The 57176-nt window shown below is 35.2% G+C and carries 61 protein-coding genes and 3 pseudogenes (1 of these 64 running past the window's edge); 27 read left to right on the top strand and 37 right to left on the bottom strand.

The genetic code is table 11. The features are described 5' to 3' along the window. The 15 genes and pseudogenes from LS70_RS08265 to LS70_RS10330 form a co-directional block, all read right to left on the bottom strand. Positions 1–989: the 5' portion of a hypothetical protein gene (locus tag LS70_RS08265; protein WP_052083236.1), read on the bottom strand. Its footprint begins 667 nt before the window's first position; only the first 989 of its 1656 coding nucleotides appear in the window; it begins with the start codon at positions 987–989; its stop codon lies off the left edge, out of view. Then, positions 986–1525 carry a HyaD/HybD family hydrogenase maturation endopeptidase gene (locus LS70_RS08260; protein ID WP_034286818.1) on the bottom strand — a complete coding sequence of 180 codons (540 nt, stop codon included), beginning with the start codon at positions 1523–1525 and terminating at the stop codon, positions 986–988. The genes LS70_RS08265 and LS70_RS08260 overlap by 4 nt, the downstream gene beginning before the upstream one ends. A gap of 75 nt (positions 1526–1600) precedes the next feature. Then, positions 1601–2269, bottom strand: coding sequence for a Ni/Fe-hydrogenase, b-type cytochrome subunit (gene cybH, locus LS70_RS08255; RefSeq protein WP_034286821.1), 669 nt, complete (start codon positions 2267–2269; stop codon positions 1601–1603). 10 nt (positions 2270–2279) lie between these two features. Next, positions 2280–4013, bottom strand: coding sequence for a nickel-dependent hydrogenase large subunit (locus LS70_RS08250; RefSeq protein WP_034286823.1), 1734 nt, complete (start codon positions 4011–4013; stop codon positions 2280–2282). A gap of 14 nt (positions 4014–4027) precedes the next feature. Then, positions 4028–5179 carry a hydrogenase small subunit gene (locus LS70_RS08245; RefSeq protein WP_034286826.1) on the bottom strand — a complete coding sequence of 384 codons (1152 nt, stop codon included), beginning with the start codon at positions 5177–5179 and terminating at the stop codon, positions 4028–4030. A 128-nt stretch (positions 5180–5307) separates the two neighbouring features. Continuing rightward, on the bottom strand, positions 5308–5841 hold the full coding sequence (locus LS70_RS08240; RefSeq protein WP_034286828.1) for a methylated-DNA--[protein]-cysteine S-methyltransferase: 534 nt from the start codon (positions 5839–5841) through the stop codon (positions 5308–5310). Beyond that, a complete protein-coding gene (locus LS70_RS08235; RefSeq protein ID WP_052083237.1) occupies positions 5819–6196 on the bottom strand; it encodes an antibiotic biosynthesis monooxygenase family protein in 378 nt (125 codons plus the stop codon). Before LS70_RS08235 ends, LS70_RS08240 begins: the two co-directional genes overlap by 23 nt. Before the next feature lie 12 nt (positions 6197–6208). Beyond that, positions 6209–6411: pseudogene (locus LS70_RS10440) on the bottom strand (Ada metal-binding domain-containing protein). A 226-nt stretch (positions 6412–6637) separates the two neighbouring features. Continuing rightward, positions 6638–6901, bottom strand: coding sequence for a DUF3781 domain-containing protein (locus LS70_RS08220; RefSeq protein WP_034286830.1), 264 nt, complete (start codon positions 6899–6901; stop codon positions 6638–6640). Positions 6902–6944: 43 nt separating this feature from the next. Further along, entirely contained in the window at positions 6945–7730 is a 786-nt protein-coding gene (locus LS70_RS08215) for a DNA-methyltransferase (RefSeq protein ID WP_034286833.1), read from the bottom strand. Further along, positions 7727–8425, bottom strand: a complete 699-nt coding sequence (locus LS70_RS08210) for a BsaWI family type II restriction enzyme (protein WP_034286835.1) — start codon at positions 8423–8425, stop codon at positions 7727–7729. Before LS70_RS08210 ends, LS70_RS08215 begins: the two co-directional genes overlap by 4 nt. A 6-nt stretch (positions 8426–8431) precedes the next feature. Beyond that, positions 8432–9760, bottom strand: coding sequence for an adenylosuccinate lyase (gene purB, locus LS70_RS08205; RefSeq protein WP_034286837.1), 1329 nt, complete (start codon positions 9758–9760; stop codon positions 8432–8434). Between the two features lie 83 nt (positions 9761–9843). Next, a complete protein-coding gene (locus tag LS70_RS08200; RefSeq protein ID WP_034286840.1) occupies positions 9844–10737 on the bottom strand; it encodes a CfrBI family restriction endonuclease in 894 nt (297 codons plus the stop codon). Next, a complete protein-coding gene (locus LS70_RS08195) occupies positions 10727–11887 on the bottom strand; it encodes a DNA-methyltransferase (protein ID WP_034286842.1) in 1161 nt (386 codons plus the stop codon). The genes LS70_RS08200 and LS70_RS08195 overlap by 11 nt, the downstream gene beginning before the upstream one ends. Continuing rightward, positions 11884–12012, bottom strand: a complete 129-nt coding sequence (locus LS70_RS10330) for a hypothetical protein (RefSeq protein WP_268902948.1) — start codon at positions 12010–12012, stop codon at positions 11884–11886. Before LS70_RS10330 ends, LS70_RS08195 begins: the two co-directional genes overlap by 4 nt. A 61-nt stretch (positions 12013–12073) precedes the next feature. On the opposite strand from LS70_RS10330, the gene LS70_RS08190 reads away from it, so the two are divergent. From LS70_RS08190 to hemB, 12 genes are all read left to right on the top strand, one after another. After that, on the top strand, positions 12074–13096 hold the full coding sequence (locus LS70_RS08190; protein ID WP_052083240.1) for an RluA family pseudouridine synthase: 1023 nt from the start codon (positions 12074–12076) through the stop codon (positions 13094–13096). Positions 13097–13203: 107 nt separating this feature from the next. After that, positions 13204–13440 (top strand): twin-arginine translocase TatA/TatE family subunit, encoded by a 237-nt coding sequence (locus LS70_RS08185; RefSeq protein ID WP_034286845.1) that lies wholly within the window; start codon positions 13204–13206, stop codon positions 13438–13440. Positions 13441–13442: 2 nt separating this feature from the next. Next, on the top strand, positions 13443–15041 hold the full coding sequence (gene argS / locus LS70_RS08180; protein WP_034289981.1) for an arginine--tRNA ligase: 1599 nt from the start codon (positions 13443–13445) through the stop codon (positions 15039–15041). 11 nt (positions 15042–15052) lie between these two features. Continuing rightward, a complete protein-coding gene (gene fabD, locus LS70_RS08175; protein ID WP_034286847.1) occupies positions 15053–15973 on the top strand; it encodes an ACP S-malonyltransferase in 921 nt (306 codons plus the stop codon). Between the two features lies 1 nt (position 15974). Next, positions 15975–16661: a 5'-methylthioadenosine/adenosylhomocysteine nucleosidase gene (locus LS70_RS08170; protein ID WP_034286856.1), complete on the top strand. Its 687-nt coding sequence runs from the start codon at positions 15975–15977 to the stop codon at positions 16659–16661. 11 nt (positions 16662–16672) lie between these two features. Then, positions 16673–17140 carry a phosphohistidine phosphatase SixA gene (gene sixA / locus LS70_RS08165; protein ID WP_034286858.1) on the top strand — a complete coding sequence of 156 codons (468 nt, stop codon included), beginning with the start codon at positions 16673–16675 and terminating at the stop codon, positions 17138–17140. Between the two features lie 8 nt (positions 17141–17148). After that, on the top strand, positions 17149–17661 hold the full coding sequence (locus LS70_RS08160; RefSeq protein WP_034286861.1) for a YhcH/YjgK/YiaL family protein: 513 nt from the start codon (positions 17149–17151) through the stop codon (positions 17659–17661). A 116-nt stretch (positions 17662–17777) separates the two neighbouring features. Beyond that, on the top strand, positions 17778–18026 hold the full coding sequence (locus LS70_RS08155; protein WP_201273982.1) for a tetratricopeptide repeat protein: 249 nt from the start codon (positions 17778–17780) through the stop codon (positions 18024–18026). Further along, positions 18017–18421, top strand: a complete 405-nt coding sequence (locus LS70_RS08150; protein ID WP_034286866.1) for a CiaD-like domain-containing protein — start codon at positions 18017–18019, stop codon at positions 18419–18421. The genes LS70_RS08155 and LS70_RS08150 overlap by 10 nt, the downstream gene beginning before the upstream one ends. A gap of 259 nt (positions 18422–18680) precedes the next feature. Further along, complete coding sequence (locus tag LS70_RS08145) at positions 18681–19364, top strand: response regulator transcription factor (RefSeq protein ID WP_034286872.1); 684 nt, start codon at positions 18681–18683, stop codon at positions 19362–19364. Further along, positions 19357–20595, top strand: coding sequence for an ArsS family sensor histidine kinase (locus LS70_RS08140; RefSeq protein ID WP_034286874.1), 1239 nt, complete (start codon positions 19357–19359; stop codon positions 20593–20595). The genes LS70_RS08145 and LS70_RS08140 overlap by 8 nt, the downstream gene beginning before the upstream one ends. Before the next feature lie 10 nt (positions 20596–20605). Beyond that, positions 20606–21580, top strand: coding sequence for a porphobilinogen synthase (gene hemB, locus LS70_RS08135; RefSeq protein WP_034286877.1), 975 nt, complete (start codon positions 20606–20608; stop codon positions 21578–21580). Positions 21581–21633: 53 nt separating this feature from the next. On the opposite strand, the gene LS70_RS08130 is transcribed toward hemB, so the two are convergent. Then, positions 21634–23730 carry an RNA degradosome polyphosphate kinase gene (locus tag LS70_RS08130; protein WP_034288821.1) on the bottom strand — a complete coding sequence of 699 codons (2097 nt, stop codon included), beginning with the start codon at positions 23728–23730 and terminating at the stop codon, positions 21634–21636. 156 nt (positions 23731–23886) lie between these two features. On the opposite strand from LS70_RS08130, the gene purM reads away from it, so the two are divergent. From purM to LS70_RS08105, 5 genes are read left to right on the top strand one after another with little or no spacing between them, the layout of a single operon-like run. Next, on the top strand, positions 23887–24879 hold the full coding sequence (gene purM, locus LS70_RS08125) for a phosphoribosylformylglycinamidine cyclo-ligase (RefSeq protein ID WP_034286879.1): 993 nt from the start codon (positions 23887–23889) through the stop codon (positions 24877–24879). 56 nt (positions 24880–24935) lie between these two features. Beyond that, entirely contained in the window at positions 24936–25715 is a 780-nt protein-coding gene (locus LS70_RS08120; protein ID WP_034286881.1) for an SH3 domain-containing protein, read from the top strand. A 3-nt stretch (positions 25716–25718) separates the two neighbouring features. After that, positions 25719–26501, top strand: a complete 783-nt coding sequence (locus tag LS70_RS08115; RefSeq protein WP_034286883.1) for a shikimate dehydrogenase — start codon at positions 25719–25721, stop codon at positions 26499–26501. A 38-nt stretch (positions 26502–26539) separates the two neighbouring features. Beyond that, the gene (gene hpf, locus LS70_RS08110) at positions 26540–27100 is read left to right on the top strand and encodes a ribosome hibernation-promoting factor, HPF/YfiA family (protein ID WP_034286886.1); all 561 of its coding nucleotides are present in this window, start codon (positions 26540–26542) and stop codon (positions 27098–27100) included. Further along, on the top strand, positions 27078–28316 hold the full coding sequence (locus LS70_RS08105; protein WP_034286889.1) for an HD domain-containing protein: 1239 nt from the start codon (positions 27078–27080) through the stop codon (positions 28314–28316). The genes hpf and LS70_RS08105 overlap by 23 nt, the downstream gene beginning before the upstream one ends. On the opposite strand, the gene LS70_RS08100 is transcribed toward LS70_RS08105, so the two are convergent. Genes LS70_RS08100 through rfaD form a run of 4 tightly spaced genes read right to left on the bottom strand, consistent with a single transcriptional unit; the run spans position 28305 to position 31859 of the window. Next, on the bottom strand, positions 28305–28739 hold the full coding sequence (locus tag LS70_RS08100) for a hypothetical protein (RefSeq protein ID WP_034286895.1): 435 nt from the start codon (positions 28737–28739) through the stop codon (positions 28305–28307). The genes LS70_RS08105 and LS70_RS08100 overlap by 12 nt on opposite strands. Next, positions 28740–29300 carry a D-sedoheptulose 7-phosphate isomerase gene (gmhA, locus tag LS70_RS08095; protein WP_034286897.1) on the bottom strand — a complete coding sequence of 187 codons (561 nt, stop codon included), beginning with the start codon at positions 29298–29300 and terminating at the stop codon, positions 28740–28742. It lies immediately after the preceding gene. Then, entirely contained in the window at positions 29300–30832 is a 1533-nt protein-coding gene (gene rfaE1, locus LS70_RS08090; protein ID WP_081949648.1) for a D-glycero-beta-D-manno-heptose-7-phosphate kinase, read from the bottom strand. The genes gmhA and rfaE1 overlap by 1 nt, the downstream gene beginning before the upstream one ends. 10 nt (positions 30833–30842) lie before the next feature. Beyond that, positions 30843–31859, bottom strand: a complete 1017-nt coding sequence (gene rfaD, locus LS70_RS08085) for an ADP-glyceromanno-heptose 6-epimerase (RefSeq protein ID WP_034286901.1) — start codon at positions 31857–31859, stop codon at positions 30843–30845. A 141-nt stretch (positions 31860–32000) separates the two neighbouring features. On the opposite strand from rfaD, the gene LS70_RS08080 reads away from it, so the two are divergent. Continuing rightward, positions 32001–32810, top strand: a complete 810-nt coding sequence (locus LS70_RS08080) for an HDOD domain-containing protein (protein ID WP_034286903.1) — start codon at positions 32001–32003, stop codon at positions 32808–32810. Between the two features lie 11 nt (positions 32811–32821). Here LS70_RS08080 and ispG read toward each other — a convergent pair whose 3' ends face one another. The 3 genes from ispG to gltX all read right to left on the bottom strand — a co-directional run bounded on the left by ispG (position 32822) and on the right by gltX (position 37567). Continuing rightward, positions 32822–33904 (bottom strand): flavodoxin-dependent (E)-4-hydroxy-3-methylbut-2-enyl-diphosphate synthase, encoded by a 1083-nt coding sequence (gene ispG / locus LS70_RS08075; protein WP_034288825.1) that lies wholly within the window; start codon positions 33902–33904, stop codon positions 32822–32824. 11 nt (positions 33905–33915) lie between these two features. Then, the gene (locus tag LS70_RS08070; protein WP_034286906.1) at positions 33916–36090 is read right to left on the bottom strand and encodes a WD40 repeat domain-containing protein; all 2175 of its coding nucleotides are present in this window, start codon (positions 36088–36090) and stop codon (positions 33916–33918) included. 82 nt (positions 36091–36172) lie between these two features. Continuing rightward, positions 36173–37567, bottom strand: coding sequence for a glutamate--tRNA ligase (gene gltX, locus LS70_RS08065; RefSeq protein ID WP_034286909.1), 1395 nt, complete (start codon positions 37565–37567; stop codon positions 36173–36175). A 190-nt stretch (positions 37568–37757) separates the two neighbouring features. Between gltX and LS70_RS08060 the strand changes: the two genes are divergently transcribed. From LS70_RS08060 to LS70_RS08040, 6 genes are all read left to right on the top strand, one after another. After that, entirely contained in the window at positions 37758–39449 is a 1692-nt protein-coding gene (locus LS70_RS08060; protein ID WP_034286911.1) for an acetolactate synthase large subunit, read from the top strand. A gap of 3 nt (positions 39450–39452) precedes the next feature. Next, entirely contained in the window at positions 39453–39926 is a 474-nt protein-coding gene (ilvN, locus tag LS70_RS08055) for an acetolactate synthase small subunit (protein WP_034286914.1), read from the top strand. A gap of 8 nt (positions 39927–39934) precedes the next feature. After that, on the top strand, positions 39935–40939 hold the full coding sequence (gene lpxD, locus LS70_RS08050; RefSeq protein WP_034286916.1) for a UDP-3-O-(3-hydroxymyristoyl)glucosamine N-acyltransferase: 1005 nt from the start codon (positions 39935–39937) through the stop codon (positions 40937–40939). 95 nt (positions 40940–41034) lie between these two features. Further along, a complete protein-coding gene (locus LS70_RS09960) occupies positions 41035–41175 on the top strand; it encodes a hypothetical protein (protein WP_161594711.1) in 141 nt (46 codons plus the stop codon). Between the two features lie 17 nt (positions 41176–41192). Beyond that, the gene (locus tag LS70_RS08045) at positions 41193–41444 is read left to right on the top strand and encodes a hypothetical protein (RefSeq protein ID WP_034286918.1); all 252 of its coding nucleotides are present in this window, start codon (positions 41193–41195) and stop codon (positions 41442–41444) included. Between the two features lie 96 nt (positions 41445–41540). Then, entirely contained in the window at positions 41541–41669 is a 129-nt protein-coding gene (locus LS70_RS08040; protein ID WP_081949650.1) for a FeoB-associated Cys-rich membrane protein, read from the top strand. On the opposite strand, the gene LS70_RS08035 is transcribed toward LS70_RS08040, so the two are convergent. From LS70_RS08035 to LS70_RS08015, 5 genes are read right to left on the bottom strand one after another with little or no spacing between them, the layout of a single operon-like run. Then, positions 41662–43104: a replicative DNA helicase gene (locus LS70_RS08035; protein WP_034288827.1), complete on the bottom strand. Its 1443-nt coding sequence runs from the start codon at positions 43102–43104 to the stop codon at positions 41662–41664. The genes LS70_RS08040 and LS70_RS08035 overlap by 8 nt on opposite strands. After that, positions 43088–43858: an EI24 domain-containing protein gene (locus LS70_RS08030; RefSeq protein ID WP_052083242.1), complete on the bottom strand. Its 771-nt coding sequence runs from the start codon at positions 43856–43858 to the stop codon at positions 43088–43090. The genes LS70_RS08035 and LS70_RS08030 overlap by 17 nt, the downstream gene beginning before the upstream one ends. 8 nt (positions 43859–43866) lie before the next feature. Continuing rightward, positions 43867–45294 (bottom strand): Asp-tRNA(Asn)/Glu-tRNA(Gln) amidotransferase subunit GatB, encoded by a 1428-nt coding sequence (gene gatB / locus LS70_RS08025; RefSeq protein WP_034286920.1) that lies wholly within the window; start codon positions 45292–45294, stop codon positions 43867–43869. Positions 45295–45350: 56 nt separating this feature from the next. After that, positions 45351–46427, bottom strand: a complete 1077-nt coding sequence (flhB, locus tag LS70_RS08020; RefSeq protein WP_034286922.1) for a flagellar biosynthesis protein FlhB — start codon at positions 46425–46427, stop codon at positions 45351–45353. Positions 46428–46429: 2 nt separating this feature from the next. Beyond that, positions 46430–47011, bottom strand: a complete 582-nt coding sequence (locus LS70_RS08015; RefSeq protein WP_236096463.1) for an NTP transferase domain-containing protein — start codon at positions 47009–47011, stop codon at positions 46430–46432. 91 nt (positions 47012–47102) lie between these two features. Here LS70_RS08015 and moaA point away from each other — a divergent pair, with 91 nt between their 5' ends. The 3 genes from moaA to gltS all read left to right on the top strand — a co-directional run bounded on the left by moaA (position 47103) and on the right by gltS (position 50000). Further along, positions 47103–48101: a GTP 3',8-cyclase MoaA gene (gene moaA, locus LS70_RS08010; RefSeq protein WP_034286925.1), complete on the top strand. Its 999-nt coding sequence runs from the start codon at positions 47103–47105 to the stop codon at positions 48099–48101. Positions 48102–48212: 111 nt separating this feature from the next. Continuing rightward, positions 48213–48650 carry a Dps family protein gene (locus LS70_RS08005; protein WP_034286927.1) on the top strand — a complete coding sequence of 146 codons (438 nt, stop codon included), beginning with the start codon at positions 48213–48215 and terminating at the stop codon, positions 48648–48650. Between the two features lie 138 nt (positions 48651–48788). Continuing rightward, positions 48789–50000 carry a sodium/glutamate symporter gene (gltS, locus tag LS70_RS08000; RefSeq protein ID WP_034286930.1) on the top strand — a complete coding sequence of 404 codons (1212 nt, stop codon included), beginning with the start codon at positions 48789–48791 and terminating at the stop codon, positions 49998–50000. A gap of 31 nt (positions 50001–50031) precedes the next feature. On the opposite strand, the gene LS70_RS07995 is transcribed toward gltS, so the two are convergent. From LS70_RS07995 to LS70_RS10100, 9 genes and pseudogenes are all read right to left on the bottom strand, one after another. Then, complete coding sequence (locus LS70_RS07995; RefSeq protein WP_052083357.1) at positions 50032–50634, bottom strand: C39 family peptidase; 603 nt, start codon at positions 50632–50634, stop codon at positions 50032–50034. Between the two features lie 6 nt (positions 50635–50640). Next, on the bottom strand, positions 50641–52059 hold the full coding sequence (locus LS70_RS07990) for a Cj0814 family flagellar-dependent secreted protein (RefSeq protein ID WP_034286931.1): 1419 nt from the start codon (positions 52057–52059) through the stop codon (positions 50641–50643). 9 nt (positions 52060–52068) lie between these two features. Beyond that, positions 52069–52644 (bottom strand): hypothetical protein, encoded by a 576-nt coding sequence (locus LS70_RS07985; protein ID WP_034286933.1) that lies wholly within the window; start codon positions 52642–52644, stop codon positions 52069–52071. Between the two features lie 133 nt (positions 52645–52777). Beyond that, a pseudogene (locus LS70_RS10110) lies at positions 52778–52858 on the bottom strand (nucleoid-structuring protein H-NS); the annotation flags it as partial. Positions 52859–52940: 82 nt separating this feature from the next. Next, positions 52941–53984, bottom strand: a complete 1044-nt coding sequence (locus LS70_RS10105) for a Cj0814 family flagellar-dependent secreted protein (protein ID WP_201273981.1) — start codon at positions 53982–53984, stop codon at positions 52941–52943. Positions 53985–54081: 97 nt separating this feature from the next. Then, positions 54082–55011, bottom strand: a complete 930-nt coding sequence (locus tag LS70_RS07975) for a hypothetical protein (RefSeq protein ID WP_034291323.1) — start codon at positions 55009–55011, stop codon at positions 54082–54084. A gap of 115 nt (positions 55012–55126) precedes the next feature. Next, positions 55127–56491 carry a Cj0814 family flagellar-dependent secreted protein gene (locus LS70_RS07970; RefSeq protein WP_034291320.1) on the bottom strand — a complete coding sequence of 455 codons (1365 nt, stop codon included), beginning with the start codon at positions 56489–56491 and terminating at the stop codon, positions 55127–55129. Positions 56492–56532: 41 nt separating this feature from the next. Next, positions 56533–56961 (bottom strand): hypothetical protein, encoded by a 429-nt coding sequence (locus tag LS70_RS07965; RefSeq protein ID WP_138109416.1) that lies wholly within the window; start codon positions 56959–56961, stop codon positions 56533–56535. 133 nt (positions 56962–57094) lie between these two features. Then, positions 57095–57176: pseudogene (locus LS70_RS10100) on the bottom strand (nucleoid-structuring protein H-NS); the annotation flags it as partial.

Genomic DNA, 57176 nt, shown 5'->3' with positions numbered 1-57176 from the left:
GAATTGTTTGTGATTGTCTTTTTAAGGGTATGCAAATTTGCATTAGGAGCAAAGGGGATAAAATTATGTGCTAAAATTAACCCATTTTTAGCTACGCTAATATGCAAAGGTTGCGCACTAGATTCCACAAACTCACAGATTCCATTTTCTAGCTTTTCTTTTAGTGGCAAGAGATAAATACCTTGATAGTCTTCTAAAAACTTACTCAAAAGCACCAAATAAGGCTCAAAAGGCAGAATCACATTCACAAAAATACTAGAAAAAAATTCTGCAAAAATACTTTTGGAGCTTAGGGTGAGCATTGGTTTTTCTAATGTCGCTAAAGCTTGCAAATCCTGCTCTTCAGCCTTGAAAATCAATTTTGTATTTTCCAAAGAAAAAGGCATAAAAATAAAAGTGCTTGGAAGTGTAATTTTACGCTTTTCATCAAGCAAAGCAACTTCATATTTTCCAAAAATTGTTTTTAAAAAAATGCGCTCTCCATTTTTCAAGGCTTGTGCATTTTGTTGTAAGGTTTGCTGCAGTATTGTAGAATCCGTGATTTTTAGCTTTTCACCTTTTTGCAAAGCAGTAATTTTTTCTTGAGAATAAGCAATAAACTCCGCCCATAGATTGCAAAAATCTTTAGAATCTTTATTTGTGAGATTATGCAATTCTAAAGGAGTCAAAAAATTTCCTTTAGAAAAATCGCAAGCAGAATCGCATTTTAAAATCCCTTCTGTGCTAAAAGATTCTATTAATACAAACTCCTTGAATGCCCACTGCAAAGATAATGGAATATAGTGTGCTAAGGAATCGCTAAAGGCTAAAATCTCTTCTTGTGTGCCTTGTATTTCAATGCTAAAAGAATGGCTAGAATCTTGCACACACTGCCCTTTAAGCTGCTTACTTTTAAGGGCTGCATAAAGGGCTTTTATACAAAAGTCTTTGACCGAATCTGTATGATAGAAGTTTGCTATATTTTCAAAAACAAAACTTGCAAGTATCATTCATAACCCCTATAAGAGAAATATGCAATTTCTTGCAAGTTTTGATTGTCTATTTTTTCTACACAAACACCTAGAGATTCTAAATATTGTATTGCTTGAGATTCCATAAGCTTAGCTCCTTGCAAAACCTCTTGCGTTAATGTAAAAGTCGGGTCTTCACCAATAATAAAAGGTTTAATTCCTAAAATCTTAGTTGGGGGTAAATCACCCAACATTGCAATCATTTGCAAAGTTTGCAGCATTTCCACTTCATGCGCACTTCCAGCCCAAGTAATAGAATTTGGAATCGCGTTAAAATCAAAGAAATACACATCACCGATTTTTGCGTCATTTGCATCAATAGAATCCAAAATCAGCACAGAATCGTATTGCGAGATGATAGGAATAAGATGTTGCGCCATTGTCCCACCATCTACAATATCTACGGAATGTTCCCCGCTAAACTTATAATTTAGCTTCAAAAGATTCGACAAATGCACGCCAATGCCTTCATCTCCAAAAAGAATATTGCCGATACCTAAAACAAGTATTTTCAAAAAAAGCCTTAAAAGATTAATAAAATTGCAGAAGATTAGTTACCATTTGAAGTGGCAAAAGAATAGGAGAGATTCCTATTCTTTTTCAAATTTCACTCCGCTTAGGATTGTATCAACACCACTTCCGGGATAACGTGTAGCATTCCAAACTGCCATATAAATATGAATCGGGATAAAAATCACAAATGCCCAAGTTAAAATATGATGGATTAAACGCACATTTGCAAGCCCTCCACAAAGCACTTCAATAGGCTTCATCAAAGGCGCAATAAACCCTCCAAATCCCTCGTGATAAACATGTGCATATAAAACTAATCCTGTTAGAGAAATCGCAAGAATTAGTAATAAAACAACAATATAAGTAACAAATTGTAAAGGATTATAAGCACCTTTTAAACGTGGATGCCCACCAAAAAGCAAATATGTTTTAATCACGCCAAACCAAGTGATAGGATTAATAAAATCCAAAAAAGAGCGGCGCTCTACTGCGCACTCTTTTGTAAAAAGCAAATAAATACGAAAAATCGTAACAGCAATTAACACAAATCCAAAAATCAAGTGCCAGCTACGCATTAGCGCATATAAGAATCCTGTCGGCTCTCCACTAAAGTTATTTGGAGCTAAAAAAGGATAGCCTAGATAAAAACCTGTGGCAATAAGTGCAAAAATTGCAATTGCTCTCACCCAATGAAAAATCCTCGTAAGTTTTGAAAACTCCATTATGGGCTTATATTTTGTTTCCATTATTGCCCCCTTAGATATTACAATTCATCGCAATAGGATTAATTTTATATTGACTAATTTCATTGCCTTTTGTATCAATTAAATGCACAGCGCATGCGATACAAGGGTCAAAAGAATGGATTGTTCGGATAATTTCAAGTGGTTGAGTTATGTCTTGAATTTTAATACCAACAAGCGATGCTTCATAAGGACCCATTTGATTTTTGGAATCTTTTGGTCCTGCATTCCAAGTGCTTGGCACAACGCATTGATAATTTGATACAACACCATCTTTGATTCTCACCCAGTGGCTCAATGTCCCGCGTGGCACATTACCAATATAGCGTCCTTTGTATTCTTTCTTGTTATCAATGTTATAAGGTGCGCAAGTTGTTTGGTCGCTTTTTAGGTTCTCTACTAAAGAATTAAAAGCTTCGATTCCATAATCTGCTGAAAGTTTGCACTCAAGAACTCTTGCAGCCGTTCTTCCAAGTGTGCTAAAGAGTGCTTCAAGCGGTAATCCTGTATCTTCTAAAAATTGTGTCGCAACTTTTGTAATACGTGGATTTTTTGCAGCTAACCCCACAACGATTGCTGCAAGAGGTCCCACTTCCATTGCTTCACCATTATAGCGCGGAGATTTAATCCAGCTATATTTGCCCTCTATATCTAGTGCTTTTGTTTTGATTAGATTTCCATCTGGTCCAACTGTATCTTTATCGACAAAACCTGTATAATTTGGCTCTGTTTCACCATCATAAGGGTGAAGCGGCTTATTATTTGCATACCAAGAGTGTGTTGCTTCTTCTGTAATTAACTCTTCATCTAAATCAAGCAGTTTTGAAATATCTCCACCGCGCACGATTCCTGTGCTATAAAGTGTTTCATTGCGATTGACTGGAATCTCTGCATGACATAAGAAATTGCGCACACCGCAGCCCTTTAACACACTTGGTTCATTTTTATACATTTCAGCCGCCATTACAACATCAGCATAATACGCACGATTAATAAAATCAGCAACTTCTTTGTATTTAGTTAGCCAATCTCCAAGTCTTGTTGGGTCTAATACATCTGCCACACAAGTTACCCCGCCAACAGTCAAACTTTGAGGATGGGGCTGTTTTGCACCAAAGATTGCCATCATTTGTGCTGCTACTCTTTGCACTTCAAGTGCTTTTAAATAGTGAGAGAGCACAATTAGATTCTGTTCGGGCGAGAATTTGTAGGTTTTGTGCCCCCAATATGCGTTTGCAAATGGTCCTAAGCCTTGTTTTGCACTAGCAAATTTTTTTACTCTTTCTTGCACATTTGCTAACTCATCTGCACCTGTTGCAATCGGATTCTTAGAATATTTAAATGCTAGCTCGGAAGCTTTTTTAGGGTCTGCTTTTAATGCTTCTGTAATATCACACCAATCTAATCCATGCAAGTGATAAAAATGCACCAAATGGTCATGCAAAACAAGAGAAATATTCATCAAAGAGCGCACCATTTCTGCATTAAATGGAATCTTGATTCCAAGAGCATTTTCAACAGCTGTAATTCCAGCTTTATAGTGCGAATAAGTGCAAACTCCACAAATTCTTTGCACCATAAAACCCACGTCTCTAGGGTCGCGATTTTTTACAATCACTTCTAATCCGCGCCACAATGTAGAGCTAGAATATGCATCAGTAATCACATTGTTTTCATCTACGATAACTTCAATCCTTAAATGTCCTTCAATTCTTGTAATTGGATCTACAATGATTCTTTTTGTCATAGATTCTCCTTTGCCTATTCTTTATCTTTTTTAACGTTGCTTAATACAGCATGTGCTGCCATACCAACCGCAGCAGCTCCTAAAAGTGTGATTCCAATAGTATCTGCAGTTCTATCAGCTCCATTTAACATTGGTGTATCATAAAGCTTACTTGCAAGCGGTTCTTCAAAAGGTCCCATTGTATCCCAGAAATTTGGCTCACTACAACCAATACAACCATGCCCTGCTTGGATAGGCCAACTTGTATGGGAGTTAAAGCGAAGTTTAGAGCAATTATTGAAAGTATAAGGTCCTTTACAGCCCATTTTATACAAGCAATAGCCATTTTTTGCGCCATCATCACCAAAAGTTTGCACAAATTCACCCGCATCAAAATGCCCACGTCTTTCACACAAATCGTGGATTCTTAAGCCATAAGCCCATTTTGGACGATTATACGCATCAAGGCTTGGCAATGTGCCAAAAAGAATAAAATGCAGAACATTACCTACAATATTTTTTTCACTTGGCGGACAACCCGGAACATTAATCACAGGTTTATTAGTAACAGCACTTAAAGGTTTTGCTGCAGTTGGATTTGGATTTGCGGCTTGGATTCCACCAAAGCTAGAACAAGTCCCAATCGCAAAAATTGCAGCTGCATTTTCACTTGCTTCTTTAGCACTTTGCAAACCTGTTTTTCCATGCGCTCCAATCGTTAAATATTGCCCTTCTAGTGCAGTTGGAACTCCACCTTCTACCATTAACACATAGCGTCCTTTGTAACGCTCAATCGCGGATTCCAAATTTTCTTCTGCTTGATAGCCTGCTGCTGCCATTAAAGTTTCGTGATATTCCAACGAAATATAATCAAAAATTAAACTATCAATACCGGGTCCATCGCTTCTTAACAAGCTTTCACTACAGCCTGTGCATTCTGCTAAGTGTAGCCAAATCACTGGTAAGCGGTCTGCGACTTCTGCTGCTTTAGCTGTTAGTGGAGCAAAACTTGCAGGAAGCGAAAGCATTGCAGTCATTGCTCCTGCCCACTTCATAAAATCTCTTCTTGAGATTCCTTTTTCTTTGAGCATTTTTTTAATACTATTGCCTTTTTTCAAGGCTGGAAACTTCGCAATCTCTGCAAGCCTACTCTCCACTTGTTGGAGTAAGTTATTTTCCCTTTCCATTAGTCCTCCTTTTATGGAAATATTGACAATTTTTAAAAAAAGTAAATTAAAATTTACTCTTTTTTTGCTTAATTTAAACTACAGAAAACTTATTTATTCCCCAAATTGATAAAAATTTTAACCTTATTTTATGGGGCAGTGCTGTGTTTAGGAATAAAAAAATCCGCCTCAAAAGCGTTTTCTAGCTTAAGAAGTTGTATTTTTTTATCAATTCCGCCCGCATAGCCTGTCAAACTCCCATTTGTGCCAACCACGCGATGACAAGGAATAATAATAGAGATTTCATTATGCCCCACCGCATTACCCACAGCTTGGGCAGACATTTTAGAGATTCCTTTTTGTCGGGCAATTGTTTTTGCAAGCTCTCCATAGGTGGTTGTTTCTCCATAAGGAATCTTTAATAAATGCTCCCAAACTTGCAAACGAAAGGGCGTTCCTAATTGATGAAGAGGTGGCATAAAGTCTGGCTTTTGTCCTGAAAAATATATATCTAGCCAACATTTTGCCTTATCAAGAATCGCTGTATTTTTGCTTTGGTGTTTGGAATCTAAATTATTTGCATAATATTTTTCATTTTCAAACCATAAGCCAGTTAATCCAACCTCATCAGCAGCAAGTAGTATTTCTCCTATGGGAGAATTATATATTGTTGTATATTGCATTATCACTCCTCAAAAAACTATTAGAATCTTTGGGGGCATTTTGTCGGTTTGACATAGTATAAGTGCGAAGAGGGGCAACCACAGAGATTTTATAATCTATAAACAGCTCATTCCTTCCAAGTTTTTGGTATGCTCGGTGAGCAAGTTGGTTTCGCCACCGCTCAACACTAGCTTCATCTTTCCAAATCGTCATGCTAAGCAATTTATTTGGAATAGCTAAAGAAGAAAACCTCTCAGCGTGGATAAAACCCTCTATCTTAGAAAGTTCGCCTTTTAGAGATTCCGCCATAGCTAGATAATCTTTTATCTTCTCGTTTTTTATAGTTACTTCAAACAATACAATAATTTCATTCATTCCAAACTCCCTTTATTTTTGCATTTCTTTCATACAAACTTTACAAGGTCTGTATCCATCTTCTAACGCTTGGCTTAGAGTATCATAGAAAATCATATTTTTTCTAATGGAATCTTTGAGGGACATGCAGGATTGCATACAATTTTGGTTGTTTTAACTGCAAGGAAAAATTTACCATTGAAGCTTTTATCACGATTTTGACAAATTTTTACCATTTCTTCTTGTATGAGTGGCATTCCCACTTATCCTTTATTTTTAGAAAATATAAACTATTTTGCAAATTTTGATTCTTTGAAAAAGACTCGAAATTGTAACACACTTCAGATTTATACAAAATCAAAAACGTAGAAAATATGGTAAAGTTTGCAGTTATGAAGAAAAAGACAAGCTAAGGGTAACGAAGTTTGAAAAGGAAGCATAAATACAATCTAGCCTAGATAATTACAACAAATGCGCTGTAATAATTGTGTAATTGTTAGCATTAATGGTTATCTTTTCTTTATATGGTGTGCGGTTAATTTCACAATAGTAATTTTTTCCTTGCTCATAGATTCTGCAATTTTTATCTAAGATGATATTTTTACAATATTCAACAACATTAATATCATTACTTAGTTTAAGGTTTTTCTTGATTCTATCCACACCTAATAAAGTGGTATGGATTTTATTGATGTTGTTTAGTAGTTGTTTGCTGTTAGATTTCATATGTAAAGGTAGTTTCTGTATTAAATTTATTTGCTTAATAAAATCAAAATAATTTTATATTTTCTTTTAACCTATTTTTAATAAGTTCGCAATATTGTAAATCAAGCTCTAATCCTACACCTATGCGATTATTAGATTTTGCTTCTAAAAGTGTTGTCCCGCTACCACAAAATGGGTCAAACACTACATCTCCCACATAAGAAAACAGCTTAATGCAGCGTTTGGGTAGTTCTCTAGGAAATGGGGCTGGGTGTCCAATGCGTTTTTTAGATTCTCCATTAAAGCTCCACAATCCATTTGTCCAAGCCATAAACTCTTCTTTGGATATATCACTAATACCTTTTTGTTTTTTCTTCCATTCATTTTTATAAAGCACCAAAATAAGTTCCACAGGTGCAATAACATAAGGTGCAGAAGCACTAAGCCAACTCCCCCACGCAGTCCGCCTTGAAATATTACCCTCATTCCAAACAATGGTGCTATGATATTTCCAACCTATACTTTTAGCTAAAGTCGTTAAATCTGCCCCCATACTTTGATTTCCACCCTTATTTTTATCAAGAGGGATATTCAAACAAAATCTTGCCCCATTTTTTGCCCAAAAATAACAATTATCAAGCCACTCTTTGCAAAACTCCAAATATTCTTTATAGTCATTAGAATCCTCATTTGAATTGTATGCAATACCAACATTATAAGGGGGTGAAGTTATAATTAAATCAAAAGATTCATCTTCAAATTGACTAGCATTTAGCACATTGCCTTGATAAAGTGTGCAGTTATTATGCGTAAAATAGGGAGTAGGCTTTATGACTGCTTGTTTTGTCATAATAATTTCCTTAAATCATTAAGCAGAGATTCTATACCCTTAATTTTATCGCTTTTATCAAAGGAGGTTTTAGCAAGGTAGATTCCATCAAGTTCATATTCCATAACAATGCGTGATTTTTTTGGATTTTCTTTAAAGCTTATCTCATCATCATTATCCGGAGTTATCATAAATACTTTAATATGCTTTGTTGTCTCCGCCTCTAAAAGCTTCAACTTCCAATAAGGTATTTCAGTATATCGCTCTCTAAAAGAGTTTTTAATAGATAAAATTGCTAGGATTTTTGGGAGTTTAGATTCTACTTTGTAAATAATAATATCTCCATCAGGCAAGACACTATAATCGCCAAAATGCACCAATAACATTCTTTTTACAGAATCTAGCTCACAATTCAATTTTTTTGAACGCAAAATTTTATCATTTGTAGTTTTGAGATTATATTTCTGACAAAATCCTGCAATAAGAATTTCAATCACAATTTCAAGGCTTCTGCCAATTACACTTACCCAACCTTGTCTAGTCTTAGTTATCGCTTCTTGTTCGCTTAATCCTTGTGCTTTTAATTCATTGATTTTTATTGTATAAAACTGCTCTTTTTGAATTTCAAAAAAGTCTTTTAAGCAATTATACGCATTGTCTCCTTTCTCTAAAAGGAAAACTTTAAAATCCTCTGCTATTCTCTCATAAGGCTTCATCTCCGCTCACCCAAACACTCGCTTAAAGATAGAATCTACATTTTTTGTGTAATAACTAAACTCAAAGCACTCTTTAATAGCTTCCTCGCCGATTAATCCAACAAGTTCAGAATCTGCTAAAAGATATTGCAAATAAAGCGATTCTCCTTTTTCATTTACAGCGGCTTTGCCCTCTTGCAAATCTCCCCAAACTTTCATCGCGTTGCGTTGCACGATTTTATAAGCATTTTCTCGGCTAACACCTTTTTTAGGAAGTTCTAATAATATTCTTTGTGAAAACACAAGCCCACCGGTTAGATTAAGATTTTTCATCATATTTTTAGGATAAATTACAAGTTTTTCTATAAGTGTGCTAAGCCTAGTTAGCATAAAATCAGTTGTAATAAAACTATCAGGCAAAATAAATCGCTCCACGCTACTATGGCTAATATCCCTCTCATGCCACAATGCGACATTTTCCATTGCTGGAATCGCAAAGGAACGTATCACTCTACAAAGCCCCGTGATATTCTCACTTAGCACTGGGTTGCGTTTGTGTGGCATTGCTGAACTTCCCTTTTGCCCTTCGCTAAAATACTCTTCTGCTTCATAAACTTCGGTTCTTTGCAAATGCCGAATCTCCACAGCGATTTTTTCACAGCTACTAGCAAGCAGGGCTAAATCACTCATTAATCTTGCGTATCTATCGCGCTGAATCACTTGATTACTCGCCGGTGCGGCTTTAAGCCCCAAATCCTCACACACAAGCTCTTCTAGCTCAATAGGCGTATGTGCAAGATTCCCCATTGCCCCGCTAAGCTGCCCGACTGAAATCACTTCAAGTGTGGCATTTAGTGCCTTTAAATGCCTTTTCATCTCATCATACCATATTGCACAAACAAGCCCAAAAGTAATAGGTTCTCCGTGGATTCCATGACTTCGCCCTACCATAAGCGTGTCTTTATGCTCCATTGCACGAAGTTTAATTTTTTCGCTTAGCTCCTCCACATCTTCAATGATGATTTTCAAAGAATCGCGCATTTGCAACGCCACTGCGGTATCAATACAATCACTAGAAGTAATGCCATAATGAAACCAACGCGACTCCTCGCCCAAAGATTCTGCGACACTTGTAGTAAAGGCGATGAGGTCGTGTTTAGTTACTGCTTCAATTTCATCAATTCTTGCAATATCAAATTTCGCATTTTGGCAAATTTTCTCACAATCAGAATCTGGAATCAATCCTAGCTTATTCCACCCTCTAACCAACGCCTTTTCTACCTCTAGCCACGCGGAATATTTCGCATTCATATCCCAAAGTTTTTTCATCTTTTCACGTGCATATCGCTCTACCATTTTAAACTCCTTTAAATTAAATTAATCCCATAAATCAAGCCTATAAATCAATCTTGGCAATTTCTTGCTCCAAATTCAAACTTTTATGTAAGGTTTGAATCTTTCTTTGTGTATTTTGTTGGAATATTTAATTTTTCTAAAATCACCCTAAAATCTTCTAAACAATTTTGATTATTTTTAAGCTCTAAATATTCGATTCCCAAAGATTTAAGCTGATTCTTATTCTGCACACTTAATGTATCTGCTATAAAAATATCAGTATCCCTTGCAATTACAGCATCAGCAGATTCTGGATTACCCTTACCCATCAATTTTACTTCAACTTTGTATTCCTTGCTTTTATCAAAATTGTAAAGTTTAAAATCTACCTCTCTGTCAAAATCAAGCTCTCCATTTTTCTTAAAAATTGCGTCATCAATAAAATCTTTTTCTACTCTACATTGTTGGCATAATGCTAACATTAAAGGTTTTTCAACCCTTTTGCCTATACTGCTCCACGCCCCTCCACGCAATGCGATTTTTTTAGTTGCTAAAGCATTAATAACCAATAAGCTCTCACTTAAATTAAGTTCTACTGAAATTTCTTTATAAGAAATTTTAATGTTAATACCTATATTTTCACCATTATCTCCTAAAGTTTCCAAAAGGGATTCCAAATAATCAATATTAGTATTGGCCACATTAAGCACAATTTCTTTAGTTGCACTACCATAAATATTGCTAATTGTCTTTTTGTTCATTCCTGCAAAAATTGCTGCCTCATTAGGTTCTATCTTAGAATTGTTAATAAAATGCTTTTTATACCATTGCAGATTAATATTTGTATCATTGATTTTTGCTTCTAAAATTTGTTTGAAAAAATCAAGTGCAAAATCTAAAAATTCTAAATTAATTGCATTGATAACTTCCTCTCTATAATCTTGTCCCTTTAAAAGCTTTTCTATCGTTTTATTAATAACTATATCATCAAATCTCATTGAAGCCACCTTGTTTTAATTTTTCTGCATACTCTAAATTTTGCTCACATAAAAGCGGAATCCTGTTCATTGCGTTTGCAACTCTCCCGAATGTCCCACTACCCGCAAAAGGGTCGCATACCACATCACCTTCAAAAGAATAATACTTTAATACCTTTTGGCAAAGCTCCTCTGGAAAAACTGCTGGGTGATTTTTATCTGATTTGGGAGAAATATACCAACAATTTGTTGAATCTATTTGCTCATCATTTTTTAAATTTTTATCATAATCTTTAATATTTTTATCTAATAAGAAAGATGCGTTTTTGCGATATACCATAATGCTTTCAGTAACACAATTTGGTTTATAACTTAGAGGTTTTTTGGTTTGCAAATATCCCGCTATGCGATTTGGCACAGAATATTCAGGTTTTATCCAAATAATCTCATCTATAAAATAAAATCCACTTTCACATAAAATATTATGAAAATCAAAATGTATAGGGTACCTAATAGATTCAAACTCCCTCCCTGCTCTTTTTGTAATTACAGGAGAAACATTAATAAGGATAAATCTGCCATTTTCTAAAATTCTATGGCATTGCCTTAAAGTGTCTTTCATAGAATCCAAATAATCACTATAGCTTCTGTAATCACTATAAAGCCTCGCATTATAATATGGGGGTGAAGTAAAAATAAGCTGTACTTGCTGTTCTTGAATTTTATTAAGTGTAATGCGATTATCCCCTATAAGCAAAGAGGGTTTGAGAATCTGTCTTTGAGATTTTAAATCTCTCTTTTTTTCTTTTCTAAAACTATGGTATTCAAGCATTTTTTGCATAACTTCATTGTTATAATGCTTTAAGATTCTATCCCTCAAATCTGCAAACCTCATATCTTCTTTTGACTTATAAAGACAGGTACGAAACATTTGATAAATGACTTCCATATAATGATTATTGAAAGCTTCTTTACTTAAAAAATCATAAATTTTATCATTATTTTTTTGCCTACCAATAGACGAAATAATTTCTCTTTGAATTTCTATACTCAATACTTCTTGCATAAACATATCCAAAAGAATAGCTAAATTAGAATCTGATTTTTCAAGCCCCAGTTTTTTAACGGATTCTATGGTGATTACACAAAACAAACTTTGCTGTATTGTCATCGTTTGCTAACCCTCCTTTTCTGTTGCCCATTCGCTAGATTCTCTAAAGCAGTGCGGTGCGTGTGTTCTTTATCATTTATAGTAATGTCTTGAATCGTATTAAGATAGGTGCTTAAAAATTCCATTATTTAACTTTTGCTTTTAATATGTTAAAATTCTAGCACAACGCCCCTTAAAAGTTAGAAAATGCCCTATATTTACGAAGAGTTTGTTATAGATTCTCCCACAAAAGCCTATCAATTTTTAATGCAAAATCTACATCTTAATATGGCGGACGCGCAACGTTATATCAACAAAGGCAAAGTGCGCTATAAGGGCGAAATTTTGCAAGAAAAGGCAAAACTACTTCACGACTGCGTGCAAGTGCTAGTTTTTAAGTCGGATTCTGTGGGCTTAAAACCACTTTATGAAAATGCAGATTTTGCGATTTTTAACAAGCCTGCAAAAATGCTAATCCACCCAAAAGGGCGATTCCATCATCATAGCCTTATTGATGAGGTGCGCGCATATTTGGGGAATACAGCAAATCTCACGCATAGAATTGATAAAGAAACAAGCGGTTTGGTGCTTGTTGGCAAGCATAAAAAAAGCATTAGCGAGCTTGGCGAGAGCTTTGCAAACAATAAAATTGAAAAAGAATATCTAGCACTTGTGAAAGGGGATTTTAGCAAAAGCAAATTTGGCACAAAGGATTTTTGCCTTTCTTTACCACTAGCAACACAGCCAAAAGGTGGAGATTTGTGCGTGCGCTCTAAATTTTCGGGAGAATCTCATTCTAGCTTTTTGAAATTTAAAGAAGCAAAAAGTGAGTTTGAAATACTTGGAAACTTTTGGGATTCCAAAGCGTGTTATACACTGCTTAAAGTGCGTCCAAAAACAGGGCGCACCCACCAAATCCGCTTACATTTATCCGCACTTGGCTTTCCGATTCTTGGCGACCCACTCTATGGCACGCAAGATTCTCACAGCAGAGAATATTTAGATGCAGAATTTATCGCTCCAAAGCCGATAGAAAAGGAAAAGGAATCGCAAAATCAATTTTGCAAGAGTGATTGCGGCTTGAGTGATGCAAAGCGAATAGAATATTTTGGCTCTACGCGCTTAATGCTACATGCTTATAGCCTGCGATTCCATTATAATGGCAATGATTATTACTTCAAAAGCATTGAAAATTTTGAGATTAACCAAAAGACTTTTAACACTTTTTAAAGCATATTTTTTAAAGTAACAAAAACACAGAATCTTAAATAAAGGTTTGGTGTGCAAGTGGAATTATGCTATAATCCTAGAAATTTCTCTTTATAAGGATTCTACAAATGATGCCAAGCGTTCAGCAGCTACTTATTGTTTTGTTGATTATTGTTGTGCTTTTTGGAGCAAAAAAGATTCCTGATTTGGCAAAAGGTTTAGGCTCTGGAATCAAAAATTTCAAAAAAGCAGTCAAAGAAGATGAAGAAGAGGTCGCACAAAATACAAAAATCGAACAAGACAAAACTACTTCTACTACTGCAAACACAACGGATTCTAAACCTAGCGAAACTGCAAAAGTGTAATTATGTATCAAGCGGTTAAAGAAATTGTCGATTCCGCACTTGGTGTTTCAAGTGTGCTAGAAAAGCCACGCGATAAAAATTTTGGGCATTTTGCGCTACCAACTTTTAGTTTTGCAAAAGAATTACGCAAAGCCCCGCAAATTATCGCACAAGAATTTGCAGAAAAATTAGAATCTCTCCCGCAAATTGCAAGCGTTAATGTAGTGAATGGCTATGTCAATTTTAGCGTTAGCGAAGAATTTTTAGGGCAATGTGCGTGGGAATTTTTGCAAGAAAACTCACACAAAAAAGCACCACAAAAAAGTATTTTGCTAGAATATGTGAGCGCAAATCCAACAGGACCATTACACATAGGGCACGCGCGCGGAGCAGCATTTGGGGATAGTTTAGCTAGAATCGGACGATTTTTAGGCTATGCAATTCATACTGAATATTATGTCAATGACGCAGGTGCTCAGATTGAAAAACTTGGCAAATCCATTTATTATGCCGGGCGCGCTTTGCTTTTTGGAGAAAGCAGTGAGTTACCACAAGAATGCTATCAAGGGGAATATGTCTTTGAACTTGCTGAAGAAGCAAAAAAGGAATTAGGTAATAGCGTTTTTGAAAGTTTAGAATCGCTAGATAAGCTTTGTCTCTTTGGCAAGGATAAAATGCTCCAAGAGATAAAAAACAATCTTGCACAAGTTGGAATCACATTTGATACTTATGCGAGCGAAAAAGAACTTTTTGCACAATGGGATTCCACATTAGAATCCTTAAAAGCACATCAAGGAGTCTATGAAAGCGAAGATAAGCTTTGGCTACAATCCACAACGTATGGAGATGAAAAAGACCGCGTCATTGTGCGCGAAAATGGTGAGCCAACTTATTTAGCGGGCGATATTATCTACCACAAAGACAAGTTTGAGCGCAATTTTGAGCATTACATTAACATTTGGGGTGCAGACCACCACGGATATATTGCTAGAGTTAAAGCAGCTATTGCATTTTTAGGCTTTGAAGCACAAAAACTAGAAGTTTTATTAGCACAAATGGTTGCACTTTTAAAAGACGGAAAACCTTATAAAATGAGCAAGCGTGCAGGGAATTTCATCTTAATGAAAGATGTTGCAGAAGAAGTCGGTGCAGACGCATTGCGTCTTATGTTTTTAAGCAAAAAACCCGATACGCATTTAGAATTTGATGTGGAGTTGCTAAAAAAGCAAGATTCCAGCAATCCTGTGTATTATATCAACTACGCACACGCTAGAATCCACACATTATTTTCAAAATCTGATTTTAATATAGAATCTTTTAAGAATCTTCCACTAGATAAATCCATAAAATCATTAAAGGGCATGCAAGAAAATTTGTGCAATTTGCTAGTTTCTGCTTTGGGAATCAACAAGGTTTTAGCAGATGCGTTTTCACAACGTTTGGTGAATAAAGTCGTGGATTATCTCTACACACTAGCAGGAGAATTCCACCATTTCTACAACGAAACAAAAATTTTAAACACAGAGAATACAGAACAGATCTTAAGGGTGCTTGCTGTTGTGGCACATTCTATTGCTTTAGGTTTAAGTTTGCTTGGCGTTAAAGCAAAAGTTAGTATGTAAAAGGAGAGTTTTTGAGTAAGGCAGTCATTTTCCCGGGTCAAGGTAGCCAAAATGTTGGTATGGGTAAAGATTTATTTGAAAATAGTGCGGAAGTTAGGGCATTATTTGAACAAGCAAGTGAGATTCTAAAAGAAGATATGCAAAAACTTTGCTTTACAGAAAATGCAAAGCTTAATAGCACACAATACACACAACCTGCAATTTTACTTGTGAGCTTTAGCGTATTTTCTCTAATTTCTCCAAAATTAAAAGGCGATATTGCCTTTGGACTCGGACATTCTTTAGGAGAGTTTAGCGCATTATGTGCTAGCGGAGTGCTAGATTTCGCATCAGCACTTACACTTGTGAGCCAACGCGGAATCTTAATGGAAGAAACTTGCAAGTCCAAAGCAGCAGGAATGATGGTTGTTTTAGGCTTAGAAGATGCAGCTTTAGAAGAATTTTGTGCAAAAAAACGGAATCTTGGATTAAGTGTTTGGTGCGCAAATTATAATGGTGATGGGCAAATGGTGCTAGGCGGAGGCAGAGAAGATTTACAGAGCTTAGAAGTCGAACTAAAAGGACTTGGAGCAAAGAGAGCATTAATGCTTCCAATGTCTGTGGCAAGCCATTGTCCAATATTAGAAGGAATGTGTAAAGAATTTAGAGTTTTATTAGAAGCTGCACTTTGTGATTCCTTTGCTTTTCCTATTATTTCAAATGTTAATGCAAAGCCTTATAATACAAAATCACAAGCATTAGAAGTATTAGCGAATCAATTAATTCAACCTGTGCTTTATAAACAATCTATTCGTGAAAATGATAGTGAAATTAGTGGATTTATAGAATGTGGAGGAAGTGTGCTTAAGGGCTTAAATAAACGCTTAAGCCAAAAAGATACGCTTTCTTTACAAACTTATGCAGAAATTCAAGACTTTTTACAAAAGGACTAAGATGATTATTGGAATCATAGGAGCAATGCAAGAAGAAATTACGCCATTGCTAGAACATTACCAAGCGTATGAAACACTAGAATTTGGCGGGAATACATTTTATAAAATTACACTAAGCAATAAAACGCTTATTATTGCGTGCAGTCGTATTGGAAAGGTGCATTCTGCGCTTACTGCTAGCACGATGATTTTGCGTTTTGGTTGCCAAAAAATTATTTTTAATGGAGTTGCAGGAGGAATTAACCCAAATTATAGAATTGGCGATTTAGTGCTTGCAACCAAATTATGCCAACACGATGTTGATATTACAATTTTTGGACATCCTTTTGGGTATTTTTCAGAAGGCAAAATCTTCACAGAATCAAATGTAGCTTTAAATGCGGTTGCAAAACAAGCTGCTAAAGAAAATGCAATCACACTACATGAAGGTATTATAGCAACAGGAGACCAATTTATCAGCTCAAAAGAGAAAAAAGAGTGGATAAAAAAAGAATTCAATGCTGATGCCATTGAAATGGAAGGAGCAAGCGTAGCAGTAGTGTGCGATAATCTAGGGATTCCACTATGCGTGATACGCGCAATCTCTGATAATGCAGGAGACGAAGCGTTGGTAAGTTATGAGGAATTTTTAGAATCTAGTGCTAGAATTAGTGCAGCACTTGTAATCAAAATGATTGAAAAACTATAAAGGAGTTTATTATGCGTTTAATTTTAGTTCGTCATGCAAAGGCTGAAAATAGAGACAAATGGATTGATAAGGATGATTTAAAGCGTCCTTTGACAAAAAAAGGGATTAAACAAGCAAAAAAAATTGCAAAATACATTGGCAAAAAATACCCTAATGTAGATGCAATCATTGCATCTCTTGCATTACGCGCATGTGATACTGCAAAATATATTGCAAAAAAACAGGCGCATTGCACATTTTTCTTGACGCCAAATATTAATCCAGAAGAAGGAATTAAAGGATTTTTGGAAAACAAAGAAAAGATTGAGGAAGATTGGCAAACACTTGTTATTGTTGCACATGAGCCAGCAATTAGCGAATTTGTGCGTTTTATTTGTGCTAAAGGGACATTAAATTTGCAAGTCGATAAGGGTTGTGTAGTAGAACTAGAGCGCGAAAATGAAAATAACTGGGTATTAATGGGGCTAAGTAATTTTTAAGGATTAAAATGTTTCTAGGATATTTACCCGATATTGCAAATAAGTTTAAAAAGAATGCAGTCTTGAGCAATGTTTTTGGTTATCTTTTTGATGCGCTAGATACAGAAAGTCAAGTGCATAAGCGTATTTGCTCCCTAGAAATAGGAGAAAAATTTGAAGAGTTGCTTAATGGAGGCGCAAAAGCAATCGCGCAAGCCTATAAAACAAAATCCCCAAAAGAAGCGTTTTATGAAAGCCATGTAGAAATGGTGGATTTTCAAATGGTTATAGAAGGCAAAGAAATATTTTTTGTCGCTCCGCATTCTCTTTGTGAGATAAAACAACCGCTAGATTCCGCTAAAGACTTGATAGAATATGCGTCAAGCCCTTTTATTTCAAGCATTCAATTATTTAATGGTAATTTAGCAGTTTTTGAAGCTTTTGATGTGCATGCAGGAGGAATCTCAACAAATGCAGAAGAAGCAATCGTTAAAAAAATTGTCATAAAAGTTCCAAAAGAATATATAAAACTAAATTTCTAAATATAAATTCCACGCAAAAATATTAACCTTATTATAACTTCATTATCTGCATAACTTTAAGGCATTTTGCAAGCATTGCCAAATTATGCTAAAATTCATACTTTAAAAGGCATATTATGAAGACTCTAACACTTGCTAGCATTTATGAAATTCAAGGGCATCGCCACGAAGCTGCAGAGATTTATAAGGCAATTTTAGAAGAAAATCCCAATAATGCAGAAGCCAAAGTCGCTTTAAAGCGACTTGTGAGCAATCGTAAAAATTATGGGAAGGCAAATGAAGATATGCTAAATTTGTTTATCCAAATGGATAGTAGTGTTGAGTTTAATGAATTTGAAAGGTGGTTATTGCAATTATGGAACTAAAAGAAGCGATTTTACAAACCTTAGCCGAAATTGACACAACAGAAACGGAATCCCCAAATTCTATACCCACTTTTGACCCCCAAACACCAGAGCGTGATGCCCTTTTAGAGGTGCTTCCAACAGAACAAAATGAAAAAAATATAAATACACAAAATCCATATGCACGCAAAATTGAGAAGTTGGATTTCAAAAATACAGAAGAATTAAAAACTCTACTTAGTAAATACTATTTAGAAGAAGAAAAATTTTTAAACACGCTTCAAGAAAGAATTTTAGTGCTTTTTGAAGGCTTACAATCCCCAAATAACCGCAATATAGAAAGTAAAGTCGATATGATTCTAAACTTTTTAGAATATACTCTAGCCATTATTGATGAAAAAAAGAACCAAAAATGAAGAAATTTTATTTATTTACTTTTGATTTACCATTTTACTTTATAATTCCACCATCTCAACACAATGAGTTGAGAGACAAACTTAAGCAATTAAGTTTGGTTTTCCTTTTTGGAAGTGAATTTCATCCACTCCTCCTTTGTTTAAGGACACTTAGTGTGAGTAAGTTCTTTGAAAATATTATTTTTTCTAGCAGGCATTTTCCTGAGTTTTTATTTAACCCCCTAAAATACCCAATCCTCCTTTTTGTTAGGAAAATGCCATGCTAGAAGTGTTGATGATAGAAGATGATTTAGAGCTTGCAACTATTCTTAGCGAATATTTAAAAGCTCATGATATAAATGTAACAAATTATGATGAGCCATACACTGGCATGAGTGCAATAAACACTCGACATTTTGACCTCCTTCTTTTAGATCTAACACTCCCAAACTTAGATGGGCTGGAAGTTTGCAAGAAAGTTGCCAAAGAAAAGCGTATCCCAATAATAATCTCTTCTGCAAGACACGATATAGACGATAGAGTCTTAGGGTTAGAATATGGTGCTGATGATTATATTCCCAAACCCTATGATCCTAAAGAACTTATTGCTAGAATCCATAGTGTCCTTCGTAGATATAATTTAGCAAAAAACCCAGATAATACAGAAATCTCTATACTTCCTTTTCGCCTTGAGAAAGGAGGCAGAGAAATTTACTTAAACAATGAACTCTTAGAGCTTACCAAAGCTGAGTATGAGATTTTATGCTTTATGCTAGAAAATGTTAATCAAGCACTTACACGTGATTCTATCGCTACACACGCAGACTCTATCAATCCAGATTCTAGCAACAAAAGCATTGATGTTATTATTGGTCGCTTGCGTTCAAAGATTGAAAAAAATGGTAAAAAATTTATCTTTTCTGTGCGTGGAATCGGATATAAACTGCAACTAAAAGATGATTAAAAATTCTATTATTGTCAAAATCTCTATTCTTTTTATTGTCGCAATCATTGGATTAGGAGCATTTTCTTATCACTTTATCCGCGAAGAAATCCATAAAGAAAACTTAGAAAATCAACTCAAATACAACCAATTTCTAGCCACAATCAACCAACTTGTGCACTTTGGAGGAAATGTAGATTTAATCGAAAAATATCTCCATGAGTTGGGCTTGCAACAAATCCAAGAAGAAAAGACTTTAGAAAAATTTGAAAACCACTTAACGCCAGATTTAGCAAGTGGCATTATCGCCAAAATCATCAAACAAGAATATGGCGTGTATTTATTCTTACAAACTCCAACAGAATGGAAACTTTATGGAGATTTACACAGAAATAAACTTTTTAATTACTACCTCATCACATTTTTTGCATTTTTGGTTGTTGTATTTTTGTTTGTGCTTGTCATCAAAAGTATTCTGCCTCTTAAAACCTTGCGCAAAAAGATTAGAAAGTTTGCTAATGGACAAACAAATATTAATTTTAAGATTAGTCAAAATGATGAGATTGGTGAGCTTTCACAAGAGTTTGAAAATGCCGTAGAGAAAATTAACGCTCTTAATCAATCGCGCCATTTATTTTTGCGTGCTATTATGCATGAGCTAAAAACTCCTATTACAAAAGGCAGAATCACTGCGGAAATGATTGACAATACACTTTATAAAGAACGCTTATGCAGTGTTTTTGACCGCTTAAATTCTCTAATTAATGAATTTGCCAAAATTGAAGAGTTAAGTTCGCGCAATTATTACTTAAATAAACAAAACTATGCGCTAAAAGAAATTTTAGACCAAACCTTTACAATGCTATTACTAGATAAAACACAAATTCAAGAATTATTTATTTTGCCACTTGAAAACCATAGATTATATTGTGATTTTGAAATGCTAACCCTAGCGATTAAAAATCTTCTTGATAATGCGCTAAAATACAAAACAAAAGGCAAAGTGGAGCTTCGCATAAAAGATAATGATTTAGAGATTTTAAACTTTGGAGCACCTTTGCCCTACTCCTTAAAAGACCATTCTAAACCTTTTTTTAAAGATGTGAATTCTAATAAAAATGGCGGGCTTGGGCTTGGTATTTATATTGTGAAAAGCACATTGGAATCACAAGGTTTAACCCTTGATTACACACATAGCAATGATGTGAATATGTTTATTATAAAGGGTGTTATCGCCCCAAATCTAAAATAAAGGAATCCCTATGTTTAAACGTTTGCGAAGAGTTCGACTAAATAGCGTGGTGCGCAATCTTGTAGAAGAAAATACTATCCGCACACAAGATTTGATTTATCCCCTTTTTATCACACATGGAACAAATATTAAAAACGCTATTGCTAGCATGCCTGATGTCTATCAACTCAGCATTGATAATGCGTTAGAAGAATGTGCTAAGCTAGAATCTTTAGGCATTAATGCAGTAATGCTTTTTGGGATTCCAGCAATCAAAGATAGCACAGGCTCTGAAGCATTAAGCGAACAAGGTATCATCGCTCAGGCTCTACGCGCAATCAAAGAAAAGTTTCCAAATTTATTGTTATGCGTGGATTTATGTTTTTGTGAATACACAGACCATGGGCATTGTGGAATCTTAAACCCAAAACTCCAAAGCGTAGATAATGATTTGACTTTGGAGATTCTCAACAAACAAGCCATTGTTTTAGCACAATCAGGCGCAGACTTAATTGCACCAAGTGGAATGATGGACGGAATGATAGAGTCCCTCCGCACAGCACTAGATAATGCAGGCTTTTCTCATCTTCCAATAATGAGTTATTCTACAAAATTTGCTAGTGGTTATTATGGACCTTTTCGTGATGTTGCGCAAAGCACACCGAGTTTTGGGGATAGAAAATCTTACCAACAAAACCCAGCAAATCGCAGAGAAGCGATTGCAGAGAGCTTAGAAGATGAAGCACAAGGGGCAGATATTTTAATGGTTAAGCCAGCTCTTGCTTATCTTGATATCGTTCGCGATATTAGAGAAAGAAGCTTACTTCCACTTGCGGTGTATAATGTGAGCGGAGAATATGCAATGCTAAAATTTGCACAAAAAGCTGGGCTTATTGATTATGAACGCGTATTAATGGAGACGATGTTAAGCTTTAAGCGCGCGGGAGCAGATATTATCATCACTTATCACGCAAAAGAAATCGCTAAACTTCTTAAATTAAGCTAAAAGCATATTTAAGATTCCACATTATGGAATCTTAATGTAAGCTCAATTAGCTTTTAACTTTCTTTAAACATTCTACTTGCTAGTTTTTTAGTTTTGACTGCACGTTCTTCTTTTTTGAGTGAAGAATAAAGTGTGTTTGTATGTTCTTCTAACATTTTTTGACTATTGAGTGCTTTTTCATTGTCTTTTGGAGCAAGTTTAGTGTATTCTCCATTGCTTTTTAACAAATGTGCTTTAGCGGTATCTTCATTTTGAATATTAAGGATTCCAAATAATTTATCAGCTAATGCGTCATCAAAAATTGGTGTCATTAACTCCACGCGGCGTTCTAAATTTCTTGGCATTAAATCTGCACTTGCAAAATAAATTGGCACTTCAGAGTGCTTAAAGTAATAAATTCTTGCATGCTCTAAGTATTTACCCACAATAGAAATGACACGAATATTTTCACTAACCCCCTTAATACCCGGTCTTAAGCAACAAATCCCACGCACAATCAAATCAATCTTCACTCCCGCATTAGAAGCTTTATAAAGGGCTAAAATCACATCTGTATCAACCACAGAATTTGCTTTTAAGATAATGCGCCCTTCGCTTCCCATTTTTGCCTCATTTTCAATTAAATCTAGGATTTTTGACTTAATCTGCAAAGGTGCTGAAAGCAATGCGCTAAGCTTAGATTTATGCGAAAATCCAGAAAGATTGTGAAAGAATTTTGTCGCATCTTGTGTAAATGCACGTTTAGAAGTCATATAGCTAATATCTGTATAAATTTTTGCTGTGCTTGGATTATAATTCCCCGTGCTTAAATGCACATATTCGCGCAACTCTTTACCTATGCTTTTAATCACTAAAGCAATTTTTGCATGCACTTTAAGTCCGGGAACACCGTAAATCACATGCGCTCCTGCAGATTCTAACGCACGCGCCCAATGCAAGTTATTTTCTTCGTCAAATCTTGCCTTTAGTTCCACTAAAGCGGTAACTTGTTTGCCATTTTCTGCTGCTTCAATAAGTGCTTTGACAATCGGGGAATTTTTGCCCACACGATAAAGTGTCATTCTGATAGAAAAAACATCAGGGTCTTTTGCAGCACTTTGGATAAAATTCACAACGGGGTCAAAGCTCTCATAAGGTTGGAAAGAAAGAATATCTTGAGAATCTAGCACAGAAAAAATATTTGTATTAGAATCTAGCGGAGGTAAAATCTTAGACGTATAGCTAGGAAATGTAAGTTTTGCAAAGTTTTTATTCCCAACAATCTCCCAAAGAATATTAGAATTCATCGGTATTTCAGACTCATAAATATCTTCTGGTGTTACTTGAATATATTGTGTAATAAAATTTTTAAGCTCTTTGTCTTTTGTTTTTTGGATTTCTAAGCGGATAATTTCTCCCTTTCTGCGTGATTTTAGCCCTTCTGTCATTAAAGCCATAAAATCATCTGCTTCTTCTTCTTCAATTTCCATATCTGCATTTCTTGTTACTCTAAATGCACTCCAACCTAGAACTTTAAAGCCCGGGAATAGCTCATTTGTAAATTCTGCAACAATGGAATCTGTGTAAAAATAAGTATCTCCTAGTCGCACAAATCCCGGTAACATTCTCGAAATTCGTGTCATTCCAAATTTAATTTCTCTAGGATTATCTAAGTTTTGTAGTTTTAAAGCAAGCACATAAGTTAGATTATTTAAATGCGGAAAAGGGTGTGTTGCATCTACGGCAATAGGCACAACAATAGGGTAAAGATGATTAAAGAAATATTCTTGCAATTCTTCTTTTTCTTTTTTGCTACCTTGCGCATAAGTTTTAATATGCAAACCAAGCTTTGAGAGTTCTTCTTTTATAGAAAAATAACAAGCTTCTAAATGCTTTTTCTCTTCTTTTAGATAGCTTCTAATTTCGTCTAATTGCTCTTTTGGCGTTAGTCTATCAGGACCACTTTCTGTAATACGCGCACTATAAAGACGCTTTAATCCTGCGACACGCACCATATAAAATTCATCTAAATTTGTGCCATAAATTGCAATAAATTTAAGTCTTTCTAAAAGCGGATTATTAGAATCTTGTGCTTCACTTAAAACACGTGTATTAAAACGCAACCAAGACAACTCTCTATTGATAAAATTCGCCGATTTGTTTAAAGTAATTTGAGACACTTTAACCCCTTTAATATGAAAATTTCTCCTAATTATATATAGAATTGCGTTAAAATTGCCTTGAAAGTCTATATAAGTGCGATAATTTATAAGCTTTAAGTTGCTTTTGTGTATTATTGCACCTTAAAATTGTTTTGGGATTAGACTATGAACAAATTAAACTACAAGGATTCTGGTGTAGATATTGCAGAAGGGAATGCTCTAGTTGAAGATTTAAAAGGGTTAGTCAAACAAACCTTTACTCCTAATGTACTTGGCGGACTTGGTTCTTTTAGTGGAGCATTTTTATTGCCTAACGGCTACAAAGAACCTGTCATACTAGCAGCTACAGATGGAGTTGGAACAAAACTAAAGCTTGCTATTGATAGTGGAATCTTAGATAGTGTTGGGATTGATTTAGTTGCAATGTGTGTGAATGATTTAATCTGTAACTTTGCCACTCCAATGTTTTTCTTAGATTATTATGCCACCGGAAAACTTGATAAAAATGCAGCCTTGCAAGTTATTAGTGGAATCACAAAAGGCTGTTTAGAAGCACAATGCGCATTAATCGGTGGAGAAAGTGCAGAAATGCCCGGAATGTATAAGGACAAAGATTTTGATTTAGCAGGATTTGCAGTAGGCATAGCAGAAAGAGAAATGGTAGAACGCTCATCACAAGCAAGTGCTGGTGATGTATTAATTGCTTTACCTAGCAGCGGAATCCATTCTAATGGCTATTCTTTGGTTCGGAAAATCCTAGAACAAAATAAAATTCCCTTAGATTCTAACTTTGAAGGCAAACCTCTTATTGAAACTTTGCTTACACCCACAAAAATCTATGTCCAAACTTTCAAAAAACTTCAAAGCAAAATTAAAGCTTTAGCGCATATTACTGGGGGTGGATTAGTAGAAAATCTTCCGCGTGTGCTTCCTAATGGAGTTTGCGCAAAAATCGTTACAAAAAATATTCAGAAACTACCTATCTTTGAAATGCTTTGCCATTATGTCCAAGATGCCGATAAATACCGCACTTTTAATATGGGTGTTGGAATGGTGCTTATCGCGGATTGCAAAGATGCAGATTTTATCACAAAAGAATCTAGTGGATACATTTTAGGAGTGTTAGAAAGTGGCGAAAAAAACGTTGCATTTGTCTAAAATATGATTTTTTGCTATAATCTAGTTTAAGATGTCAAAAAGAGAAACAAATTCCAATGCCTGAAAGCTTAAAAAAGATTCTAAAAGTTTATCCTTTACCTATTTTTGTATTATTGCTAACTTTTGTAGTGTATTATTCTGCCTTTGAATTATTAAATAAAAAGGAGCGTGCGCAAGCTCCGATTTCTCAAGAAGAGTCAATGCAAAACATAGCAAGCGATTCTAATGAAGACAATACACAACCAATACAAATTCCATCTCAAGATTTATTATCTCCAACAGAAACGGAGACAGAAGACTCCCTAATAATGCCACAACAACTTCCAGAAATCAAACAAGAAACTTACTTAACAAGCAGTGTTAAATCTCTAAATATTCGTAAAAATACAAATACTGACGCACCTATTGTTGGCAAACTCACACCTGAACAAATCGCAATAAGTCTTGAAGAAAAAGAAGGTTGGGTTTTGCTTGCAGATTCTAATACCAAAGAACCTATCGGGTGGGTTTTAAAACGTTTTACAAAAGAAGTTGCACTTGAAAATGCGGCAGAAGCAGAAGTTGCAAAACAACAAATAGAGCAACCACAAATGGAATCAGAGATTCTACAAACAGAGGATTTAACAACACAAGCAACTCAGCTTTATACTTCTAAAGTCCCGAGTTTAAATATTAGAGAAACTCCAAGCACAGAAGCTAGAATCCTAAACAAACTCACGCCAAATGACTCTGTAAGCATTATAGAAAGCAATGGTATTTGGGTTAAAATTCAAGATGCAAACGCAGGCAATAAGAATGGCTGGGTAGTGCGCCGTTCGCTAATTTTACGTGATTAACTTATGCAATTTGCAGTCATTGGAAACCCTATTTCTCATTCGCTTTCTCCCATTTTGCATAATCACGCCTTTAAAACTTTAGAGATTCTAGGTTTTTATGGACGCTATTTGTTGGATAAAAACCAATCTTTTTACCATTTACGCAGCCTGCATTTAAAAGGTGCAAATATTACGGTGCCTTTTAAAGAAATCGCATTTAACTCTTGTGATGAAGTCTTTGGAATCGCACGCGAAATAGGAGCGGTAAATACAATCGTATTTACTGGAAGCAAAATGCTAGGATACAATACAGACGCTTTAGGATTCTATCTTTGTATTGAAAAATTAGCTCCAAAAAATGCCTTAATTATTGGTGCTGGTGGTTCAGCAAAAGCTGTTGCTTGCATTTTAAAAGAAAAGGGTATTCCACCTACTATTATTAATCGCTCCAAAGAACGTTTAAAAGATTTTAGCAACTTTGAATGCGCAACATTTGAGGCTTTCAAACCCAAAACAACTTATGATTTAATCATCAACACTACTCCAGCAGGGCTAACAAGCGATACTTTACCCATTGCAGAAGCTCTATTAGCTCCACTTTTACAAGAAGCGAAATTTGCCTTTGATTTAATCTATGGAAAACAAACTCCTTTTTTAAGCCTAGCACAATCCCTAAAGATTCCAAATACCGATGGAAAACAAATGCTAATCCATCAGGCTATTCTAGCCTTTGAAATTTTTATGGAATCTCAAAATATTAGTTTTGATACAAAAAAATTACACCAGAGTATGCAATATATTCTTTAATATGCTACAATAATTTCACTTCACCAAAAGGAAACAATATGCACACAATCATTACTTCCCGCCATTTTGAACTCACCGATGCAATGAAAGACTATATTTTAAGCCTAACGCAAAGCCTTGAAAAATATCAGCTTGATATTTTAAATACGCGTGTAGTTGTAACATATCAAGAAAAAAAGGGTAGCAAAAAGGGAGAGAAAAAGAAAAAGCGTGCTTTTGGAATCGACATTACTCTTGCTTTAGCACACTCCAACACACTTGTTATTAATCAAATTGATAAAGATTTTTATTCTGCTGTGGATTTAGCAATAAGTAGAATGCACAAGATTTTACGCCGTTATCACGACAAACTCAACCAAAAAAGAGCAATACCAGCACAAGATATAATGGCAGAAACAATTTTGCGCGAAGAGGCTTTGGCAAACAAAGGCGAAGATGAAATCGTGCCTATGGATTTAGATTTGCACAAACCTTTAGATATTGAAGATGCGCTAGAGCGTCTAAAAAGTAGCTCACAACAATTTTTTGTCTTTAATGATAAAGATTCCAAAATGCGCGTGATTTATAAGCGAATTGATGGAAAATACGGACTTTACTAAAAAAATTTATTTAGTAGGCGGAGCTGTGCGCGATGCACTGCTTGGCAAACCTACAAAAGACAAAGATTATGTAGCAGTTGGCTTTAGCGAGGAAGATTTTAAGCACTTACCAAAAGTTGGCAAAAATTTTCCTGTTTTTTTGCAAAAAGACGGCTCTCAAATTGCACTTGCTAGACGTGAAAAAAAAATACAATATGGCTATAATGGATTTAGCACTCAAACGCAACAAGTCTCCTTATATGAAGACTTAAAGAGACGTGATTTAACGCTTAATGCCATTGCGCTAGATGAAACAACACAGACCTACTATGACCCTTTTAATGGAATCAAAGATTTAGAAAATAAAATCTTACGCCATATTAGCGATGCTTTTTGCGAAGACCCTTTACGCGTGTTACGTATTGCAAGATTCCGCGCAAGATTTGGTATAGAATGGAAAATCCACCCAAGCACAAAAATACTCATCTATACAATGCGCGAGGAATTGCACCATTTAGAAAAAAATCGCGTGTATCAAGAAGTCAAAATGGTGCTTTTAGACAAAGATTCCTATTTATTTTTTGAGACACTTTTTGAATTAGGCGTCTTAGATGTGATTTTTCCCCACATTTATGCGCTAACCACACTTAAAGAAGGAAATCTTCATCATTTAGAAAGCTCTGTATTTGCGCACACTATGGAAGTCTTAAAACTTGTAGAATCGCAAATTGTGCCTTTAAATTTTTCAAAAAATGCGCGTTTAATTTTAAAGTTTGCAGCACTCTACCATGATATTGCCAAACCTTATTGCTACCGCACATTTGGAAACTCTAGCGGGCATGATGATATAAATTTAGTGTTACCGCTCCTTGATATTTCTCTACCAAATTCTATTAAAAAGCCAATGCTTATCTTAATCCAAAACCATATTAAAATCTATTTGCTCGCAACAATGCGCGCTTCTAAATGTGTTGCATTTTTTGAAAGTTTCAAAAGAGATTCTCTTCTTTTATCTTTGCAAATTCTTCTATTATTTGCTGATAGAAATGGCAGAACAAGCCTGAAGCCACAGCATTTAGATTCCAACTTCAAATCCACATTATTGCAAACCTTTGACGCGCTAAATGCCTACTCGCCAAAAGAATGGATTGCACAAAATAAGCCTAGTAAAAATGCAATCAAAATACATGTTTTAAGAGAAAAAATTAAAATTATTAAGCAATTTTTAAGAAGTTAAAAATGCCTTTAAATCTCCTTTGAAATGTGTGATTTTTAAACAATCTTGGCACAACTCTAAAGGCTTATCATTAAAAAACTTCATTTGCACCTTATGAGAATAAATCCCTAAAAAAAAGCGCAAATCATAAGTAACAACTGCTAGAAAATCTGGGTTTTTTAAATCTTCCATACAAGCCTTACATCCACATAAATGCACGTATGGGTCGCCTTGCACGCGAAAAGTAGATTCTTGTAATTTTGCTTGATAGAATAATACTTTTTGCTGTGTTTGGTTCGGATATGTGAAATAAATTCCACTAGAATCCGCGTGCAAATCTGAAAAATCTGCCTTAATTCCCCCACTTTGGAGCTGTTTAAATAAAGCGGATTCCAAACTAAACCCATCATCTCCGCAAGCTGCAATAATTTTTTCAAAAAACATTTAATAACTTTTTTCAATCAAATCACAAAGAATATGCCCCATTAAAATGTGCATTTCTTGGATTCTTGGCGTATCATTACTAGGAGAAATCAACAACACATCACAAAAATTTTGCATAGCCCCACCATCTCTCCCGCTAAAACCTAACGTTTTGCAGCCAATTTTACGCGCACATTCTAGCGCATTTAGCACATTTTGGCTATTTCCACTTGTAGAAATCCCCCATAGCAAATCCCCTTGTTTTGCTAATGCTTCACACTGCCTAGAAAAAACATAATCATAGCCATAGTCATTGCCGATTGCTGTTAGCGCACTTGTATCTGTTGTAAGAGCGATTGCACTAAGTCCAACACGTTCTTTTTTGTAACGCCCTGTAAGCTCTGCTGCAATATGTTGTGCATCTGCCGCACTTCCACCATTTCCACAAAGTAGAATCTTGCCACCATCTTTTAATGTGGAAATTGCCATTTTTGCTGCAACTTCTAAGGTTGGCACTAGGGATTCCATTTTTTGCGCACTTTGTAAATGTGCTTTAATTTCATCTAAAATTGTTTGTTGCATTAAGATTCCTTTATTTTTTGAATAAGTGTTGTTGTGCTTTTTCCTTTGATAAAATCAATCAAACGCACTTCTTTGCTAAAAGCACTACCGACAACTTCTTTTCCTTCATAATCTGCACCTTTAACAAGCACATCTGGACGAATTTTTGCAATCAAATCTTTAGGCGTTTGCTCTTCAAAAACAATCACAAAATCCACACATTCTAAGGCACAAAGCTGCGCGATTCTATCTTGTTGCGCATTAATAGGGCGCGATTCTCCTTTTAAGCCCTTAATCGAAGAATCGCTATTTAATCCAATAATTAACAAATCCCCTAAATTGCGTGCTTTATGAAGATAATCCAAATGCCCTAAATGCAAAAGGTCAAAGCAACCATTAGTAAAAACAACTTTAAACCCATCTTGCTTTAATTGCTCTAAAGATTCCAAAAAAGCATTAAAATTTTCTTGTGTGATAAATTTATCTAAATAAAAATTAGGCTTTTTGCGTTTTAAAATTTTGCGGATTTGTGATGTGAAATCATAATTTTCTTGCTCTGCGGAAAAAACTTTTAAAAATTCTGCATTTGCAAGTGTAGAATCCAAAAGATTATTGCGCTTTAAATACGCAAAAATCTCTTGCTTACTTGCTGTTGCAGAACCCACTTTGCTAACCACCACCGCTGCTGCTGCATTTGCAAAATACACGCTTTGTGAGATTGGCTCACCAAGTGCTAACATATACGCTAAAGACGCAATAACAGTATCTCCAGCACCCGTTACATCAAAAACTTCACGCGCTATTGTTGGAATCTTTTGCACAATATTATTTTGCAGAAATGCGATTCCATCTTCGCTTAATGTAATTAAAGAAATCTCCAAATCACAAAGCTTGTTTAAAGCCTCTAAGCATTGCTCTAAGCTCTCTTGGTTGTTAATTGTAATCCCCGTAGCCTCTGTCGCTTCTTTTTTATTAGGAGTTAGCAGTGTCGCGCCTTTGTATTTTGTATAATCTCTACCCTTTGGGTCTGCTAGAATCTTAACTTTAGCGCGTTTTGCTAAAGCAATGAGATTCTGCGTTAAATTATCGCTTAAAACCCCTTTTTGATAATCGCTTAGCACAATGCAAGAAATTTTAGCTGTATGAATCAAAGATTCCACAAATTTTAAAATAAATTCTTTCCCTTCTTTGGAAATTTGTGTTTTATCCTCTCTATCCACGCGCGCAACTTGCTGATGACCGGCTATAATGCGAGATTTTTGCGTTGTTGGACGATTTGGGTGCAAAAAGATTCCTTCTGTGCGAATCCCCTTTTTTTCTAATTCATTTTTTAAAGTCTTTCCTGCACTATCATCTCCTACCATTCCACAAATCCACACGGAAGATTCTAAATGTATAAGGTTGTTTGCGACATTGCACGCACCCCCTAAATTTAGCGATTCTTTTTTAACATCAATCACTTGCACAGGAGCTTCTGGAGAAATACGTTCGCAATTCCCCCAAATATAATGGTCTAAAATCAAATCCCCAACAACTAAAATTTTTGGCTTCACTTGCTTTATCCTATAATGTTACAACTTCATCCCACAAACCGCTTGCGTGAATTGCTTTAATCTCTCCTAAATATTTTTTAATCCCAACTTCCAAAGAAAATCTAGGTGTATAGCCTAAAAATTCCTTTGTTAAAACAATATTTGCTTCTGTGTGCTCTTGAAAGAAAGAATAAGGATTATCAATATATTCCACTGCAAAATCCCCTAAATCTGTTTTTAAACATTCTACAATAGCATTATAAGAGCGTGCCATTCCACTGCCTACATTATACACGCCACTTTTTTTAGATTCCATTGCTTTGACATTGGCTTGAATCACATCTTCAATATACACAAAATCTCTCTTTTGTTCTCCCATTTTAAAAAGACGCACTTTTTTGCTGCTTAATGCTTGCAAACCAAGCTGTAAAATCATAGATGCAGTCTTGCCTTTATACACTTCTTTTTCACCATACACATTAAAATAACGCAAACCAACAATTGTTAAATTAGGATAGCACGCCAAATACTTTTGCATAAGATTATCCATCATAAGTTTTGAAAATCCATAAACATTTTCTGGAATCTCTCCACTACCTATACTATTTGGTGCTGGAGAGTTGCCATAAACCCCTGCACTTGAAGCATAAATCATTACCGCATTTGTGCGCACACTTAAATCTAGCAAATCTTTAAACGCATTGACATTTGCGCGCAAAACCGCTTCTTGGTCCATAACAGTTGTATCTGAAATTGCCGCTTGATGAAAGATATAATCAAACCCATAAGATTCCAAACGCGCTAAATCTTCTTTTTTTGTAATATCCCCAACAATCACTTCGCCTTTAAAGTCTAACAAGTTTTTGAAATGCCCAAGAGATTTAAAATGCCCATTGCTAAAAGTTTTTTCACTTCTAAAACTATCAAACACAACCACTTTTGCTTGATGATATTTTTGGAAATAAAGTGCTAAATTTGAGCCAATAAACCCAGCTCCACCTGTAATTAGAATCTTTTTGCCTGCTAATGAATCATTAATGTATTGCATTTTATCTCCTAAAACTCCTAAAAATTCTCAAGATTATAACAAAATCCGCACAATATTATACAAACAAGGTCGCAAAAATACAGATTTTATGCTATATTTATAAAAATTTTATCGTATTTATGTTTTTTGAAAGTTTTTGCTATGAAAAGTCTTATTTGTGCTGATATTGAAGCACTTCCTCCACTGCCACAGACGATTGCTGAACTCCAACAAATTTGCTTAGATGAAGAAACTACTACCAAGCAAGTTGCTAATATTATTGAAAAAGACCCTTTTTTAACAGCAGATTTAATTAAAAATGCAAATTCTCCTCTTTATGGCTACACACGCAAAATTTCTTCTGTTTTCCAAGCTATCTCTATGTTTGGAATCTCCACTACAAAAGGTTTAGCCATAGCAAGTGCTATAAAATCAAGCTTTCAAATCGACTTAAGTCCTTATAACATCACAACAAAACAATTTACACTTACTGCAAACTTAAAAAGTGCATTTCTCTTTCAATGGTATCACAACAACAAAGAATTATTAGGAATCCTAATGCCTTGCTCACTTGTCATGCACATTGGTATGGTTGCAATTTCGGATTGTCTAAAAAAGAAGAATCAAGAACAAAACTTTATGCAAAAATTTAATCCAGAATCTTTTATTGATTCTGAAAATGCGCTTCTTGGTTGCAATCAATTTGAAATTTTGGAGCTTTTATTTGAACATTGGAATTTTGAAAATACAATGACCCAAACTGTGCATTATCTCTTAGAAGAGGAATTTCCAAAAGAGCTAGAATCTTACATTTATCCATTAAGAGCAGTCAATGCGCTAATTAGCCCTTTTAGCATTGCAAGCCCAACACAAATCAACACCGCCTTGCAATGTGTGCGCCATTATAAATTAGACGTGGAATCTTTCAATACAGCACTAAATAATATCCATAAACTTCAAGAATTAATTTAATAATTTTTAAATCATACCCCCTCTTTTTGAGCCTGCAATACTTCTTGCTCTGTTTTTACAACTTCTTTGATAAACACATCAATTAATTCTTCTTGTTTATATTTTCCAACAATCTCACCCTTTTTAATCACAAGCCCATCTCCATTTCCAAAAGCTATGGCAACATCAGCGTGTTTTGCTTCTCCTAGCGCATTAACCGCGCAACCCATAACAGAAAGTTGCAAAGGTGCGCTAACCTTAGGCATACGCTCCTTTAGCTCCTTTAATATTGGCACTAAATCTGCTTGCAATCTTCCACAAGTTGGACAAGAAATATAAGTGATTCCCTCTTTTTGTCGCCCGCTATAACGCAAGATTCCACGCGCAACTTCAATTTCTTTTTCTAACTCTCCTGTGATAGATACGCGCATTGTATCCCCAATGCCTTCCATTAAAAGCCCGCCTAGTGCCATTGAGCTTTTAATCATAGAAGATTCTAAATCTCCCGCTTCAGTAACCCCTAAATGAAAAGGATAATCCACTAAAGGGCGCAACATTCTATATGCTGCCATTGTGCGTTCTACATCACTAGCTTTTAAAGAAACTTTGAGATTGCTAAAGCCAAAATCCTCCAATAGCTTAATATTATACAGCGCAGATTCCACCATTCCCTTAGGGGTTGCGCCATACTTTTCTTCAAACTGCTTCTCTAAGCTTCCAGCATTTACCCCGATTCTAATAGGAATCTCGCGCTCTTTACACGCATCTACCACTGCTTTAATCTTCTCTTTTGAGCCAATATTTCCGGGATTTATACGGATACAATCCACCGATTCTGCGGCAATAAGCGCAAACTTATAACGAAAATGAATATCTGCAACAAGCGGCAAGGAAATCACACTTTTAAGTGCTTTAAGTGCTTTTGCATCTTCCATATCACTCACAGCCACACGCACAATATCACACCCCGCAAGCTGCAAGCAGTCAATTTGTGCTTTTGTGGCTTCTAAATCCGCAGTTTTGCTAAAAGTCATGCTTTGCACAGAGATAGGAGCATCTCCCCCAACTAGCACATTGCCAACTGCAATTTGCTTTGTTTTATAACGCTTTTTAATCGTGGATTCCACTATTTTCCTTCTTCGTGCTGATGCAAAGGCTGGTCGTCAATTGATAATAAAGAATCTGCAATAATTGTTGTAAGATAGCCTTTAGGATTTCCATCAAAAGGAATGCTATCTAGTTCTGCTTGCAAGCCCATTTCGCTAACAACTTTCTTCAACTCTTCATCTTTACCATAACGTTCAATATAATATTGGAATGTTTCCTTCCATGAAATATTTTCTTGCGCACCCTCTTTACCCGGTGCATTCTTTGCAAATTCTGCTAGATAAGCAATCTTTAAAATTGCAGCAATCTTATCCACCCAACATTCGATATGCAAATAATCCTTCAAACTATCTAATGTATCCTTTCCATTACCTATAGCAGCAAAATTAAAGGCAATTTTTTCTTGCTTTTTAAAAGTATCATACAAAATTTTATATTCTGGCATTGAACGCAACTCATAATACTCTTCTGCCATTTTAAATGCTTCGCTTAATTTATGCTCTTTGCATGCTTGAGCGAAATCCTGTTTTAGCTGAATAATTTTCACTTTGGAGCTTGCAGCATTTTTAAATGGAGCCATAGAAGCAAGCAACTTACACACTTCAAGAGCTTTTACAAACTCATTTTGATTTTCAAGCGCATTGACTCTTTGGATAATCTGGTCCCCAATTAATAGTGCGCTTTTGTAAATTAATACATCTTTTAAAAAAGGAAAGCGTTCGCACATTTTAAAATATTCTATAAAGTTTTTTGCGCGATATTCTTTATCAGCTTGCACATATTTATCGCTATTTCTAAGCAACATCATTGCAGAATCTTTTTTGCATTTTACAAGCGTGAAAGGACGCAATAACTCTTGTGCTTTTGCTAAATTTCCTTGTGGGTCTTGAAATAATAATCGTTTTGAAACTTCAAAAGTTTTATTCCACAAATTCTCCATCTCTTCATACGCAAGCGTATCTTTTAAATAAGGGTGTTGCTCGCTCAAACGATAAGCTTCCGCGTAATTTTTTGCCTCTAATGCGTCCATAAATTTTGCAGTAAATTCCTTTTGTTGCCAATAATAATCAAATTCTTCCTTTTTTGCTTTATCAAGCATAAAAGGTTCAATAATGGCTGTTGCTTCTTGCATTTGGTCTTTTGCTAATAAATCAATTGCTTTTGCTAAGGCTTCTTTCCATTGTGATTCCAACTTCGTGCAATATTCATTTAAGGTTTTTAGAAAAATATTTTTTTCTTGAATCACACTAAGCGCACCTTTTAAATCATCTTTATCCAAAAATTCCATCATTTCTTCGCGCGCCTCATTAATATCCACAATCTCAATCACGCCATCAGAATAACCAATATATAATAAGTTTTCATCAAAACGCATTGCTGTGATTCCATTTTGTTCTAAAGTAATGGATTCTAAAAGTGTGTTATCGCTTAAACGAATGATTCTTAATTGCTTATCTTTGCCACCAACTATGGCAAATTCTTCACCCGGAAGCTTATGGCAAATCGTTAGCCAAGCCCCTTGAAGCAATATTTCACTAATAATTTTGTCTTCTTTAATATCATAAATAAATATTTTACCTTCTTTTGTTACGCAAAATAAGCGTGTATTCTCTGCATAAAAAAACGCATCTTCGATAAGATAGTCCATTTTTAGTGTGGCAACTTGCGTGTTTTTTACAATATTAAAAATCGTAGCACTTTTACCAAAGCATGCCGAGAAAATTAAGCTATCATCATCGCTAAATGCAACAGCAGAAATTGTATCTGGTAGAGGCGGCAAACTTAAGATTAATTGATGATTATCAGCAGAATACACAAGCACGCGCCCATCTTCTCCGCCTGTGGCTAATAATTCATCATCATAAGAATATGTAATCTTAGAAATTTGAAGTTTCTGCCAAGTGAGTTGAGCAATAGGTGCGATTTCTGGTTCGGTTTTTACCACAACACCTTTTGTTGCCTTAGCAAACCCAATAGCTACTTTAGAAGAGTTATAAGAAACTGCAGCAGCTTTGCTAAAATGGTGCAGATTCTCAACATCTTTTACGAGTTGCAATGCGCTATCAACCACATGACTTTCTTTTTCAAATTTAGAAATGTTATAAAAATTATCTACACAAATAACAAAATCTTTATCAACTCCTATTCCCAAGGCACTTCCAACAAGCCTTATTTTACCTTTTATCGGAAACATCGCAACTCCTATCTCAAAAAATCCGATTAGAAATGATTATACTCTTTTCTATTTTAAAGTCTCTTATATTCGCAATCTTACATTATATTAAATTTTCTAATGCTTTGATAATACGAGCCTTTGTCTCCTCAATACCTAATGCTGCAATAAGAGGAGAGATTCCAACTCCACCACTACTTCCAAGCAAGGCATAGCGCAATGGCATAAAAAGATTTTTTGCTTTTATTCCTTGAAAATCTGCAAATGCTGCAATCCCTTCATCAACTTCTTGAATATTTTGCAAAGGCTTCTCAAGTGCTTCTAAATACACAATAAATTCCTTTAACAAATAAATGTTTTCTTCATTTTTAACTTTTTGTTGCATTTTTGTATCAAAAGATTCTACGGGCTTTAAACACTTCTCTAAAATTTCTACAAACTCTAATAATGTCTTAGAACGCTCTTTAATCTCTGGATATAAAATCTCTTGCACTGCTACACTTGGAACATTTGCTCCATAAAATGGCAAAATTGTGTTTATGGATTCCGCATTTAACGCATTAAGATAGTGTGCATTTAACCACAATAGCTTTTCTGCATTGTAAGAAGAAGGTGCGGAATTTAGGTTATTAGGATTAAAGAATTCTAACATTTCTTGCATTGAAAAAATTTCCATATCGCCATGACTCCACCCTAAACGCACTAAGAAATTTAAAAGAGCTTGTGGCAAATATCCTAATGCTTTGTATTCCATAACACTCATCGCACCATCTCGCTTGCTTAACTTTCTACCTTCAGGATTTAAAATCATTGGAACATGAAAAAATCGCGGAATCGCAAACCCTAATGCTTCATAAATTATAATTTGTTTTGGTGTATTGCTTAAATGATCATCTCCCCTAATCACATCTGTAACACCCATCAACGCATCATCAATAGCAACAACAAAGTTATAAGTTGGCGTTCCATCGCTTCTTGCGATAATAAAATCATCTAACTCTGTTGCACTAATGTGTATTTCTCCCTTTACGCCATCTTTGAAGCAAATCTCCCCATCAAGCGGAGCTTTTATCCTAACTACGGGCTTAACGCCTTGCGGTGGCTCTCCATCAAAATCTCTATAACGTCTATCATACTGCCACACTTGCCCTTTTTCTTCAGCTTTTTTACGATTTGCTTCTAGCTCCTCTTTTTGCATATAACAATAATACGCTTTGCCCTCTTTCAAAAGCTTTTCTACATACTGCGCATACAAAGGGAATCTTTGGCTTTGATACACAACCTCGCCATCATAATCCATTCCCACCCAATCAAAAGCTTGAATAATTGCTTCTTTGGCGTCAGTAGAATTCCGCGCTAAATCTGTATCTTCAATGCGCAATAAAAACTTCCCTCCATTTGCCCTTGCATAAAGATAATTAAAAAGTGCGGTGCGCAAACCTCCAATATGCAAATAGCCCGTAGGGGAAGGTGCAAAACGCGTTACAATATTGCTCATAAATACTCCTAAATCAAGGATTAATTTTCAATTTTTTTAGAATCTTACCTCAAAGATTCTAAATTTTTTCCCTTATTGCATAGATTTTGCTTGATACAATCCAAAACAAACTACCTAAACTTAAGAATCTAAAAGCGTTGCTAAAGTTTTCTTAGAGTAGAATCAAACAAAAAATAATTTAGGATTTTTTATGCGATTAAATGGTTCTGAAATGGTAATGCACGCACTTAAAAATGAAGGCGTCAAAGTAGTTTTTGGTTATCCGGGTGGAGCGGCGTTAAATCTTTATGATGAAATTTATAAGCAAGATTTCTTTACACATATTCTTACACGCCATGAGCAAGCAGCTGTGCATGCAGCAGATGGATATGCAAGAGCCAGTGGAGAAGTTGGAGTTGCTATTGTTACAAGCGGTCCGGGCTTTACAAACACGGTTACTGGAATCGCAACTGCTTATATGGATTCTATCCCTTTAGTTATCATTAGCGGACAAGTCCCAACAAGTCTAATTGGCACAGACGCTTTTCAAGAAATTGATGCAGTGGGAATTTCACGCCCTTGCACAAAACACAATTACCTTGTTAAAAGTATTGAAGAGTTGCCTAGAATCTTAAAAGAAGCCTTTTATATCGCAAGAAGTGGGCGTCCTGGACCTGTGCATATTGATTTGCCAAAAGATATTAGTGCGACAATTGGTGATTTTAACTATCCAAATGAGATTAAATTACAAACTTACAAACCTACCTATAAAGGGAATTTAAGACAAATCAAAAAAGCAGCACAAATCATTAAGGATTCTAAAAAACCTTTACTTTATCTAGGGGGAGGGGCGATTGCTTCAGGAAGTGCGCAAATTATTAAAGAATTTTGTGAAATGACACAAATTCCAGCCGTAGAAACATTAATGGCGCGCGGAATCCTACCACACAACCACCCAAATTTACTCGGCATGGTCGGAATGCACGGAAGCTATGCTGCAAATATGGCAATGAGCGAGACAGATTTACTGATTGCTCTTGGTGCGCGCTTTGATGATAGGGTTACAGGAAAGCTTAGCGAATTTGCAAAATATGCACAAATTATCCATATTGATATTGACCCAAGCAGCATTAGTAAAATTGTTAGCGCGAATTACCCTATTGTTGGCGATATTAAGAATGTTTTAGAAGAGTTATTGCCTATTTTGCGCGAAGATTATGAACCAAAATCAACACTTGTATGGAGAGAACAATTAGAGCGTTACAACAAACTGCACCCTTTAAGTTACCAAGATTCCACAACTCCTTTAAAACCACAATGGGTGCTTGAAAAACTCGGAGAAATGCTCGGCGAAAACGCCATTATTAGCACAGATGTTGGGCAGCATCAAATGTGGGCTGCACAATTTTATCCTTTTGCGTCTCCAAGACAATTCATCACAAGTGGTGGTTTAGGCACAATGGGCTTTGGTTTGCCTGCTGCGATGGGAGCAAAAAAAGCATTCCCTAATAAAGTTTCTATCAATATTAGTGGCGATGGTTCTATTTTAATGAATATCCAAGAGTTAATGACTTGTGCAGTATATGGGATTCCGGTTATTAATATTGTATTAAATAATAACTATTTGGGTATGGTTAGGCAGTGGCAAACTTTCTTTTATGATAACCGCTATTCTGAAACAGATTTAGAGCAACAACCCGATTTTGTAAAACTCGTGGAATCCTTTGGGGGTTATGGCAAAGTCTGCTTCACAAAAGAAGACTTTACAAAAGCACTGCAAGAAGCAATTGATTCTAATAAACCTGCATTGCTTGATGTGCGCATTGATAGAATGGAAAATGTTTTACCAATGGTGCCAACAGGGGGCGCACTATTTAATATGATGCTAGAGTATAAGGAGTAAAATATGGAAATTAAACGCATAATTACAGTAACTGTTCTTAATGAACATGGCGTATTATCGCGCATTAGCGGGCTATTTGCTGGGCGTGGATATAATATAGAATCCTTAACTGTTGCTCCTATTTTAGATTCCAATCTCTCACGCATTACTATTGCTACAAAAGGAGATAGTAGAGTGCTAGAGCAAATCATTAAACAACTCCACAAGCTTATCCCTGTGCTAAAAGTGCTTGAAGATGAACAAATTATAGAGCAAGAATCCTTACTAGCAAAATTTAGCATTGAAGGCAATTTAAGTGAGATTAGCACATTATTTAAGGCATTTAATGGAAGATTACTAGAAGCAAATGATAAATATGCAATTTTTGTTGCTTGCGATACACACGCACGCATTAACACGCTTTTAAATGCACTAAAAATTTATAAGCCAAAGGATATTACACGCAGTGGAATCCTAGCTATTGAATCCAACAGCTAAGGGGATTTATGGAACTGAAAGAAATTGTTGCAATCCTTCAAAAAAATGATGCACTAGATTGTGTAATGCACTCTAAAAATGGTAGTTGGGAGATACACTCTGGATTTTTTGATTCCGCCCCTATTGCAAACTTAGAATCCCCAGAAAATGCAACTTGCGATTCCATTACCTTTTTAGAAAAAGATAAGTATATTGAAGAAGTTAAAACAACACAAGCAAAAGCCATTTTAACGCGCAAAAGCCATTTAGACGTAATCCCACCTTCTACATTTGCGCTAGTATGTGAGAATCCCTATTTGGCAATGGCATATTTAACAGAATATTTTGCCACTCCACTTTTTAGCGCAACAACACCGCCAAAGATTCCAGAAAATACGCAAATTGCGAGCAATGTTAGTATAGGCAATGGAAGCGAAATTGGTGAAAATTGCATAATTTTAGCAAATGTTACTATTGGCGAAAACGTCAAAATTGGTGCAAATTGTGTGCTATTTCCCGGAGTTTGCATTTACAACAATTGCGAAATTGGCAACAATGTCAGAATCCAAGCAAATAGCGTGATTGGAAGCGATGGTTTTGGCTATGCACATACAAAAGACGGACGCCATATTAAAATCTACCATAACGGAAAAGCCGTGCTTGAAAATGATGTAGAAATTGGTGCAAACACAACGATTGATAGAGCTGTATTTGGGGAAACACGCATTAAACAAGGCACAAAAATCGACAACCTTGTGCAAATTGGACATAATTGCAATATCGGAGAATATTCTATCATCGTTTCACAAGCTGGAATCTCAGGCTCAACCTCAACAGGACGCAATGTTGTTTTAGGAGGACAAAGTGGCAGTGCTGGGCATTTACATATTGGAGATTTTACACAAGTAGGAGCACGTGGAGCAATCTCTAAAAGCCTTCCACCGCATGGAAAATTTTCAGGTCATCCACTCCTACCAATTAACGATTGGCTAAAGTTACAAGCTTTACTGAAAAAAATGCTAAAAAAGGCATAATTCTATATTTTATAAGTGTAACTTAAATTATTTTGCTGTAGCATTAACTTTAATGCAATAGTGCGTTGCATTAGACTAAATCTAGGAGTGAGATTATGAAAGAAACTAAAATTTACAAAAGCCTACCATTAAAAGGCACTGAAAATGGTTCTCTTGATTTTGCGATTATCGAAGAGCCTTATGGAGAAAACAGCTTAGCAAAAGAATACAAAAAAAGCAAACAAAGAAGATTCTAAAAAACCAAAGAAAACTAATGAAGCAAAAAATTAAAAAACTCTCTTATACGATTCCTTTAAAAAGCAATCTTTTTAAAAAGGGGAGTATTGAGGTCTCAACTTTTGATATTCCGGGACAAAAAGATAAAAATATGGGAGCAGTTTCTATCAAAATAAAAGTTGATGAAGCATTAAGAGATGCTACGAAAAATGAGAATTCTATAATGATTCCAAGAAGGCAGATTAAAGCGTTACGCAAAGCGTTAAAAAAGATTCAAAAAAAATCTTAAAACAAAACTTACTAAAATAGCCTAAAAACTTAGAATCAAAATCTCAAGTTAGGCTTTTGCTTTTGCGCTCATCTAATAAAAAAGAGATAAAAAAATATGAGTGAGACTATTTTATTAGCTGTGATTTTTATATTAGCGGCTGGATATTTTGTCTATAAACTTTATCCTAAAAAGAGTAGCGATTGCGGCTGTGGGGGTTGCAGCTGCAAAGAAAAATCTAAATAATAGGTGCTTCTACTTTATCATCTTGGGGTGGTGTAAATTTTGTTTGTGTATTATCCGCCATTTGCTCATAAACAACTTCCAAACTAGGACTCGTTTCGCTTGCATCAACAAAACGTGTGCAATGCTTTTGAAACATAAGTTTTACCACACCCGTTGGTCCATTACGTTGCTTACCGATAATAATCTCGGCAGTTTCTTCATTTTTCACAACAAAATCACTTTTATACTCTTTACCTTCTTTCTTTGCTGCTTCTTCTTTTTCTTTTTCATCTTTGAGTTTATACACTGCATCACGATACACAAATAAAATAATATCCGCATCTTGCTCAATAGAACCAGATTCCCTTAAATCCGATAAAATTGGTCGCCTATCGCTCCTTGCTTCCAAACTTCTATTTAATTGAGAAAGCGCAATAATTGGAATCTCAAGCTCTCTTGCAATCATTTTTAGCCCACGACTAATTTCACTCACCTCTTGATGTCTATCTTTATTATTTGCCCCGCTCATTAACTGCAAATAATCAATAACTGCTAACCCAATTTCTGGATTTCTGGATTTAATTCTACGTAATTTTGCACGTAATTGATGAATGGTTAGAATACTATTATCATCAATAAACAATGGAGCTTTACACATTATATCCATAGCGTGTGAGAGATTCTCCCACTCGTCATCTTGCAAATTTCCAACACGTAAATTTTGTAAAGCAATAGAAGTTTTTGCAGCAAGCATTCTTAACATTAGCTGTTCTGCCGGCATTTCAAGGCTAAAGAATGCGACCCCACGTCCAGTATCCAATGCTTTTTGTGCCATATTTAAAACAAGTGCAGTTTTTCCCATTGCAGGACGCGCAGCAACTATGATTAAATCTCCCCCACTAAAACCTGTTGTCATTTTATTTAAACTTACAAATCCGGTATCTACACCAATTAACAGATGATTTCCTCGCTTTTTCATTGCTTCAATGTATTCCATTGTCGCTTGTGTAATCTCTTTTGCATTCCTAAAATCACGACTTTCATGCACATTTGTAATTTTATATAGCTCACTTTGGAGATAATCCATAATCTCTTGCGTGCTTGTATTGCTATCGCTTGTCGATTCTTGAATTTTTGTTGCAAAAGAATGCAGCTTGCGCTTAATTGCTGCATCACGAATCTCATTAGCATAAGCTTTCACATCACTAATTGGGCTTGTTGTTAGCACATTTAGCAGTTCTTCTTGTGTAATGGGACGCACTTTTGTAGAAAGCTTTAAAACAAACTCTTCATCAATAGGGCGGTCAGTGCGATGAAGCTCTAACATTGCAAAGAAAATATTTTTATTTGGAGTATAAGAAAAATCCTCTGGAGTTAGTAGCCCCTCAAGCATATCTAATCGCTCAGGGTCAAAGAAAATCGAGCTTAATACTGCACGTTCAATCTGTATTTGCATTTCCATAGGAATCCTTACATTTTATATCAAAAAATAAATGCGCTAGCACACTTAATGCAAAAACTGGAGAAAAAAAGCCAATTACCGGAATTAGATTAATTCCAAAAAGTGGTAGCATAACGCTTTGGATTCTGCCTTTTTGTGTCTTTTTTACAAGTTTTAAAGTTTCCTTTGTAAAAATCTCTTCACCCACATCACCAAGTGTTGTTTTAAAAAACAGCCAATACGTAGGAAGAAGCATTACAAACCCACCCACAAAAGGGATAAAATACACAGGTAAAAGCAAGATTAAAGCCAAAAAATACAATACATAAATTCCAAATAACCCCAAAAGTGAAGTTACAAGCTTTGCTTTGCCATCTAAGCTGCATTGTGGATAATGAGAATCCCTAATAAAGCGCACCACATAAGGAGCAACAAAAGCACTTATAGCAAGAGATACAAGCAAAGACAATCCAAAAAGCGCAAGCGCAAAAAACACAAATACAGATGCTTTAAGCGTATAATCAAATAGAGTTTGAATCCAAGTTAGCCAAATCTGTTCAAAGCCAAAATCATAATGCAACAACCCAAAAAGTGCGTTATACCAATCTGCGCCAAAAAAATATAACACGATTCCAAAAACAACCAATGCAAGAAAAAATGGAAAAAATGTAAATCCTAACAGATAAGACGTAAAAAAATCACGTTTTGCAAGTAAAAAGTAGTCTCGTATAGGTTTAAGTGCGTAATCGCCACTTTTAAAATCCTGCATTATTAGCCTTATTGCAATTTTTCTTTTAGCAACTCATTAACACGCGCAGGATTTACGCCTTTTGCATTCTTCATCACTTGCCCCACAAAGAAACCAAAAAGCTTATCTTTACCACTTTTATATTCTGCAACTTTATCTGCATTTGCGCTTAAAACAGCATCAATTACACTTAAAATCGCCCCATCATCATTCACTTGTGCTAATCCCATAGAATCTATTAGAGAATCCACATCGCCGCCGCGTTTTTCTACAAGCACATCTAGGATTTCTTTTGCGCTTTTTCCACTAATTTTTCCTTCATCAATGCGCTTAACTAGGGTTGCTAAAGTTTCTGATTGGATTCCGCAATTTTGCAGAGTATTTTCCCCCTTTAATCTCCCCAAAAGCTCGGTAGTTAGCCAAGTAACTGCACCTTTTGCGCTTGCACCTAAAGCAAGCATATTTTCAAAATACAATGCCATTTCAAGGTCGCTTGTTAGCACGCTTGCATCACTTGCTTTGATTCCAAAATCACGCACATAACGTTCTCTTTTTTCATCGGGCATTTCTGGAATCTCTCGACCCTCTTTCATAAGCTTTTCATCAATAAATACAGGCAACAAGTCTGGGTCTGGAAAATAGCGATAATCCGCTGCTTCCTCTTTACCGCGCATAGAACGCGTTACACCTTTTGTAGTATCAAAAAGTCTTGTTTCTTGCACGACTTCTTCATCATATTTACCATCTTCCCACGCTTCAATTTGTCGCTCCACTTCGTATTCAATCGCTTTTTGGATAAACTTAAAGGAGTTTAGATTCTTGATTTCTACGCGCGTATAAAGTTTGGAATCCCCTTTTGGGCGGATAGAAACATTTGCATCACAGCGGAAGCTTCCCTCTTGCATATTCGCATCACTAATTCCAAGAAAACGCACAATAGAATGTAGCTTTTTTAAATACGCAATCGCTTCATCAGCACTTTTCATATCTGGCTCACTTACAATCTCTAAAAGTGGCGTGCAAGCGCGATTTAAATCCACTTTAGAATAACTCCCCTCGTGGATATTTTTACCTGCATCTTCTTCCATATGCGCGCGTGTTACCCCGATGATTTTCTTTTCACCATTGCTTTCAATCTCAATGCTTCCACGCCCTACAATTGGAATCTCAAATTGACTAATTTGATACGCTTTAGGCAAATCAGGATAAAAATAATTTTTGCGCGCAAACACAGAATTTTGATTAATCTCCGCACCAATGGCACTACCAAAAGAAATCGCCTTTTTTACCACTTCGCGATTTAACACAGGCAAAGCCCCGGGAAGCCCTAAACAAGTAGGGCAAACATTTTTATTAGGCTCTTCACCAAAGCTTGTTGCACAAGAACAGAAGATTTTTGTTTTTGTATTGAGTTGCACATGCACTTCAAGTCCGATAATTGTTTCAAAAGCACTCATTTTAGCCCTTTAGAGAAAATTACCGCAATTTTAGCGTGTTTTACATTGTATAAACATTATACAAAGCTTTTATTTCTTTTGCGTCTTTCATTAATGCGTTGCACTTCATACAATACTTGAACCATTGCTTGATACAAGGATTCTGGAATCTCCATATCCAAATCCACATCTTTATATAATGCGCGCGCTAATGGGGGATTCTCTATAATAGGAATCTCATGTTCATTTGCAATATCTTTGATGCGTTGGGCTAAAAAATCTACACCCTTAGCCAAAACGCGGGGTGCGCGCTCTTTTTTGCTATCATAGCGCAATGCCACAGCATAATGCGTTGGGTTTGTTACGACCACATCAGCACTTGGAATATTTTGCATCATTCTTTTTCTAGAAGCTTGAAACATTAAAGAGCGTATTTTTCCTTTAACTTGTTGGTCTCCTTCCATATTTTTAAATTCATCTTTGACTTCTTGTTTGCTCATACGCAAAGACTTAAAATATTGATAGCGTTTAATCATATAATCCACACTTGCCATCACTAAAAAAAAGGCTAATAGGATTCCAATAAGAATAATCGCTTTATCCCTAAACCATAGCATTTGGTCTCCTAAAGGGAAAAGTGCTACAGTTGTTAGCTCATGCATAAAGCCAATAAAAACAAAAAAAGCGATAATAAATGCGCTTAGCACCTTAAAAGTAATCAAAAAACCATCAAGCAATTTTTTTAGAGAAATCAGATTCTTCATTCCTGTAATAAAATTTAACTTTTGAAGCTTTGGTTGGATTGCTTTTCCCGTTAATAAAAAGCCACTTTGAGAAACATTTGCAATCACTCCTATTAACATCAAAGCCCCAAAAATTGGCGCAAGCAAATATAACACTTGAAGAACTAAAGAAATTGTAATTGATATTGCATTAGTGCGTGTGAATTCTTGACTGAAACCTTGATAAATCTGCTCAAACACGCTTCCAAGCCCACTCACCCAAAAATTAAAGCACAAAAACACAAGTGCTAATCCCACAACAAGACCCAAGAACGCATTGACATCAGGACTTTTTAAAACATTCCCTTCTTCGCGCGCTTTTTCAATCTTCCGCGCGGTGGGTTCTTCTGTCTTTTCTGCATCATCTGCCATAGCTATCCTTCAATCTCCACAAATTCACAAGCCTCTGCATAGTCTTTAGGTGTGTTGAGATTCCGCGTTTTATCCTCGCTAATTGCGACAAAATCGGCTTCAATCTTCTCTAAAAGGTGCATTAGCTTATAATCCCTTGCATGAATTTGTGCATTAATAATCTCTAACGCGCTAAAAGGGTAAATTCCAAGCAATGGGTGAATTTTTGTATTTTTGGCAAAAATTCCTTTTCCTACAAATGCTTGCATTAAAGATTTGATACACAAATCATCAAAAAAAGGTGCGTCTATACTTAAGACAAACACATCACTCTTTAGCTCTTCTAGCACACTTTTTAAACCAAAAATAGGTGCATTAATCTCTAAAGTGGAATCTAAAATTGTAGGCAACAAAAAAGCATTTACAATCGGTGTTTTTGCAGAAAAATATACAGAATCAAAATAGTCTTTTAAACGTTTTGCTTGAAAATTTGCCAATGTGGAATCCAAAAAAGGCAAATCCTGCTTTAAACGCCCCATTCTTCTACTCACTCCACCGCTTAAAATCACGCAAGGCATTGCAAACTTTTCTAAATCTTTTTCCAAAAATCTATCCAAAATTTTTAAAATTTTTGCAAAATTATAGCTTTTTTTTGCAGGCTTTAGTATGATTACACACTTTATATAAGGAGATTATGTGCTAATTGATAGCTTTGGGCGAACCATTGATTATATGCGTATTAGCGTTACAGAACGCTGTAATTTCCGCTGTGTATATTGTATGCCAAATACTCCAATGGATATTGGCGATGAAAGCCAAGATGTGCCTTTAGAATCCGTGCTAAATTTCATTAAAGTTGCTATTGATGAAGGAGTAAAAAAAATAAGAATCACTGGGGGAGAACCGCTTTTGCGCTCTAAAATTGTGGAATTTATTGCTAAGATTTGCAAACTTTCCCCACAAATTGATATTGCCCTAACCACAAACGCCTTTTTATTAGCCCCCATTGCACAAGATTTAAAAGATGCAGGATTAAAACGTATCAACATTTCTTTGGATTCTTTAAAAAAAGACAATATCAAATGTATTTCTAAGCGTGATGGATTAGATAAGATTCTACTAGGGATACAAGCAGCACATAAAGCAAGATTAAAAATCAAGCTCAATATGGTGCCACTACATAGAATCAATGATATGGAGATTGTAGAAATCCTAGAATACGCAATCAAACTAGGTGTAATGGTGCGTTATATTGAATTTATGGAAAATACGCATGCGAAAAATGGAATCGCTGGGCTAAGACTTCCTGAAATCTTAGAACATATCCGCAAAAAATACCAAGTTCATCTTTTTGAAAAAGAAATTTTCGGACCTGCCACACTTTTTAAGATTCCAAAAGAACATATTAAAGAAAAACTAAACTGCATTTTAGAAAGAGATTATGTCTTTGGGGTAATCGCGCCACATAATGATGATTTTTGCAAAACTTGTAATCGTATTCGCTTAAGCAGTGAGGGCAAACTCATTCCTTGTTTATACCACGAAAATGCTATTGATATTAAAGAAGCAATGCTACAAGGCAACACACAAGAAATTTTAGAACGTCTAAAGCTCTGTATCCAAACCAAACCAGAAAAAAATGATTGGAATGAAGATTCTATATCTAAGCGAGCATTTTATCAAACAGGAGGTTGATTGTAGAATCCCAAATACAAAAATGATAATTCATCTTATTATAAATAATAATAATTTTCCTTTAAGATTATTTATAATATAATTTCGTCAAATTAAATTTAAGGAGACATTATGAGCAAAGTTATTCAAAGCTTAAAACAAATTCAAGCAGATTCTGCAGTATTTTATATCAAACTGCATAATTATCACTGGAATGTTAAAGGAGCAGATTTTCACCCTGTGCATTCAGCTTTAGAATCTATGTATGAAGAAATCACAGAACAAATGGACGATGTAGCGGAGCGTGTTTTACAGCTAAGCGATAAACCTTTTGTAACTCTAAAAGATATGTTAGCAGCAAGCAAAATTCAAGAAGATAGCGCAACTTGCTTTGATTCTAAAACAATTTTGACAAAAATTTTGCCAGATTATGAGTATTTCTTGCAATCTTTTAAAACTCTCTCAGACCTTGCAGGAGAAGCTAACGACAAGGGAACTGTTGCACTTGCAGATGAAAAAGTTGCAAGCTTAGAAAAAGCAATTTGGATGTTAAAAGCACAGCTTGCATAAATTTTAGAATCCTTTTGGGATTCTAAATGCTACTTTTATTCTCATTTTACCCTACAATTACAGAAGCTTTCTACACTCTTATCCTTTTCTAATAGACTCTAACTTAAAATATTAATTATTCAATACAAAGAGGTGTTAATGACAATTTCATTTAATTTTTATGCTACCTTGTTAAGTATGGTTTTTGTTTTACTTTTAGGGCGTTTTATTATTAATCGTAGTAAATTCTTGCGTGATTATAATATTCCAGAACCCGTAGTTGGAGGAATTATCGCAGCGATTTTAATTTTTATCCTTTACACTTATGGTAGCATTGAATTAAAGTTTGATGGCTCTTTGAAAGACCCTTTAATGCTTGCGTTTTTCACAAGTATTGGACTAAGTGCGGATTTCGCTTCCCTAAAAAAGGGTGGAAAGATTTTAGTTGTATTCTTATTTATCGTAACAGGGCTATTATTTTTGCAAAATATTGTGGGCGTTAGCGTAGCTACACTTCTAGGAGTAAATCCAACCATTGGATTATTAGGAGGCTCTGTTACAATGAGTGGCGGACACGGAACAGGTGCTGCGTGGGCAGATATTTTCAAAAATCCTCCTTATGGCTTTAGCGCAGCAATGGAAGTCGCGATGGCAAGTGCGACTTTTGGGCTTATAATGGGTGGAATCATCGGTGGTCCAGTGGCGCATTATCTTGTAAAAAAGTATAATCTAACCCCCCCCCCCGCAAGCTTACAAGATGAAACACTATCAGGCTTTGAGGCACCACAAAAAGAACGTCTAATAACTGCGTCTTCTTTTATAGAATCGCTTGCGCTTATTGTCATTGCGCTATTTATCGGAACAGAAATCGCGAAATTTTTTCAAGGCGGAAGCTTTACGCTGCCAACTTTTGTTTGGTGCTTGTTTATCGGTGTTATTTTACGCAATGTTTTACAAGCGACAAAAGTGCATCAAGTTTTTGATAGAGAAGTTTCAGTGATTGGAAATGTAAGCCTATCACTATTCTTAGCTTTTGCCCTAATGACAATCAACCTTTGGCAGCTCGTTTCTCTCGCGCTTCCTATGCTTGTGATTCTTATTTGCCAAGTTGTAATGATGGTGCTTTATGCAGTATTTGTTACCTTTAGATTCTGCGGACGCGACTATGATGCAGCCGTTCTTGCTGCGGGACATTGTGGATTTGGACTAGGAGCGACACCAACAGCAATGGTAAATATGCAAACTGTTACACAACACTATGGACCAAGCCATATGGCATTTATTGTTGTTCCGCTTGTTGGAGCATTTTTTATTGATATTATTAATGCAATCGTAATTAGCGCATCACTAAAATTGCCATTCTTTGGCTAAGATTCTATTTTGGCACAATAAATCTTCTTAATCAATATAAACTAAAAGGAGAAAAAGTTAAATTCAAAGTGTGGGGCAATTTCAACTCTAATTTATTAAGCTCACTTTGTGGAGCGACAATCAAAGCATATCCGCCTTGCTCATTTCTATCCCAAATACTAAAAAATTGCCTTTTAGAGCTAGTGTATTCTCCAAAGCTTGGGTCTAATACTTGCAAATAATCACCTTTATGGTTAATAATCACTACAAAATGTGGGTATCTTGGGTCATCTTCAATTTTGACTAAAATTGGAATTTGTATAAATTTATCTAAAAGATTCCTATGTATAAGATAGGCATTGCTGGCAAATCCCAATTTTTGCACCGCTTCGTTTAAATCCGCGAAGCTTACCATATCTGTATTCATTTCTTTTTCGCTCATTATTTTTAATAAATCTAATTCATTAAAATTTCTATTCTCAAGCAGATTCAAAAGAGTAGCCAGCCCTGCTGCCCCACAAGATTCCTCATAGTTTTGCCTTATCACTCTTTGATTTTTGATTTCTTGATAGGATTTGAGGATAAACTCGGCACGCAAGGGCTCAAATAAAAGCCAAAAGCATAGACAAAACTTGCCAAAGATTCCAAACCTCATCATTGATTAACTTACTCTTAAGAGATTATTTAAAAAAGTGTTCATTTTTTCTTGCTTAGAATTAAGGGGTTTAGATTCTTGTAATTTTTGTGATTCTTTGGTGTTGGTTGCTTCTTGTGCTTCTTGCGCCTTTGATATTTGGGTTTGCTTTGCTAATAACTCGTTTGCATTGTTTATCGCTTGTGTATCTAGGATTTCTTGAAACAGATTTAAAAACTTTGCTAAAGAGCTACCAAAGTTATCTTTATCTTTGTTCCAATCAATCGTGTTATTATGGTTATAGCCTAGATTTATTAATTCTTGCAAGTGGGATTCTATGCTAATTTTACCATTAAATAAATCCCAAAACCTCTGTTCTGTATCGTAGTTTATGAGGTGGGTATTGGGGGCAGTATTACTAGAACCACCTGTTATTTTTCTATTATATTCTTGATAAGCTAGCCATTCGCTAGAGTATTCCGCTTCTCTAAAGAATCCTATATTGCGCGAAAAATATTCATTAAATAAACCATCTAGTGAGATTTTATCCCCCTCTATGAAACGCGGTTGGACATAGTTTTGTATGTCTTGGGTAGAAAAAGAAATAAAAGGCGGGGTGCTAATACCTAACTGCCACATTTTGCTCTCAATATCAATAAATTGTCTTAGTTTTTCTTCGTTTGGAATCTTTGCTAAAGCTTGTTTGTAGCTATAATCAGTGGCGAAATATCCTTTAGGCAATGCGTTAATGTCTTCAAGCGATAATATCTTATTGTTACTTACAAAATCTTTGCCATAGAGAACGCTAAAAGATTCAAAGGCATTTTTGGCACTTTGCGCGAAATCAAACTTAGAAAAGGTAGCTGCTATATATGGTGAGTCGCTTTGCATATCTCTTTTATAGATTTTCTCTAGCGTGTCATAGTGGATTTTATAATCAAGTGGAATCCCTGCTGCTTGATTAAAATCCTCTCCCATATAACCAAACTCATCTAGGCTATATCCAAAAGCACTTTTTTCCAAATAGGCAATTTCCTTGCGTAATTCCAAAGCTTTAGTGTTTTTATAATCAAGCAAATCTAGGGCTTGATAAAATATATCCATTGGCTCATCTGGAGAATTACGCATAGGGAGTTTTATCGCCTCTGTTTTGGCAAGTTCTTTTTGGAGTTGTTTGATTTTCTCCGCTACCTTTGTGTTGTCTTCATTTTTTTCGTTTGATATTTCCCCATTTTGGCGCGATAATGCCAAACTAAAATCTTGCCTAAAATCACTTGCAACATCACTCAAAAAATCATTCGGCACAGCTACTATTTCACTTTGTAAATAAGATTTTTTGGAGTTTTCAAGCATTTTTGCAAAATCTAGCGTATTTTTATTTTCCTCATCGGGATTTTTTATGATTCTACTAAGCCCTAGTGTTTTTGCTGTGCTTTCTATTCGCATAAAACCCCCTTAAAATCGTCTTAAATCTAAAGCATTTTTAGCTCGAAACTCATAAAAATTTGCCACGCTTCTTGCTTGTTTTGTGTAGGCTTGGTAGCGTTTATTGCTACCCTCTAGTGTATAAACGATATTATGGGTATATCTATTTTTCCAAGAAACGCTTTTAGAATAGTTATAAGTGGATTCCACATAAATATTGCTCACTCTCCCCCAAGTAACACCTATGGCATTGCTTTGTTTTGCTTCCTTATCAAAGCCCGAAAAATCTCCCTTATTATATGTATCTCTTTCATATTTCAATACAGCCATTTTGTCTGCTTCATTTAAACCCTCTCTTGTAAGATTTAGTTTCCCATACACCGTATAACGCATTGTTACACCATAGTTTGAAAGCCTCTTATCTTCACCTTTTTGATATGTGTATATTCCCCCCACCACTTTCTTTTGCTCTTCTAAGCTTAGAAGTTTCACTCCCTCACTTGTATCACTTAATGCACCATTGGTTACTTTAGCAAGGAAATCTTCAGCAAAGGCTGGGAAAGAAAGTAATCCAAATAGTGTTAAAATGCTTAAAAGCCTTTTCATTTTTTCTCCTTTTATTGTTATGGAATCTTGATTTTTTCATAATACAAAATTAAAAAGTTATAAAAAACTTTACCATACTTAATAAAATATAAAGGGTTTTACCAAAAGCAACATTTGACAATTAAAACTTCCTCTAAAACTTTTTCCACAAACTTATTCCAAAGATAGCATCAGGTGCTGCAGAACTTCCGCCAAAATTAGCATTGACAGAAACAATTGAAATTTTCAATTAGTTTGATAACAAGCACTTTTCGTTCCAAAAATTAAAATTGACACTAATCTTTGGTTTTAAAAATTCAAGCCATTATATTAATATTTATTAATTGATATATTTTTTCAGTCTTATTTGGTTGCTTTAAAATCTGAAATAGAGATTTTTGATATTCATCAGTAATTTTTTGCACCCATTCTAAGAAATTGCTAGAACTTGTTTTATCTTTTTGATTTAAAATATTTAATTTATTCTCAAATTCTTCAACATCACTTGTATTATTAAGCAAAGCAAAAGCATCACTTAAATTTGAAAAGTAAGTATTGCTAAGCCTATCATTAAGCCGTTTAACTTCATTTTCGTTTAAGGAGCTATCAAGCCCTTGTAATTTTCCCCATATAGTTGTTTCACCTGCAATTAAAGGCTTTGGGGTTACGCCTGCATTAACATTATTTGACAAAAATCCTATCAATAACCCACCCATAGTAATAGAACCATCGCTATTTGTGTATTTATCAGCGTTAGTATTCCAAGACAAAGCAGTGTTTCCCGCACTATGTAAAATGTCAGGATTAAAGGGTAAGAGTTCAGAATTTTCGTCTGTGTTATTAAAATCAAAAAAACTGGGGTTTAACTCTTCATTAGAGCCAAGATTTTTAAATCCACCCTTTGCAACAATCTCTTTCATTGCATCATAAGAAAAAGTCTGTTTTACCTCTAAAGTATTTTTATCTATAAGATAAGTTTGTGGAAAATAATTCGCCAAATCCTCTTTTGAAAAGCTATCTTTACCTTTTAATTCAGGACTTTTTTCTATGAGTTGAGAGACTATTTTATACACATTTCCTATGGTTTTGGCAATGTCTATGTTTGTATAGCTTTGCATACTTCCATTAGTTTGCGCTTTAATAAAATTTTCCATAGTGCTAGAATGTATTTTTATATTTTCAGGAATCCCTGCAGCTTTATTAAACTCACTTGTAAAATATCCATCTTTATCTAGTTTATAACCCATAAATTGATTTTGTTTTGAAGTTTCTATTTCTTTATTAGAATTCGTGGATAAATTTTGTCCAACTTTAAAACTCATAGAAGCGGTAGTATTAACTGCGTAATTTGTCATATACATATTATATTATAGCCCCATACCTCGTTTTAGTTGTGGAATCTTGATTTTTTCATAATACAAATTAAAAAACCATAAAAATTTTGCGCATTTTGTTTAATTAATATTTTTTGTTAAGTTGCCCATTTTCTTGCAAAAGTTGCGTCAAAATTGTATCACTCATCTGTTTTTGTGCAAATTCTCTATTTTCACCTTGTTCTTGCATTTTTAAAAGCAAATCAAGATTTTGATATTCATAGTTCAAAAACAAGTTGTTTGCTACATTGTTTTGCAAAGAAACCTTAAGGATTTTATGCCCATTATCGTCTATAATACCACTTATGGTTGTCCCATTTTTTAGCGTGATAGAGCCTGTTTTATGAAGTGCTAAATTTTCATCTATATAACTTCTCATTATCCCTAAAGAATCTATAATTTTCTGCATATTCTCTTGTGGAATCTTGCCATCTGCAATACTAAAGAAGTTTGTTAGGCTTGGTAGTGCCAAATAAGAAAATGAAGAGATTTTTCCCAAATCCTCATCTAATCTTTTTTCTGCTTCTAAAATTCTATTTTTATCTTTGCTTTTTGTGGCATCGACAAAGCAACTAGCAGAATCTTCAATGCTATCTAATCCTTTATTAGCGTTTGCAAAAGCCAATTTTGCCGCAGAAGCATAAGCAAGCAATGTCGCAAAAAAGCTAGAATCTCCCTCACTTAGATAAGTTGTTACTAATATTTCGTTGATTTGACCAAACAAATAATCTTGTGCATTTTGATACTGAGATTCTCCAACAGAAGAAAATTTTTTAGAACTTTCCCATTCTACGGATTCATTGATTTTGCTATTTTTGTATAGAGAATCAGTTTGAGCAAGGCTATAAGTATAATCAAAAATCCCACTTGGATTTTCTAGCCATTTTTCTATTTCTTGTTCTATGGCTTTGATTCTTTGGGCATCAAAATCCTCTCCTTCATTTTGCGCAACACTTACACTTCTTGAAAACCAAGAAGTATTTGTTGTGTTGTCGGAATTAATTTTACCTAACACTTTGATGTCTCCTTATCTATAAGTTTTTTCATTTTTTCTCATTTGTTAAATAATATTACTTTAGATTCTCACACAAACTTATTCCAAAGATAACAAACAAAGCTAAATTCCTATTTTATGGAAGGAAGTTTTGGATTTTTTTATACAAATTTTGTGCATAGTTATTAATATCTTGTTGGCTAGGTTTCCAATTATTATGCACTGCTTCTGTAAATTTCATCGTAAAATCAATACTTTTTGCACGAGAATCCAAACTAGAGGGATAGAATCCTAGCTGTGTAAAAGCATACAAATCCATAATCACACCGCCAAAATTTGCTGCTATTTCATTAGGGGTAAAACGTAAATCGCGACCTAAAAGGTGGCTACTCTCTTGGACTTGTAGCTCTACAAGCCTTTTAAATCGCTCTGGGTTTTCAAGAGCCGCTTTACATGCATCACTGCTTAAATATGGCTTTCGTTTTACAAGTGAAACCTCATCTGCACGCGCTCGCGCGAATCTTTCTTGCCGAGTATTTTGCAGCTTTTGGTTTAGTTGTGTATTTCCACCCCCTAGAATCTCTGCATCTTGTGCATTAAGAAAACTCACAAACAAAGCCTCTTGCGAAAAAGAATCCCCATCACTTTGATAAAAAGGCAGGTTTGCCAAAGCACTTGGAGAAAAATCAAGTGTATGCACATGAAATCCATTAATGCCAACGCTAGAGGTTAGGGATTCTACTATTTTTGCTTCTCTGTATTTCTCTGTTGTATTGTAAAGATTTGTTACCTTAAATCCCTCAAAACTTATCATTACAGCATCTGCTTTAAGCAAATCATTGTCCTCATATTTAGCATTACCAATAAACCTCATATCGCTAAATCCCTTTGGCAAGCTTGTAACTTCCTTGCTAGAATAAGTGCTTTTCATCTCAGGTATAATCTGCGTAAAAGTATCGTAGTATTGCTTAATAGTATTAGCTATATCTATTTCTTTAAACACTTCTTCTTTGGCTATGTTAAGACCATAAAAGTTACTTCTATTGTGCCATATGGACTGCCCATGGTCTATGATTGTTTCTAAAGTGCTTTTATGTAGCTTAAAATCACTTGGCAAACCCGCAGCGGCGTTAAAATCCTCTAACATATAGCCTTTTTCATCGACACCATAGCCATAAAATCGCTCTGTGCTAATTTCTTGTTGAGTTTCACTTGTTTTAGCAGTATTTATAAATGTAGAATCCCCTAATAATTGCGTCAAAACACTTGCTTTAGGGGATTGTATTTGTGGGGTATTTGGGTAACTTTGAATAAGGTTAGAAATCAAATGTGTTGTGGCTAGTCTTTCACTACTGACAAAAGGAGATTGCGCAAGTTTAAGACTTTTTGGAGAATCTATACTTGGCAAATCCATATTTGCTTGAAAAGCCTTGTTGGATTCTGTTTTTGCATACATTGTGCTAATATTTTTAAAATTTTTTCCAACACTCAAAGCATCCATTACTACTCCTTATCACAATACTATTTTATATGCAAAAATCATCAATACCTAGCCTTAAATTCATTTAATATTTTTTGTGCGTTGCCATAGTATTGCCAAAACTCGTAAGTCTTACCATTTGGGGTGGCATAGTTCAAATAATGTTGCTTTTGTCCATTCATATACCTATATTTTGCCACAATAATATAGTCGCTAGAATACCCTAACTCTTTAGAAACGCTTGTAGCATTTCCCCAATCATCTGTTACGCCATACGCATAAGACCTAGCATAACCATAAGTATCAAATTGAGAGGTTCGGACAAACTTATATCCCCCCACCACTTTCTTTTGCTCTTCTAAGCTTAGAAGTTTCACTCCCTCACTTGTATCACTTAATGCACCATTGGTTACTTTAGCAAGGAAATCTTCAGCAAAGGCTGGGAAAGAAAGTAATCCAAATAGTGTTAAAATGCTTAAAAGCCTTTTCATTTTTTCTCCTTTTATTGTTATGGAATCTTGATTTTTTCATAATACAAAATTAAAAAGTTATAAAAAACTTTACCATACTTAATAAAATATAAAGGGTTTTACCAAAAGCAACATTTGACAATTAAAACTTCCTCTAAAACTTTTTCCACAAACTTATTCCAAAGATAGCATCAGGTGCTGCAGAACTTCCGCCAAAATTAGCATTGACAGAAACA

The sequence above is a fragment of the Helicobacter sp. MIT 11-5569 genome, from assembly GCF_000765695.2.
Lineage (GTDB): Bacteria > Campylobacterota > Campylobacteria > Campylobacterales > Helicobacteraceae > Helicobacter_D.
The sequence above is the reverse complement of the archived record's forward strand: the minus strand, read 5'-3'. Positions and strand labels throughout refer to the sequence as shown.

Bases quoted from the DNA above. Each gene is read 5' to 3' on its own strand.
- cybH (WP_034286821.1), bottom strand. From the start codon at position 2,269: ATGGAAACAAAATATAAGCCCATAATGGAGTTTTCAAAACTTACGAGG.
- LS70_RS08250 (WP_034286823.1), bottom strand. From the start codon at position 4,013: ATGACAAAAAGAATCATTGTAGATCCAATTACAAGAATTGAAGGACAT.
- LS70_RS08245 (WP_034286826.1), bottom strand. From the start codon at position 5,179: ATGGAAAGGGAAAATAACTTACTCCAACAAGTGGAGAGTAGGCTTGCA.
- LS70_RS08240 (WP_034286828.1), bottom strand. From the start codon at position 5,841: ATGCAATATACAACAATATATAATTCTCCCATAGGAGAAATACTACTT.
- LS70_RS08235 (WP_052083237.1), bottom strand. From the start codon at position 6,196: ATGAATGAAATTATTGTATTGTTTGAAGTAACTATAAAAAACGAGAAG.
- LS70_RS08220 (WP_034286830.1), bottom strand. From the start codon at position 6,901: ATGAAATCTAACAGCAAACAACTACTAAACAACATCAATAAAATCCAT.
- LS70_RS08215 (WP_034286833.1), bottom strand. From the start codon at position 7,730: ATGACAAAACAAGCAGTCATAAAGCCTACTCCCTATTTTACGCATAAT.
- LS70_RS08210 (WP_034286835.1), bottom strand. From the start codon at position 8,425: ATGAAGCCTTATGAGAGAATAGCAGAGGATTTTAAAGTTTTCCTTTTA.
- purB (WP_034286837.1), bottom strand. From the start codon at position 9,760: ATGGTAGAGCGATATGCACGTGAAAAGATGAAAAAACTTTGGGATATG.
- LS70_RS08200 (WP_034286840.1), bottom strand. From the start codon at position 10,737: ATGAGATTTGATGATATAGTTATTAATAAAACGATAGAAAAGCTTTTA.
- LS70_RS08195 (WP_034286842.1), bottom strand. From the start codon at position 11,887: ATGACAATACAGCAAAGTTTGTTTTGTGTAATCACCATAGAATCCGTT.
- LS70_RS10330 (WP_268902948.1), bottom strand. From the start codon at position 12,012: ATGGAATTTTTAAGCACCTATCTTAATACGATTCAAGACATTACTATA.
- LS70_RS08190 (WP_052083240.1), top strand. From the start codon at position 12,074: ATGCCCTATATTTACGAAGAGTTTGTTATAGATTCTCCCACAAAAGCC.
- LS70_RS08185 (WP_034286845.1), top strand. From the start codon at position 13,204: ATGATGCCAAGCGTTCAGCAGCTACTTATTGTTTTGTTGATTATTGTT.
- argS (WP_034289981.1), top strand. From the start codon at position 13,443: ATGTATCAAGCGGTTAAAGAAATTGTCGATTCCGCACTTGGTGTTTCA.
- LS70_RS08170 (WP_034286856.1), top strand. From the start codon at position 15,975: ATGATTATTGGAATCATAGGAGCAATGCAAGAAGAAATTACGCCATTG.
- sixA (WP_034286858.1), top strand. From the start codon at position 16,673: ATGCGTTTAATTTTAGTTCGTCATGCAAAGGCTGAAAATAGAGACAAA.
- LS70_RS08160 (WP_034286861.1), top strand. From the start codon at position 17,149: ATGTTTCTAGGATATTTACCCGATATTGCAAATAAGTTTAAAAAGAAT.
- LS70_RS08155 (WP_201273982.1), top strand. From the start codon at position 17,778: ATGAAGACTCTAACACTTGCTAGCATTTATGAAATTCAAGGGCATCGC.
- LS70_RS08150 (WP_034286866.1), top strand. From the start codon at position 18,017: ATGGAACTAAAAGAAGCGATTTTACAAACCTTAGCCGAAATTGACACA.
- LS70_RS08145 (WP_034286872.1), top strand. From the start codon at position 18,681: ATGCTAGAAGTGTTGATGATAGAAGATGATTTAGAGCTTGCAACTATT.
- LS70_RS08140 (WP_034286874.1), top strand. From the start codon at position 19,357: ATGATTAAAAATTCTATTATTGTCAAAATCTCTATTCTTTTTATTGTC.
- hemB (WP_034286877.1), top strand. From the start codon at position 20,606: ATGTTTAAACGTTTGCGAAGAGTTCGACTAAATAGCGTGGTGCGCAAT.
- purM (WP_034286879.1), top strand. From the start codon at position 23,887: ATGAACAAATTAAACTACAAGGATTCTGGTGTAGATATTGCAGAAGGG.
- LS70_RS08120 (WP_034286881.1), top strand. From the start codon at position 24,936: ATGCCTGAAAGCTTAAAAAAGATTCTAAAAGTTTATCCTTTACCTATT.
- LS70_RS08115 (WP_034286883.1), top strand. From the start codon at position 25,719: ATGCAATTTGCAGTCATTGGAAACCCTATTTCTCATTCGCTTTCTCCC.
- hpf (WP_034286886.1), top strand. From the start codon at position 26,540: ATGCACACAATCATTACTTCCCGCCATTTTGAACTCACCGATGCAATG.
- LS70_RS08105 (WP_034286889.1), top strand. From the start codon at position 27,078: ATGGAAAATACGGACTTTACTAAAAAAATTTATTTAGTAGGCGGAGCT.
- LS70_RS08100 (WP_034286895.1), bottom strand. From the start codon at position 28,739: ATGTTTTTTGAAAAAATTATTGCAGCTTGCGGAGATGATGGGTTTAGT.
- gmhA (WP_034286897.1), bottom strand. From the start codon at position 29,300: ATGCAACAAACAATTTTAGATGAAATTAAAGCACATTTACAAAGTGCG.
- rfaD (WP_034286901.1), bottom strand. From the start codon at position 31,859: ATGCAATACATTAATGATTCATTAGCAGGCAAAAAGATTCTAATTACA.
- LS70_RS08080 (WP_034286903.1), top strand. From the start codon at position 32,001: ATGAAAAGTCTTATTTGTGCTGATATTGAAGCACTTCCTCCACTGCCA.
- LS70_RS08070 (WP_034286906.1), bottom strand. From the start codon at position 36,090: ATGTTTCCGATAAAAGGTAAAATAAGGCTTGTTGGAAGTGCCTTGGGA.
- gltX (WP_034286909.1), bottom strand. From the start codon at position 37,567: ATGAGCAATATTGTAACGCGTTTTGCACCTTCCCCTACGGGCTATTTG.
- LS70_RS08060 (WP_034286911.1), top strand. From the start codon at position 37,758: ATGCGATTAAATGGTTCTGAAATGGTAATGCACGCACTTAAAAATGAA.
- ilvN (WP_034286914.1), top strand. From the start codon at position 39,453: ATGGAAATTAAACGCATAATTACAGTAACTGTTCTTAATGAACATGGC.
- lpxD (WP_034286916.1), top strand. From the start codon at position 39,935: ATGGAACTGAAAGAAATTGTTGCAATCCTTCAAAAAAATGATGCACTA.
- LS70_RS09960 (WP_161594711.1), top strand. From the start codon at position 41,035: ATGAAAGAAACTAAAATTTACAAAAGCCTACCATTAAAAGGCACTGAA.
- LS70_RS08045 (WP_034286918.1), top strand. From the start codon at position 41,193: ATGAAGCAAAAAATTAAAAAACTCTCTTATACGATTCCTTTAAAAAGC.
- LS70_RS08040 (WP_081949650.1), top strand. From the start codon at position 41,541: ATGAGTGAGACTATTTTATTAGCTGTGATTTTTATATTAGCGGCTGGA.
- LS70_RS08035 (WP_034288827.1), bottom strand. From the start codon at position 43,104: ATGCAAATACAGATTGAACGTGCAGTATTAAGCTCGATTTTCTTTGAC.
- LS70_RS08030 (WP_052083242.1), bottom strand. From the start codon at position 43,858: ATGCAGGATTTTAAAAGTGGCGATTACGCACTTAAACCTATACGAGAC.
- gatB (WP_034286920.1), bottom strand. From the start codon at position 45,294: ATGAGTGCTTTTGAAACAATTATCGGACTTGAAGTGCATGTGCAACTC.
- flhB (WP_034286922.1), bottom strand. From the start codon at position 46,427: ATGGCAGATGATGCAGAAAAGACAGAAGAACCCACCGCGCGGAAGATT.
- LS70_RS08005 (WP_034286927.1), top strand. From the start codon at position 48,213: ATGAGCAAAGTTATTCAAAGCTTAAAACAAATTCAAGCAGATTCTGCA.
- gltS (WP_034286930.1), top strand. From the start codon at position 48,789: ATGACAATTTCATTTAATTTTTATGCTACCTTGTTAAGTATGGTTTTT.
- LS70_RS07995 (WP_052083357.1), bottom strand. From the start codon at position 50,634: ATGAGGTTTGGAATCTTTGGCAAGTTTTGTCTATGCTTTTGGCTTTTA.
- LS70_RS07990 (WP_034286931.1), bottom strand. From the start codon at position 52,059: ATGCGAATAGAAAGCACAGCAAAAACACTAGGGCTTAGTAGAATCATA.
- LS70_RS07985 (WP_034286933.1), bottom strand. From the start codon at position 52,644: ATGAAAAGGCTTTTAAGCATTTTAACACTATTTGGATTACTTTCTTTC.
- LS70_RS10105 (WP_201273981.1), bottom strand. From the start codon at position 53,984: ATGTATATGACAAATTACGCAGTTAATACTACCGCTTCTATGAGTTTT.
- LS70_RS07970 (WP_034291320.1), bottom strand. From the start codon at position 56,491: ATGGATGCTTTGAGTGTTGGAAAAAATTTTAAAAATATTAGCACAATG.
- LS70_RS07965 (WP_138109416.1), bottom strand. From the start codon at position 56,961: ATGAAAAGGCTTTTAAGCATTTTAACACTATTTGGATTACTTTCTTTC.